46 protein-coding genes and 16 pseudogenes (1 of these 62 only partly in view) are annotated in these 56,703 nt (G+C 69.2%); 32 read left to right on the top strand and 30 right to left on the bottom strand.

Annotation, left to right across the window (positions count from 1 at the left end; translation table 11 throughout):
• Nucleotides 1–237: the 3' portion of a fluoride efflux transporter FluC gene (locus NFU81_RS40825; RefSeq protein WP_308208288.1), read on the top strand. The gene continues 234 nt to the left of window position 1, outside the view; only the last 237 of its 471 coding nucleotides appear in the window; the start codon falls outside the window, past its left edge; its stop codon occupies nt 235–237.
• Nucleotides 238–440: 203 nt separating this feature from the next.
• On the opposite strand, the gene NFU81_RS14000 is transcribed toward NFU81_RS40825, so the two are convergent.
• Together NFU81_RS14000 and NFU81_RS13995 are read right to left on the bottom strand one after the other, a co-directional pair.
• Complete coding sequence (locus NFU81_RS14000; RefSeq protein ID WP_251489479.1) at nt 441–4,277, bottom strand: S8 family serine peptidase; 3,837 nt, start codon at nt 4,275–4,277, stop codon at nt 441–443.
• Nucleotides 4,278–4,678: 401 nt separating this feature from the next.
• Nucleotides 4,679–5,020: a catalase family protein gene (locus NFU81_RS13995; RefSeq protein ID WP_251489477.1), complete on the bottom strand. Its 342-nt coding sequence runs from the start codon at nt 5,018–5,020 to the stop codon at nt 4,679–4,681.
• Nucleotides 5,021–5,236: 216 nt separating this feature from the next.
• On the opposite strand from NFU81_RS13995, the gene NFU81_RS13990 reads away from it, so the two are divergent.
• Nucleotides 5,237–6,532 carry a cell filamentation protein Fic gene (locus tag NFU81_RS13990; protein ID WP_308208284.1) on the top strand — a complete coding sequence of 432 codons (1,296 nt, stop codon included), beginning with the start codon at nt 5,237–5,239 and terminating at the stop codon, nt 6,530–6,532.
• Nucleotides 6,533–6,581: 49 nt separating this feature from the next.
• Here NFU81_RS13990 and NFU81_RS13985 read toward each other — a convergent pair.
• The 3 genes and pseudogenes from NFU81_RS13985 to NFU81_RS13975 form a co-directional block, all read right to left on the bottom strand.
• Nucleotides 6,582–7,058: pseudogene (locus NFU81_RS13985) on the bottom strand (IS256 family transposase); the annotation flags it as partial.
• On the bottom strand, nt 6,989–7,165 hold the full coding sequence (locus NFU81_RS13980; RefSeq protein WP_251489473.1) for a hypothetical protein: 177 nt from the start codon (nt 7,163–7,165) through the stop codon (nt 6,989–6,991). The gene NFU81_RS13980 and the pseudogene NFU81_RS13985, both read right to left, overlap by 70 nt.
• A 746-nt stretch (nt 7,166–7,911) precedes the next feature.
• Nucleotides 7,912–8,262: a hypothetical protein gene (locus tag NFU81_RS13975; RefSeq protein WP_422665200.1), complete on the bottom strand. Its 351-nt coding sequence runs from the start codon at nt 8,260–8,262 to the stop codon at nt 7,912–7,914.
• 190 nt (nt 8,263–8,452) lie between these two features.
• Between NFU81_RS13975 and NFU81_RS13970 the strand changes: the two genes are divergently transcribed.
• Together NFU81_RS13970 and NFU81_RS13965 are read left to right on the top strand one after the other, a co-directional pair.
• Nucleotides 8,453–9,088 (top strand): hypothetical protein, encoded by a 636-nt coding sequence (locus NFU81_RS13970; RefSeq protein ID WP_251489471.1) that lies wholly within the window; start codon nt 8,453–8,455, stop codon nt 9,086–9,088.
• Between the two features lie 29 nt (nt 9,089–9,117).
• Entirely contained in the window at nt 9,118–9,765 is a 648-nt protein-coding gene (locus tag NFU81_RS13965) for an MBL fold metallo-hydrolase (protein ID WP_251489469.1), read from the top strand.
• A gap of 161 nt (nt 9,766–9,926) precedes the next feature.
• Here the strand turns inward: NFU81_RS13965 and NFU81_RS13960 are convergent, their stop codons facing one another.
• The 6 genes from NFU81_RS13960 to NFU81_RS13935 all read right to left on the bottom strand — a co-directional run bounded on the left by NFU81_RS13960 (nt 9,927) and on the right by NFU81_RS13935 (nt 17,557).
• Entirely contained in the window at nt 9,927–11,768 is a 1,842-nt protein-coding gene (locus NFU81_RS13960; RefSeq protein WP_251489467.1) for a family 20 glycosylhydrolase, read from the bottom strand.
• Between the two features lie 107 nt (nt 11,769–11,875).
• Nucleotides 11,876–12,832, bottom strand: coding sequence for an acetylxylan esterase (locus NFU81_RS13955; RefSeq protein WP_251489465.1), 957 nt, complete (start codon nt 12,830–12,832; stop codon nt 11,876–11,878).
• 85 nt (nt 12,833–12,917) lie between these two features.
• A complete protein-coding gene (locus NFU81_RS13950; RefSeq protein ID WP_251489463.1) occupies nt 12,918–14,285 on the bottom strand; it encodes a glycoside hydrolase family 36 protein in 1,368 nt (455 codons plus the stop codon).
• Nucleotides 14,282–15,196 (bottom strand): carbohydrate ABC transporter permease, encoded by a 915-nt coding sequence (locus NFU81_RS13945; RefSeq protein WP_251489460.1) that lies wholly within the window; start codon nt 15,194–15,196, stop codon nt 14,282–14,284. Before NFU81_RS13945 ends, NFU81_RS13950 begins: the two co-directional genes overlap by 4 nt.
• Nucleotides 15,196–16,152 carry a carbohydrate ABC transporter permease gene (locus NFU81_RS13940; RefSeq protein WP_251489458.1) on the bottom strand — a complete coding sequence of 319 codons (957 nt, stop codon included), beginning with the start codon at nt 16,150–16,152 and terminating at the stop codon, nt 15,196–15,198. Before NFU81_RS13940 ends, NFU81_RS13945 begins: the two co-directional genes overlap by 1 nt.
• A gap of 97 nt (nt 16,153–16,249) precedes the next feature.
• Nucleotides 16,250–17,557, bottom strand: coding sequence for an ABC transporter substrate-binding protein (locus NFU81_RS13935; RefSeq protein ID WP_251489455.1), 1,308 nt, complete (start codon nt 17,555–17,557; stop codon nt 16,250–16,252).
• A 367-nt stretch (nt 17,558–17,924) separates the two neighbouring features.
• Between NFU81_RS13935 and NFU81_RS13930 the strand changes: the two genes are divergently transcribed.
• From NFU81_RS13930 to NFU81_RS13910, 4 genes and pseudogenes are all read left to right on the top strand, one after another.
• Nucleotides 17,925–18,650 carry a FadR/GntR family transcriptional regulator gene (locus NFU81_RS13930; protein WP_251489453.1) on the top strand — a complete coding sequence of 242 codons (726 nt, stop codon included), beginning with the start codon at nt 17,925–17,927 and terminating at the stop codon, nt 18,648–18,650.
• Between the two features lie 31 nt (nt 18,651–18,681).
• Nucleotides 18,682–19,563: a helix-turn-helix domain-containing protein gene (locus NFU81_RS13925; protein ID WP_251489451.1), complete on the top strand. Its 882-nt coding sequence runs from the start codon at nt 18,682–18,684 to the stop codon at nt 19,561–19,563.
• Between the two features lie 205 nt (nt 19,564–19,768).
• On the top strand, nt 19,769–21,610 hold the full coding sequence (locus NFU81_RS13920) for a bifunctional metallophosphatase/5'-nucleotidase (protein ID WP_251489449.1): 1,842 nt from the start codon (nt 19,769–19,771) through the stop codon (nt 21,608–21,610).
• Nucleotides 21,611–22,284: 674 nt separating this feature from the next.
• Nucleotides 22,285–24,797, top strand: a pseudogene (locus tag NFU81_RS13910) (Tn3 family transposase).
• 59 nt (nt 24,798–24,856) lie between these two features.
• Here the strand turns inward: NFU81_RS13910 and NFU81_RS13905 are convergent.
• The 5 genes and pseudogenes from NFU81_RS13905 to NFU81_RS13885 form a co-directional block, all read right to left on the bottom strand.
• Nucleotides 24,857–25,468: a TetR/AcrR family transcriptional regulator gene (locus NFU81_RS13905; protein ID WP_251489447.1), complete on the bottom strand. Its 612-nt coding sequence runs from the start codon at nt 25,466–25,468 to the stop codon at nt 24,857–24,859.
• Nucleotides 25,469–25,530: 62 nt separating this feature from the next.
• Nucleotides 25,531–26,247 carry an ABC transporter ATP-binding protein gene (locus NFU81_RS13900; protein WP_251489446.1) on the bottom strand — a complete coding sequence of 239 codons (717 nt, stop codon included), beginning with the start codon at nt 26,245–26,247 and terminating at the stop codon, nt 25,531–25,533.
• Nucleotides 26,244–27,371 (bottom strand): ABC transporter permease, encoded by a 1,128-nt coding sequence (locus tag NFU81_RS13895; protein ID WP_251489444.1) that lies wholly within the window; start codon nt 27,369–27,371, stop codon nt 26,244–26,246. Before NFU81_RS13895 ends, NFU81_RS13900 begins: the two co-directional genes overlap by 4 nt.
• A 431-nt stretch (nt 27,372–27,802) precedes the next feature.
• Nucleotides 27,803–28,778 (bottom strand): annotated as a pseudogene (locus NFU81_RS13890) (tyrosine-type recombinase/integrase).
• A 294-nt stretch (nt 28,779–29,072) separates the two neighbouring features.
• Nucleotides 29,073–29,471 (bottom strand): DUF302 domain-containing protein, encoded by a 399-nt coding sequence (locus NFU81_RS13885; RefSeq protein WP_251489442.1) that lies wholly within the window; start codon nt 29,469–29,471, stop codon nt 29,073–29,075.
• Between the two features lie 158 nt (nt 29,472–29,629).
• Between NFU81_RS13885 and NFU81_RS13880 the strand changes: the two genes are divergently transcribed.
• From NFU81_RS13880 to NFU81_RS13870, 3 genes are read left to right on the top strand one after another with little or no spacing between them, the layout of a single operon-like run.
• Complete coding sequence (locus NFU81_RS13880) at nt 29,630–30,994, top strand: MBL fold metallo-hydrolase (protein ID WP_251489440.1); 1,365 nt, start codon at nt 29,630–29,632, stop codon at nt 30,992–30,994.
• 46 nt (nt 30,995–31,040) lie between these two features.
• Complete coding sequence (locus NFU81_RS13875; RefSeq protein ID WP_251489438.1) at nt 31,041–31,406, top strand: rhodanese-like domain-containing protein; 366 nt, start codon at nt 31,041–31,043, stop codon at nt 31,404–31,406.
• Complete coding sequence (locus tag NFU81_RS13870; RefSeq protein WP_251489436.1) at nt 31,403–32,146, top strand: sulfite exporter TauE/SafE family protein; 744 nt, start codon at nt 31,403–31,405, stop codon at nt 32,144–32,146. Before NFU81_RS13875 ends, NFU81_RS13870 begins: the two co-directional genes overlap by 4 nt.
• Before the next feature lie 21 nt (nt 32,147–32,167).
• Here the strand turns inward: NFU81_RS13870 and NFU81_RS13865 are convergent, their stop codons facing one another.
• Nucleotides 32,168–32,446 carry a metal-sensitive transcriptional regulator gene (locus NFU81_RS13865; RefSeq protein WP_056792769.1) on the bottom strand — a complete coding sequence of 93 codons (279 nt, stop codon included), beginning with the start codon at nt 32,444–32,446 and terminating at the stop codon, nt 32,168–32,170.
• Nucleotides 32,447–32,539: 93 nt separating this feature from the next.
• Here NFU81_RS13865 and NFU81_RS13860 point away from each other — a divergent pair, with 93 nt between their 5' ends.
• Complete coding sequence (locus NFU81_RS13860) at nt 32,540–33,070, top strand: rhodanese-like domain-containing protein (RefSeq protein ID WP_251489434.1); 531 nt, start codon at nt 32,540–32,542, stop codon at nt 33,068–33,070.
• Nucleotides 33,071–33,145: 75 nt separating this feature from the next.
• Here the strand turns inward: NFU81_RS13860 and NFU81_RS13855 are convergent.
• From NFU81_RS13855 to NFU81_RS13845, 3 genes and pseudogenes are all read right to left on the bottom strand, one after another.
• Nucleotides 33,146–33,295: pseudogene (locus tag NFU81_RS13855) on the bottom strand (AAA family ATPase); the annotation flags it as partial.
• Nucleotides 33,292–33,639, bottom strand: a complete 348-nt coding sequence (locus NFU81_RS13850) for a hypothetical protein (protein ID WP_251489432.1) — start codon at nt 33,637–33,639, stop codon at nt 33,292–33,294. The gene NFU81_RS13850 and the pseudogene NFU81_RS13855, both read right to left, overlap by 4 nt.
• A complete protein-coding gene (locus NFU81_RS13845) occupies nt 33,636–33,911 on the bottom strand; it encodes a hypothetical protein (RefSeq protein ID WP_251489430.1) in 276 nt (91 codons plus the stop codon). Before NFU81_RS13845 ends, NFU81_RS13850 begins: the two co-directional genes overlap by 4 nt.
• Nucleotides 33,912–34,899: 988 nt before the next feature.
• Here NFU81_RS13845 and NFU81_RS13840 point away from each other — a divergent pair.
• The 4 genes and pseudogenes from NFU81_RS13840 to NFU81_RS13825 form a co-directional block, all read left to right on the top strand.
• On the top strand, nt 34,900–35,589 hold the full coding sequence (locus NFU81_RS13840) for an SMI1/KNR4 family protein (RefSeq protein WP_251489428.1): 690 nt from the start codon (nt 34,900–34,902) through the stop codon (nt 35,587–35,589).
• Between the two features lie 28 nt (nt 35,590–35,617).
• Nucleotides 35,618–36,100 (top strand): WapI family immunity protein, encoded by a 483-nt coding sequence (locus tag NFU81_RS13835; protein WP_422665203.1) that lies wholly within the window; start codon nt 35,618–35,620, stop codon nt 36,098–36,100.
• A gap of 134 nt (nt 36,101–36,234) precedes the next feature.
• The gene (locus NFU81_RS13830; RefSeq protein WP_251489424.1) at nt 36,235–36,639 is read left to right on the top strand and encodes a transposase; all 405 of its coding nucleotides are present in this window, start codon (nt 36,235–36,237) and stop codon (nt 36,637–36,639) included.
• 67 nt (nt 36,640–36,706) lie between these two features.
• Nucleotides 36,707–38,041, top strand: a pseudogene (locus NFU81_RS13825) (ISAzo13 family transposase); the annotation flags it as partial.
• A 152-nt stretch (nt 38,042–38,193) separates the two neighbouring features.
• Here the strand turns inward: NFU81_RS13825 and NFU81_RS13820 are convergent.
• A pseudogene (locus NFU81_RS13820) lies at nt 38,194–39,626 on the bottom strand (IS1182 family transposase).
• Nucleotides 39,627–39,839: 213 nt separating this feature from the next.
• Nucleotides 39,840–40,769, bottom strand: coding sequence for an NADP-dependent oxidoreductase (locus NFU81_RS13815; RefSeq protein WP_251489422.1), 930 nt, complete (start codon nt 40,767–40,769; stop codon nt 39,840–39,842).
• A gap of 89 nt (nt 40,770–40,858) precedes the next feature.
• On the opposite strand from NFU81_RS13815, the gene NFU81_RS13810 reads away from it, so the two are divergent.
• Entirely contained in the window at nt 40,859–41,794 is a 936-nt protein-coding gene (locus NFU81_RS13810) for an AraC family transcriptional regulator (RefSeq protein ID WP_251489420.1), read from the top strand.
• 95 nt (nt 41,795–41,889) lie between these two features.
• Nucleotides 41,890–42,255 (top strand): annotated as a pseudogene (locus NFU81_RS13805) (ISAzo13 family transposase); the annotation flags it as partial.
• Nucleotides 42,256–42,266: 11 nt separating this feature from the next.
• On the opposite strand, the gene NFU81_RS13800 reads toward NFU81_RS13805, so the two are convergent.
• On the bottom strand, nt 42,267–42,671 hold the full coding sequence (locus NFU81_RS13800; protein ID WP_251489415.1) for a transposase: 405 nt from the start codon (nt 42,669–42,671) through the stop codon (nt 42,267–42,269).
• Nucleotides 42,672–42,889: 218 nt separating this feature from the next.
• Here NFU81_RS13800 and NFU81_RS13795 point away from each other — a divergent pair, with 218 nt between their 5' ends.
• Nucleotides 42,890–43,507, top strand: coding sequence for an RICIN domain-containing protein (locus NFU81_RS13795; protein WP_251489414.1), 618 nt, complete (start codon nt 42,890–42,892; stop codon nt 43,505–43,507).
• 36 nt (nt 43,508–43,543) lie between these two features.
• On the opposite strand, the pseudogene NFU81_RS13790 reads toward NFU81_RS13795, so the two are convergent.
• A pseudogene (locus tag NFU81_RS13790) lies at nt 43,544–43,900 on the bottom strand (transposase); the annotation flags it as partial.
• A 158-nt stretch (nt 43,901–44,058) separates the two neighbouring features.
• On the opposite strand from NFU81_RS13790, the gene NFU81_RS13785 reads away from it, so the two are divergent.
• On the top strand, nt 44,059–44,301 hold the full coding sequence (locus tag NFU81_RS13785) for a hypothetical protein (RefSeq protein ID WP_251489412.1): 243 nt from the start codon (nt 44,059–44,061) through the stop codon (nt 44,299–44,301).
• A 65-nt stretch (nt 44,302–44,366) separates the two neighbouring features.
• Here NFU81_RS13785 and NFU81_RS13780 read toward each other — a convergent pair.
• Together NFU81_RS13780 and NFU81_RS13775 are read right to left on the bottom strand one after the other, a co-directional pair.
• Nucleotides 44,367–44,510: pseudogene (locus NFU81_RS13780) on the bottom strand (IS5 family transposase); the annotation flags it as partial.
• Between the two features lie 89 nt (nt 44,511–44,599).
• Nucleotides 44,600–44,749, bottom strand: a pseudogene (locus NFU81_RS13775) (IS5/IS1182 family transposase); the annotation flags it as partial.
• A 234-nt stretch (nt 44,750–44,983) separates the two neighbouring features.
• On the opposite strand from NFU81_RS13775, the gene NFU81_RS13770 reads away from it, so the two are divergent.
• The 7 genes and pseudogenes from NFU81_RS13770 to NFU81_RS13740 all read left to right on the top strand — a co-directional run bounded on the left by NFU81_RS13770 (nt 44,984) and on the right by NFU81_RS13740 (nt 49,431).
• The gene (locus NFU81_RS13770) at nt 44,984–45,538 is read left to right on the top strand and encodes an RICIN domain-containing protein (RefSeq protein ID WP_251489410.1); all 555 of its coding nucleotides are present in this window, start codon (nt 44,984–44,986) and stop codon (nt 45,536–45,538) included.
• A gap of 388 nt (nt 45,539–45,926) precedes the next feature.
• Nucleotides 45,927–46,238 carry a transposase gene (locus NFU81_RS13765; protein WP_251489408.1) on the top strand — a complete coding sequence of 104 codons (312 nt, stop codon included), beginning with the start codon at nt 45,927–45,929 and terminating at the stop codon, nt 46,236–46,238.
• A gap of 128 nt (nt 46,239–46,366) precedes the next feature.
• Nucleotides 46,367–46,465: pseudogene (locus NFU81_RS41280) on the top strand (IS3 family transposase); the annotation flags it as partial.
• A gap of 160 nt (nt 46,466–46,625) precedes the next feature.
• Entirely contained in the window at nt 46,626–46,964 is a 339-nt protein-coding gene (locus NFU81_RS13755) for a DDE-type integrase/transposase/recombinase (RefSeq protein WP_251489404.1), read from the top strand.
• Nucleotides 46,965–47,128: 164 nt separating this feature from the next.
• Complete coding sequence (locus NFU81_RS13750; protein WP_422665199.1) at nt 47,129–48,253, top strand: IS110 family transposase; 1,125 nt, start codon at nt 47,129–47,131, stop codon at nt 48,251–48,253.
• Nucleotides 48,244–48,465 (top strand): annotated as a pseudogene (locus NFU81_RS13745) (integrase core domain-containing protein); the annotation flags it as partial. The gene NFU81_RS13750 and the pseudogene NFU81_RS13745, both read left to right, overlap by 10 nt.
• Before the next feature lie 177 nt (nt 48,466–48,642).
• Nucleotides 48,643–49,431 carry a DUF2846 domain-containing protein gene (locus tag NFU81_RS13740; protein WP_251489402.1) on the top strand — a complete coding sequence of 263 codons (789 nt, stop codon included), beginning with the start codon at nt 48,643–48,645 and terminating at the stop codon, nt 49,429–49,431.
• A gap of 111 nt (nt 49,432–49,542) precedes the next feature.
• Here the strand turns inward: NFU81_RS13740 and NFU81_RS13735 are convergent.
• Nucleotides 49,543–50,306, bottom strand: a pseudogene (locus tag NFU81_RS13735) (transposase family protein).
• Nucleotides 50,307–51,073: 767 nt separating this feature from the next.
• Here NFU81_RS13735 and NFU81_RS13730 point away from each other — a divergent pair.
• Nucleotides 51,074–51,292 (top strand): hypothetical protein, encoded by a 219-nt coding sequence (locus NFU81_RS13730; RefSeq protein ID WP_251489400.1) that lies wholly within the window; start codon nt 51,074–51,076, stop codon nt 51,290–51,292.
• 95 nt (nt 51,293–51,387) lie between these two features.
• Entirely contained in the window at nt 51,388–52,575 is a 1,188-nt protein-coding gene (locus NFU81_RS13725; RefSeq protein ID WP_251489398.1) for an ISAs1 family transposase, read from the top strand.
• A gap of 271 nt (nt 52,576–52,846) precedes the next feature.
• On the opposite strand, the gene NFU81_RS13720 is transcribed toward NFU81_RS13725, so the two are convergent.
• The gene (locus tag NFU81_RS13720; protein WP_251489396.1) at nt 52,847–53,716 is read right to left on the bottom strand and encodes a helix-turn-helix domain-containing protein; all 870 of its coding nucleotides are present in this window, start codon (nt 53,714–53,716) and stop codon (nt 52,847–52,849) included.
• A 165-nt stretch (nt 53,717–53,881) separates the two neighbouring features.
• Here NFU81_RS13720 and NFU81_RS13715 point away from each other — a divergent pair, with 165 nt between their 5' ends.
• On the top strand, nt 53,882–54,901 hold the full coding sequence (locus NFU81_RS13715) for an aldo/keto reductase (RefSeq protein ID WP_251489394.1): 1,020 nt from the start codon (nt 53,882–53,884) through the stop codon (nt 54,899–54,901).
• A gap of 92 nt (nt 54,902–54,993) precedes the next feature.
• Nucleotides 54,994–55,588 (top strand): annotated as a pseudogene (locus NFU81_RS13710) (IS3 family transposase); the annotation flags it as partial.
• Nucleotides 55,589–55,792: 204 nt separating this feature from the next.
• On the opposite strand, the pseudogene NFU81_RS13705 reads toward NFU81_RS13710, so the two are convergent.
• Nucleotides 55,793–56,035, bottom strand: a pseudogene (locus NFU81_RS13705) (integrase core domain-containing protein); the annotation flags it as partial.
• A 166-nt stretch (nt 56,036–56,201) separates the two neighbouring features.
• On the opposite strand from NFU81_RS13705, the gene NFU81_RS41275 reads away from it, so the two are divergent.
• Nucleotides 56,202–56,465, top strand: coding sequence for a hypothetical protein (locus tag NFU81_RS41275; protein ID WP_422665204.1), 264 nt, complete (start codon nt 56,202–56,204; stop codon nt 56,463–56,465).
• A 2-nt stretch (nt 56,466–56,467) separates the two neighbouring features.
• Here the strand turns inward: NFU81_RS41275 and NFU81_RS13695 are convergent.
• A pseudogene (locus tag NFU81_RS13695) lies at nt 56,468–56,703 on the bottom strand (IS4 family transposase); the annotation flags it as partial.

Here is a 56,703-nt window from a genome sequence, read left to right as displayed (position 1 = left end):
GGGCTGCCCCGGGCGCCGGTGTGGGGCGGCCCAGTGCTGGGAAGCGGCGGCCTCGGCGGCTTCACCACATTCTCCACCTTCGCCACCGGCACCCAGCGCCTGATCGGCCACGGGCACGTCACCACCGGTCTGCTGTACGCGGTCGCGACGGTCGCGGGAGCGCTTGCCGCTTGCGGGGGCGGGCGGGCGCTGACGGCGCGGCTGCTGCTCGACCGGCCGGGCATGCCACCGTCGTGACCGCCCCGGACTGGGGCTGGCTGGTGCCGGGCGCCGCGATCGCCTCCCCCGCACGCGACTGGGCAGGTGTGCCGGCCCCGGCCTCGTCGTCCGCCGCCGCACGTTCACCCCCGGCGGCGCTGCGTACGCAACGTTCAGGACGGTCCCTTCGTGGGACCGCGCGGAGGGGCCGGTGCTCGTGTGTGCACCGGCCCCTCGCGGTGTCATCGCAGGCCGTAGGCCCGGATGATGCTCTGGGAGATGCCGCCGCCGTTGTGCTGCTTGGCGGTGACCCGGATGGACACGTAGCCGGCCCAGCGCGGGGCGTTCAGCGATGCCTTCCAGGTGCCTTTCTTCTCCCTCAGGTCCTGCCGCTGCCAGGAGACCCCGTCATCGTAGGAGACCTCGAGTTTGACCGAGGAGACCGCGTCCCGAGCCGAGTCACTGCCGAGAACCTGGGGCGTGATGGAGAAGTCCGAGGTCCGGCGCGCCCGCCCGGCTTGGTCCAGGTCGGTTCCGTAGTCCAGCTGGACCAGTGGGACGGCCTCGGCCGCCTCCTCGGGGGCGCCGGAGGTGAAGGTCCATTCGGTGTGGGTGGTGGTGGAGTAAGGGCCGAATCCGGTGTCGGCGCTGGTATCGACGACGAGTCGGTAGGGGAGTTTCTGCGGTTCCAGGCCCCAGACGTCGAGTGTGGGCGCATCTTGGGTTCTGCGTTGCGCCAGCAGGTTGCCGCCCTGGTAGAGCGAGAACGTCCCCGGCATCAAGGTGGCATAGCCGTTGTGTGCGGATCCTCCGTCGCCGGCGGCTCCCGTCGTGAACAGGCTCATGCCGCTCCCGCCGCGGAACGGGATCTCGGCACTGGTCAGGCGCGGCCGTGTGATGGGGCCGAACCAGCGGTCCTTCTGCACGCTGCCCCGCTGGTAGGTCTGCACGTCGGTGTTGGACCTCCAGCCGTCGATGTCGGCGTACTGCTGCCACTTGACGTCGGGTGAGGCCGAGACCCAGTCGGTCCGCCGGCCCGGGGTGACCGGTTCCAGCGGGAACCGTGCGACCCGCACCATCCCGTACACGGCGTGCGGGTTGGCGGCCGGCCCGTATTCGTACGGCGGGCTGTCCTCGCGGCTCTCGAGGATCTGCTCACCGTGGGGCGGGGTGAAGTCGAGATCAATCCGGGCGAGACTGTGGGGATCCGTTGCGGGCGAGGGGTCCTTCGGCACCCCTCCCTGGTGGTAGTCGGCGAGGTCGTACAGGTACTTCGGTGCGGGATGGGCCTCGACCGCCAGCGCTACCCGGCCGCTTGCGGCGGCGGTGATCGTCTTGATCAGTGCTTCTCCCTCGTCCGTGGTGACCGAGGCGACCGGGATCTGCCCGGTCGTCTGGCCGTCGGGGTTGCCGTACCAGTCGACTCCCCGGCCGTCGCCGTCGTTGACCACCAGGAGCATTGCCGCACCGGCGGCGTGCGCCGCGGCTGCCTGATCCGTGGGGAATACGGTGTCGCCGGCCCGTACGACCACCGCCTTGCCGCCGGCGGACAGGCCGGCGTAGTCGGCCGGCGAGCCACTGCCCGCGAAGACGGCGTCCAGGCGTTTCGTGCCGTCCGGCAGCAGCGGGGTACCTGGCTGCACCACCAGGGCGTCATCGAGGCTGTGCCCGCCGTACGCGATCTTCAGCGGAGTCTGCACGGCACGGATCCGCGTGGTGAAGACGAAGCTGCCCTTGGTCACCTTGCCCCTGGTGGGGAGGGCCCACAGGCTGTCGTAGGCGGCCGAGGGCCAGAAGTTCTCGTGCAGGGCCTGCTGGTCACTGGGTGTGGGCGTGGTGGAGGTGAAGGAGCGGTAGACGTCGATCCTGGTGGTGGAGATGCTCGTCGGCTTGGGTGTCGCCACCTTCACCTGGCGTACCCCCGAGGCGTCGAGATCGATGTCCCGGTCGGCCGTCAGGTCGAATTCGGGAACGGTCAGCAGCGCGAATCCGAGGGAGTGGGGTCCGTGCAGACCCGGCACCTCCACCGTGGCCACCGCTGTGTACGAGCCGGGTGCCCATCGGCTGGTGAGCGTCCCGTCCTGGACCCACTTGTCGGTGGTCCTCCCGTCGGCGCCCGTGATCTCGACGTCACCGCTCAACGGCTGGCCGGCCTGGTCCTTCAGGTGGATGGTGAGGTCGTACTTCTCCGATTCGACGGAGACCCCCACGGCTGTGTGCACTTCACCGGCGGCGGAGCGCGCGGTGACCTGGGCGGCGTACTGGCCAGGGGCCAGCCCGTTCGGGTCCACCACGATGTCGACCGTGGAGGATCCGTGCGCCGGTACGGTGGCGCTGTCGGCGGCCGGCGTGAACACCCCTGCGGGCGAGGCTTCGTGGGTGGTCGACAGATCCAGCGTGATCGACGTGTCCGAGGTGTTGGTGTACGTGATCTGCCGGGTGATCTGCTTCCGCTGCGGGTCGGTCGACCAGGGAACGAGCCCCGCATCCACCGATCCGGTCGCGAAGACCTGGTCCAGGTCGTAGGCGGCGGCCACGTTCAGCCGGCCGCTGCCGGCCTGGTAGGGGCTGTAGCCGGGGGTCGGCACGCTGGTGCTCATCAGCGCGTCCTTGATCTGCTGCCCGGTCCAGTCGGGGTGCTTCTGGGCCAGCAGGACCGCTGCCCCGGCGACGTGGGGCGCCGCCATGGAAGTGCCGCTGTCCGAGCGGTAGTAGCCGTCGCCTCCGTCGTTCATGTACTGCGAGCGTGCCGCCAGGATGTCCACGCCGGGAGCGGTCAGGTCCGGCTTGAGGCCGTCGTCGTCCATGCGCGGCCCGGCGGCGGAGAAGTCGGCGAGGTGGTCGGATGAGTCCACCGCGCCGACGGTGAGCGCGGCATCGGCGGTTCCCGGTGCGGTCACGCTGTAGGGGCTGTTGCCCGTGTTGCCCGCGGCGATGACGAAGAGCGCGCCCGTCTCGGCGCTCAGCTGGTTCACCGCCTGGCTCAGCGGGTCGTCCTGGGTGCGCCAGACCGGAGTGCCCAGGCTCATGTTGATCACCCTGGCGTGCTCGGTCCGCGCCGCCCACTCCATGCCCTCGATGATCCCCGACATCGCTCCCGACCCGTCGTCGCCGAGGACCTTGCCCACCACCAGATCGGCGTCGGGGGCCACTCCCCGCTCCTTGCCGTCGGAGGCGGCGCCGGTACCGGCGACGGTGGAGGCGGTGTGGGTTCCATGGCCGGCCCGGTCGATGATGTCCGTACCGGGGACGAAGTTCTTCGACGCCACGACGCGGTTCACCAGGTCCGGGTGGGTGGGGTCCACCCCGGTGTCCAGTACCGCGACCCGGACCCCGGCCCCCGTACCCCCCGCGGCCCAGGCCGCGGGAGCGCCGATCTGGGCGGTGCTGTCGGCGAGCGTCGCCTGCGCCTTGCCGTCGAGCCACACCTTGTCGACACCGTCCGCGAAGGACGTCGCGGCGTCAGGGACTTCACCGGTCCGCGTCGTCAACGGCTTGGATTTCTGCCGTTCGTTGCCGGTGAGGGCGGACCAGAAGGCGGCGGCCTTCGACCGGTGGGCTCGAACCGCCTCTCCGTGGACGGACGGAAGGCTCAGCGTGGTCTCGGCTCCCGGCAGGTCGCGGCTGGGCGGCTGGGCGACCGGGCCCTTGGCGGCGTCGGATCTGACGGTGGCCGAGTCCTTCGTGTGCGTGACGATCAGGGGGAGTTCGCTGCTGTGCGCGTCGTCGTAGCCCTGGGCCATCAGCTGGGTGACGTCGAAGAGCTGCTTGTCGAGGCGGCCGGTCGCGATGAGGGGCATGGCCTGGTCGGGGTACACATAGGTGTCCCCGTCCTCGATGGAGGTGCGTACCGAACCGGTGGCGCCCGGTCCGCGCTTGACGGCATCCACCGAGAGGGCTGATCCGCTTGATCCCGGAGTCACCGTCACTTTGTCGCCGGTGATCAGCGTCACGGTGACAGGCGCACGGCGCGGGCCGTCGGCTGCGGTCGGCGTCGCCGCCGGCGGTATCGGCGGGGGGGCGCCCTGGGCCTGCACAGGGGTGATCAGCGTGGCGACGAAGACAGCCCCGATCAACACAGCGGATCTTCGGGTGAACGGGAGCTCCACGTTGTCTCCAGAGTTGGTGAGCGGCGTTTGCGATCAGAACGTAAAGCCGGAACATCACAAGATCTTGAACTGCCTGTAACCGCGCCGCTTTTCAGGCCGGGCGTCCTGACCGGGCAGGCGTGCGGCGGAAGGGATAATCGATCAAGACCTGGAGTCTCAGCGGACTCGGCCCTGCCCGCGGGGCCGACCGCGGGGACGGTAGAGCCTCCGGAGACTTGGAGTGCGCCGTTTGCGGAGCGTGCCCTGCCTGACCGTCTACCGTGTCTGATCCGCGGTGGCGGATGCTGAGGGAACGCGGGCAGTCCATGCCGCGTGCGGCCCGGTCCCCGCACCCGGCCATGCGGTTCGGTCAGGCTGGGCCCCGCGCGGCCTCACCGCGCGTGCCACTCCCTGGCGCTGGCCTCGTAGACGCTGCGGCGCGCGCGGTTGAGGTTGCCGAGCGGGCGGAAATCCGCCGGAGCGTGCCAGGGGTTGAACGCGAGGGTGTCGATGCGGTCGCGGGTGGCCCGGCCCTGCGGGCCGAGGATGTCCTGGGCGGGGATCGTCAGGGTCGCCACGCCGAGCCAGGGAGAGTCGCTCTCCTTCCACTCCACTGCACCGTCCTCGATCGGTGTCTGCCGCTCGCTGACGTACTTCTGGATGTGCAGGCAGAAGCGCACCGGCGAGTTGGTCAGCCGGACGGCGAGGTCGGCTCGGCGTCCTCGTCCACACACGTCCCACGTGGGAGGACCCTGCCGGTGAAGGGACGTCCCCGGTCATTCCGTGCGAGCCCCAAACCTCCACTCCTACGGTGCGAACCTCGCCGCGAAACCGGTTGCCGCACGGGCTGGTTGCCGCGGACACTGGCGGGCGTGCTGCACCCCTGGTCGCCCTGCCTGTTGAGCTGGGACGATGTGGACCCCGCCGGTCACCCTTTCGACAGTGCCGGTGTGGACGACGTCGTACGGTCCCTGCCGGCCGCCCGAAACGTACCGATCAACCCGCACCTGCACCCGCTGGACCCGGCGATCCACGCCTGGCGGAAGGAGGCCGGCACCTGGGCCGACGCTGTCACCTACGGTCTCGCTCAGCACTACGGCGACTGGGTCGTCGGCTGGCAGTGGGGTATCGGGGAGTCCGAGTTCGATGGCGGCCCCGTTGCCGGTTGGTGCCACGCTTGCCACTCGATCCGTGACGATCCGGACGAGACCCTCGACGCGGTCGCCGAGGCCCTGCGTGAGTGGCGGGACTGGTTGGAGAACCTGGCCTGGCGCTTCGAGGCGTACCCTCTGCAACTCGCCGACATCGACGACCAGCGCATCTTGTGGGAGCGCACCGCGAGCGCCCTGATCCTCCAGGTCGGCGACCGCACCGAAGGCGCCAGCGGCTGGTACGCGCACTGCAGGCAGGTGCTGGGCTGGTACCTCACCCGGTGGGGGATACCGGAACCGCACGCGGCCCGCCTGGTCAAGGAGGCCGTCGGCGGCCGCTTCCGCAGTTGGTGCAGCCCCGACCCGGCGACCGCCGACGAGATCGCCGGTCGGCTGACCGCGCCGCTGCGCCCGCAGGACGCCGCCACGCCCGCCGCCGATCCGCTGCCCGACCATCTGGCGCGCTGGCTTCAGGTCCGTGCGGCCGAGCGCTGGGCGGACGTGCCGGACGGCGGCCCGGGCGGCCCCGTCACCCCGGCACGCGACGGCGCTGCGGAGAACTTCCGCGACTTCGACGCCCGCATCGACCCAGCCCGTGCCGAGGGCCTGCTCGCCGCCCTCGACCTCCTGCGGGCCGACGCGGCGTCCGGCGCCCATCTCGACACCGGCCTTCTCGCAAGGTGGCAGCAGCACGTCCTCGGCACCCCGCACCCGCCCGCCTTCCGCACGCTCCCGGCCTTCGCCAAGGGCGGCCGGGAGCGGTACGGCATCGGCCCGGACACCCGGGCACGGCTCGACGCATGCCTGGCCGAAAGCGCACCCGACGCGCCCGGAGCCCTCCCACTGACGGCGCGGGCCGCCCGGGCCTACCTCGACGTCTGCTTCTTCCACCCCTTCGACGACGGCAACGCCCGCTGCGCCCTCCTCACCCTGCTGTTCGTCCTGGCCCGCGAGGGCGTCGGGCTCGCGGGCGTGGGCCTGCTCCGGAAAATCACGGTCTACGCCGACGTCGCGGGTGAGGGCAGCAGCCTCGCCGGCACCATCGCGTTCTACATCAGCCAGGCCAGGAGCGAAGCCGCTGAGGCGGCCGGGTGAGGCTCGGTGGGGCGACCGGAGTATCGGCCACCCGGTCGTGATGGACGTGCCGTACCCCGGTGTGGGCGTCGGAGACGACGAGTTGGACTCCGCTCAGGCCGCGGGCGGTCAGAGATCGCAGGAACGCCAGCCAGCCGGCGCCGTCTTCTGCGGTCGCGACGTCGATGCCGAGGATCTCGCGGTGGCCGTCGGCGTTGACCCCGACCGCGACCAGGGCGTGGACGCCTGTGATTCGGCCCTGTTCGCGGACCTTCTGGGTGAGGGCGTCGACCCAGACGAACGCATACGGGCCGGCGTCCAGCCGGCGGTTGCGGAAGGCCGTGACCTGGTCGTCCAGGTGCTTGGCCATCGCGCTGACCTGCGACTTACTCAGCTGTGTCATGCCGAGGGACTGAGCGAGTTTCTCCACCCGGCGGGTGCTGACGCCGAGGAGGTAGGCCGTCGCGACGACGCTGATCAGGGCCTGTTCGGCCCGGCGGCGGCGTTCCAGCAGCCAGGCCGGGAAGTAGCTGCCGGTCCGCAGCTCAACGCGTCGGTGAACGTCTTGACCATCGCGCGCAGCAGATCCGGACTCGCCGAAGCGAGGTTGTCCTCGGTGAGGGCGTGCAGGGGCAGACTGTCAGGTGCGGTCATCGTGCTGATCTCCTTCGAGGCTTTAGACACTTCGAAGATCGGCCGGTGGCCGTCTCTCTATGCGGGCACCAACCCGGACGCCGGGACAAACCCCCGGATCAGGTCCAACCCGCTACACCACTTCCAAGGACGCAACCTCGACGGATAGGTGGCCGAGATCGCAAGGCGCCTCGCGGGCTGGCCGTAGCGGGTGGTTACGGAAGGTTCTCGCCGAGACCCCCAGGCCCACCAGACGTGACCCGAGTCGCTCACTTCGCTGAAATCGCTCAACCTTCGCTGTGAGAGGTCAGGAGACCGACGGCAAGAGAGCGTGCAAGAGGCCGTTCAAGGGATCGTGCAAGACAGCGTGCGAGGGACCGTGCGGACCGATTCGCCGGGCCGTCCTGGAAACCGGTCCTGACCTGGGGTTGTGATGCCGGGTGTGCCAAACAAGCATGCCGACTTCCCCTCTATCTCACCCCTTCGCGCCCGCCAGGAAAGGCAGGGCGGGCGCGTGTGGGGCGGGATTTCGGGGTGAGGGCGTGGGTGGTCGGTGTCCCGGCGTCCGGTGTGCCGGCCGCCGCGACGGGGCTGTGCGGCAAGGGGCGCGGCCGCAATCCCCGGGCACCCCAGCACAGCCGCTGTACGCCCGTGTGGCGCCCTGACGCTCGGGGACAGGGCAGTTGTGCCGCCGGCGTCCCACAGCGGCCAAGACACAGCACGAAGCCCCGGGCAGCAAGCCCGGGGCTTCGTGCTCGGGGGAGCGGTCAGCGGCTGTCCCCAGCCGCCCCGGCCGGGGTGGCGGCCGCCCAGCCGATGCCCAGCGCGGCGAGGGCGGTGAGTTTGTCGCGGCGCTGCTTGGTGTTGGAAATCCATACGCCCAGCTTCACGGTCACCGGCTCGGTCTCGCTGTCGACGGTGATCTGTTCGCTGTGCGTTCTCGGTACGGGCCGGTCGGCGCCTTCCCACCCACTGCGCGAGGGCTGCCAGACCCCGCTGGAACGCCTGCGCCCCTTTGCCCGCTCCCTTCGCCGCGCCCCGGCTGCCGGGGCGGGCGATGGGATCGCAGGGGGCTGCATGCCCAGCTTGGTCAGCCGCTCCTGCTGCTCGGTCGACAACTGCCTCCAGGTGCTGGGCTCCTGCTGCCGCCACCGCCACTTGCCCAGATAGTCGCCGTCCCAGATGACGCCCGGCGCCAGGTAGGGCAGGCCGCGCGACGCGGGACCAAACCAGCGTCAGCCGCCATGCCTCCAACGCGGTCACCTCGGGCAGCGCGGCGCGGATCGCGGTGACGGTGCGCTCGGTGGTGTGGTGCTGCTGCTGGCAGCGCCGTCGGATCTGGGCGGCCTGCGTGGCGATGGCCGCGCGGCGCGCACGGGTGATCGTGGGCATGGGCGCACCTCCAGGAGGCGTCAGCGGCTCACCGTAGCTGAGGAGCCCGCGGCCGGGCAGGGCGCGAACGGCATGGGCGGGAGCATTGCGGGCGACCCGCAATGCTCCGGCGCCGCACCGGCAATGACGCGCCACCCCTGCCCGCCGATGGTGGTACCAGCCCGGCCGGCAGCCGGCTGGGGTGACGAAGGGGAGGCAGCGATGTCCGAGCAGAGCAGCACGACCACGGAGGGCGCCGGACTGGTCCGCGCCCGGCGCGCGGTCGCCGCCGCGCCCACTGGCGTGTTCGGCGGGACCAGGGCGGGTCGCGGGCACTCGGCCGCCGACGAGCGCCGTCAATTGCGGCGGACAGTCCATTGGCGCGACCTTCTGATTCGGCCTCTCGAAGATCAGCCTCGCCGCTCGAGGAATGCCGCGCAGGCCCCGGACGTCTCCCACCGGATACAACGGTTCGTCGCAGAGTTGACGGACCGGCCGCTGCGCTACCTCGTGAGCATGACTTACCACGGTGACCACACCTTCGGGAACTTGGCTTCCCCGCCGAGACGGTGATCGTGTCCTCCCGGGCCAACAAGGAGAACATGGCCGACCTCCGCTACGAAAAGGCAATCATGTCCGGCAACATGTACGGCGACGAGAAGGCGTTCGACGCCGTAACCCACTGGCGCACACCTGACGTGGTGTTCGACACCTTCGCCGAGATCGATCTGGGCGGCCGGACCGTGCAGTTGCGGCACTTCGGCCCGGGAAAGGGTCCCGGTGACACCGTCGTCTACGATTCCGGAACGGGCACCGCCTGGACCGGCAACTTCCTCTGCCATGCGGGCATCGCGCACATGCTGCTGCAGGGCGAGCCCCGGCCTTACGTCACCTCACTGCGTCGCATGAAGGAGTCGTTGCCGCAACTGCGGACGATCGTGCCGGGCCACGGACCGATGGGTGATGGTCACGCCGCGATCGACACCCTCATCGGCTACCTCGAACGGCTCCACGAGGAGGTCGAGACCGCGGTCGCGGCGGGCCGCTCACTCACCGAGACGGAGACCGCATGCACCAACCTCTGGGCCGAGGGTCTCGACCCGGCCCTTGCCCGGGTGATGGCCGAATACCCGGGCCCCGGGGACATCGCCCGGGAACGCATGCTGGGCCTGTGCCGCAACCTGCACCGCCTCAACGGGGTGACGGCCTACCGCCTGTACTCGGCCCATGACGGCCGAGCGAAGGCGTAGACCTCGATTCTTCAGCGGCGTGACGGAATCGCCTTGTGCGGCTGGTTGTCTGTTATGTCCCTCACCGTGTGGGGACGGGTCGTCGCGTGACGCTGGGGGCGTCGGGAGTGCCCGACGATGCCGCCGGCCCTCGCCCACGTCAGCGCAGGGGGCGGCAGCTCTCAGCGCTCGACGAGCCACTCGACGTCGACGACCGAGGCCGGCAGCGGCGTACCGTCACTGCCGACGAGCCGTGCCGCGGCGACCTTGGCCGGCTCGGGCAGCGCGGCGGCGTTCCAGGAGCCGAAAGGTAGCAGCGGCAGGTCGAGGGCGTGCTGCCACTGGCCGTCGGAGGTGTGGCACACCTCCACCCTGGCCCCGCGCAACTGCTCCAGCCGTTCGAGCGAACCGCCCGACCACACACCGTTGCTCTCGTAGGGGGTCACCCAGCCGCCAGCGGGAGGCGAGGGGCGGAAGCGGAGGTCGGTGAGCACGAGCGGTTCGGCGAAGCTCACGACCGATCCGCGATCGGCGACCCTGGTGGCGCCGCGCCGGTCGCCCAGTGGCGAGTGGCCGATCTCGTCGACGAGGTCCAGGAACTCGTCGACGCTGCGCTGCCGCGCGCCGCCCCACAACCGGTCGGCGAGCACCTGCCTGGTCCGCACCGAGTACCACTCGAAGTACGCGTCGTCGACGTCGCCGCTCATGTCCGCCCAGACGCAGTACTGGTAGCCGAGGAGCAGCGGGTGGCGCCGCGGCTCCCACTGCTCGTACAGCCAGCGCGGGTCGGCGCAGCGCGCCCGGTGGTCGTCGCTGTGCGGGTAGCCCGGATACCCGAGCGGGGTGATGTAGTGGCTCTCGAACGGGGTCGAGATGACGCGGTACCCGGAGTGCAGGAACCAGTCGATCTCGTGCTCCGTCTGCGACCAGGCGAGGATGACCATGTCCCGCGACGGGCTCGTGGTGCGCGGGCTGGTGCCCTCCCACCAACTCCAGATCTCGGTGTCCCGGCCGTCCGCCGCCAGCAGCCTGCGCACCTCCTCCAGGTAGTCCAGCAGTCCGTCGACGGCGTGGTAACCGGGGTCGAGGTGGCGGGCGTGGCCGAGAAGGGTGGAGGAGGCCTCCAGGATCTCGCCGTCCTGCCACTCGTCGCCGCCGATGTGCACGCTGGGGGAGTCGAGGCCGTCGGCGACCGCCCTGACGAACCCGTTGAGCCATCTGCGGTTGCTCGCCCGGGTGATGTCGACGGTCCAGCCCTCGTCGGCGGGCGACTCGCCGAACTCGGAGGAGTTCATGGTGTGCTCGTCGGCCGGGAAGGCCAGCGCGGGATTCGCGCGGACGAACGCGGTCGCGTGCGAGGGCAGGTCGATCTCGGGGATCACGTCGATGTGGTGGGCGCGTCCCAGCGCGACGATCTCATGGAGTTCGGCAAGGTCGTACGACTGCTCCGCGGCGACATGGCGGTACTCGGGCGAGTCCACGTGCACCCGTACTGCGTTCCAGTCCGTCAGGTGGAGGTGCAGCCGGTTGAAGCGCCGCCATTCGAGGTCGTCGAGCAGCTCGCGGAGGTAGTCGGGAGACCAGTAGCGGCGTCCGAGGTCCAGCATCGCGCCCCGCACGCGCTGGGTCGGGTAGTCGAGGGTGTGGCCCTTCGGGAGCTCGGGCGAGCGCCGGAGCAGCTGGATGAGGGTCTGCAACCCGTAGGCGACCCCGGCGAGGTCGCCGCCGGCGATGTCCACCCCGTCGCTGATCCGGAAGAGGTAGCCCTCCGCGGGCAGTTGCGGTTCGACACGTACCGAGATGTCACCCGGGGCCGGCTTCGCGCTGCCCGTTCTCACCGCGAGTCCGGCCCCGGTCAGCCGCACCAGCTCGGAGCGGTAGCGGGCCACCTCGTCCGCGGTCTCCGCGGTGACGGCGACGCGCGCGCCGTCGTCGAGCACGAGCGCCCCGTCCTGGGCGATCCACTGCCGAAGCGCCGGTACGACCAGGGGCGCGCCCTCGTCCGCGACGTTTCCGAATGTCATCTGATGCCCCTCTGTGTGGTCCGTGCCATCACAGCTGATCTGCGACGGGTGGTGTCATACGGTTGTGGAAGTCGGCACTCACCTGCTCCTACGGCACCCGTCACTCCTCACAGGGCCTCGGTGAGGAAGTCGAGCCGGCGCAGCTGCTGGAACCCCTCGCCGCCTTCGTGCCCGTTGAACTCCCAGAGCTTCATGTCCGCGGGCCCGGCGTAGGCGTTGAAGGCCGCGTACGCCGTCGAGGGCGGGCAGATCGGATCCATCAGCGCCGCACTGAACAGCGCCGGGACGGTGGCCCGCCGGGCGAAGAACACCCCGTCGACGTAGGAGAGCGTCCGCATGGCCTGCTCGACCAGGTCGCGCCGGGCGCGCAGGAATCCCACCACTTCCAGGTACGGGCCGTCGGTCGCAAGTTCACAGCCGCGCCGGATGTCGCAGAGGTAGGGCACGTCGGCGATCAGGCAGCGCACGGGAGCCCCGAGCCCGGCCGCCGCCAGCGCCACGCCGGCGCCGGCGCTGCCGCCCATCAGCGCGATGCGGTCCGCGTCGACGGCCGGATGCCCGGCGATCGCACGTACCGCGCACACCGCGTCCGTGATGACCCGCCGGTAGTAGTAGCCGTCCGGGTCGGCCAGGCCGCTGGTCATGAAGCCGGGGTAGTGCGGCTCCGGCGAGGCGTCGGGATCGGGCGTGCCGCCGACCAGCCAGTGCGCACCCTGGCCGCGCAGGTCCATGATGAAGTGGGCGTACCCGGCGGCCGAATAGACGAGCGAGTCGTGCGGTAGGCCGCGCCCGCCCCCGTATCCGGGTATCTCCACCACGCACGGCAGCGGCCCCTCGGCGTGGGCCGGCACGAGCAGCCACCCCCGGACCCGGCTTCCCCCGAAGCCGGCGAGGGCCACGTCCTGCACGGTGACGGTGCGCAGCCGGGTCTCGTACGGCTCGAAGCTCGCCTCCGGCCGGGTCGCCGCAAGGGTGCGCTTCCAGAAGGCGTCGAAGTCGGGCGGCTCCGGGGTGGCGCACGAGTAGGCAGCGAGCTGCGGGAGCGGGAGATCGGTCAGGGGCATCGAGGCGCCCTCCCCTCATGTGGTTGCGGGCCGGCGCCGTGTTCCTGACGGTGGCGCCTTGCGGACGTGCCGGGGGGTGCGGGTGTCACAGCAGGTCGGCGGGTACGGCAGAGGGGAGGGACGGCGACAGCAGCCGCCGAGTCGTCCGCAGGCCCCATTCGTCCAGTTCCGCTATGGAGTCGCTGGAGCTGCGCAGTCCCGCCGACTGCTCGATCCAGCGTGCCCACTGCTCCCGCTGCTCCACCTTGGGGGCGACGAGCAGGCAGTCGGGATCGTTGATCCAGAAGCGGCCGTGCTGCCACTCCCGTGCCATGCCGGTGGCCAGCGCGTTGCGCGAGGATGGCAGGGACCCGTCGCCCGAGGGGTGGTCGAGCGCCGAGGCGGTGTCAGGACTGACCCGCATGATGTCGACCAGGCCGAGGCTGGGGAAGATCGGCGCACCGCACCCCAGCAGGACCGCGTCGGGACCGACCGCGGCGCGTACCGTCCGCAGGCCCTGGCGGTAGGCCTCGATGGGGGTCACGTCGGCGTCGTGGTGGGGCCCTGGCAGGGCTCCGGCGTAGAGGAAGTCGAGCTTGTAGAACGAGAAGCCCATGTCGCGGAACGACCGGAAGACCGTGTCGAGGTACTCCAGCGCGCCCGGATGCGTCAGGTCGAGGGCGGCGAGGTCCTGCGTCCAGCCGCTTCCGGCGTCGACGCCGCGCAGGAACCAGTCCTCGTGGTCCCGCCACAGCCTGCTACGGTGCCCGGCGAGGAACGGAGCAGTCCACAGACCGGCGTGCCGGCCCGTGTCCGTGATGCGCCGGGCAAGTACCCCGAGGTCGCCGAAGCCGGGACGCGGTTCCAGCCAGTCCCCGATCTCGGCCTGGTAGCCGTCGTCGATCTGGACGATGCGCACGTCGAGGCCGGCGGGCTCGAAACGCCCCAGGTCGTCGAGCACCTGCGCGTCGGTGACCTGGTCCCAGTAGCAGTACCAACTGCACCACATGGGGCCGACGGGCTTCGGGGCGGCCAGGCCGAGCTGCGCCACCAGTTCGTTGGCCCAGCGGCCGATCGCGCCGGGGATGCCGTTGGGGCCGTTGTCGACGCGCGTCTCGACGTGCCCGTTCGCGGTGATCTCCAGCCCTTCCGCGACGGCCGAGACACGTATCGACGGGACCTCGTGGCGCGGATCGGGTGACGCCACCAGTGTCACCGGGGCACCCGGCTCGGGTTGGACGGCGAGCAGTCCCTCGCCCTGGAATCCGGTGGCCGGCGGCGGAACGTCGCCGCGCCAGTTGCTCAGATAGGTCTTCTCGAACGTCGGCCGCGGCGAGGTGCCGCTGCCGGGGTAGATCCCCGACGGGCTCCACGACTGCCACCCGTGTTCGTAGACACGTGCGACCTCCGGATCGCACGTGACCCTCGCCACCGGTGAGAACCGGCCGGCCGTGCCATGGGAGGTGTCGTTCATTTCCCCACTCCAGTCGTGAGGCCGGAGACGATGCGCCGGCCGAGCCACACGTATGCTCCGAGCACCGGGAGCACCATGATGCAGACGCCCGCGAACAGGCCGCCCCAGTTGGACGTGTACTGCATGGACGCGTAGAGCGTCAGAACCGATAGCCCGAGCGGGTCCTTGGTGTTGCTGCTGATGAACACCAGCGACAGGAAGGCCTCGCTCCACAGGCCCACCGCGGTCAATATGCCGGCGGTGACCACGCCGGGCTGCGCCAGCGGCAGCATGATCTGCACGAAGGTGCGGAGCCGGCCGGCCCCGTCGATCTGCGCCGCCTCCTCGAGTTCACCGGGCAGTGTCGAGAAGAACCCGGTGAGCAGGAAGACCGCGAAGGGCAGCGAAGCGCCGACGTAGAGCAGTCCCAGACCGAACAGGCTGTCCACCATGGACAGATGCGAGAGCCCGATGTACGCGGGAATCACGATCGTCTGGGCCGGTATCCCCATGCCCATGACGAAGTAGACGGTCAGCAGCCGCCCGCCGCGGAAGACGAAGCGGCTCAGGGCGTAGGCCGCCGGGCAGGCCAGCACGAGGACGACCAGGGTCGAACCCCCCACCAGCAGGATCGAGTTGAGGAACGCCCGCGCGAGGTCCGAACTGTTCCACACGCGGCTGTAGTTCGACCACTCCGGGTGAGTCGGCGGCGACCAGGGCGAATTGAAGACCTGCCCGCTGTTCTTCAGTGAGGCGAAGATCATCCAGAGGAAGATCGCGAGGTTGAACAGCACCCAGAGCCAGGTGATCAGACGGCCGAGCAGCGAGGCCGGCCCGATCCGGGTGCTGCGCACGGTACGCCGCCTGCGACGCGGTGCCCGCGCGGGGACGCCGCCGGAGGCGGCCGATGCTGGTCCTACCGCGGTCGCCATCAGAACTCGATCCTTTCGCGCCGCATCAGCCGCTGGATCAGCACCACGAGGACCGCGATGATCAGCAGCATGATCACCGTCATGGCGCAGGCGCTGCCCAGCGCCGGTTGCCCGGTGTTCGCGAAGCCGGTGTAGTAGACGTACAGCGCCGCGGTCCAGTTCGTGGCCGACGGCGGGGTGCCGACGCCGGTGAAGGCGTAGATGAACTCGAACGTCTTCATGGCGTTGATGACCCAGAGCACCGCCATGATGCCGACGACGTCCCAGGACAACGGGAGCGTGATCAGCCGGAACTTCTGCCACCGTGTGGCGCCGGCGAGGTCGGCGCTCTCGTAGTAGTAGGGCGGTATGCGCTCCACGCCGGCCATCAGGATGGTGACGAAGAAGCCGGTGAACATCCACCCCATGCCCGTCATCATCATCGGGAAGATGAGCTTGGGGCCCAGCCAGACCTGCGTGAACGAGCCCAGTCCGACCTCGTTGAGCGTGGTGTTCACCAGCCCCCGGGTCGGGTCGAGCATGAAGCCCCAGACGATGGCGATGATCACCGGGCTGACGAGGAACGGGAAGAACAGCACCGCGCGTACGAAGCCGCGGGCGCGCATCTCGCGCATCGTCATGGTGAGGACGAAGCTCATCACGAACACCGCGATGCCGACGAAGAACAGCACCTTGAAGGTGTTGACGAACGAGGAGCGGAACGCCTCGTCGCGCAGCGCCTGACGGTAGTTCCGCAGACCGATGTACTTGGGATCGTCGCCCGTACCGCTGTACCGGAACAGGCTCAGGGCCACCGATGCGACAGCGGGCGCGATGTACACGGCCGTGTAGACGACGAAGGCCGGTAGCAGGAAGAGGAGAACGGTTCTGCGGCTTCCTGCCTTCTGGTGGCGTGGCGGGCTCGGTGTCTCACCGCCGACCACGGCTGGTGCGCGTCTGATGCCGCTGATGGTCAAGGCTCTGCTCCGGTGGCTTGGAACGGGCTTGGAACGGATTCGTCGCGGGGCGAGCGTGCTGCGGCCACACGGGGTGGCCGCGACACGAACGTGAGGGTCAGCTGTGGGAGGCCCAGTAGCTCTTGCTCGACGACACGAGCTTGTCGACGAACTTCTCCGGACTCGTCTCGCCGAAGAACAGCTGGTCGTCGGCGACGTCGAAGACGTTCGTCCAGTAGTTGGGGTAGATCGACGGAACGCCGTCGAGGTATCTGGTGACCACCGGGGCGTCGGCCAGCTGCTTCTGCACCGAGGCGAGCGTCGCCGGGGCGGGGACGTCGGGCCGCGAGGGTATGACGCCCGCCTTGGACGAGAGCTCGCTCATCCACCTCTTGCTCATGAAGTACGCGATGAACTTCTGCGCGGCGGCCGGGTTCTTGGCCTTCTTGGTGATGCCGAAGCCCACCGACTGGCTGTCGACCGACATCTGCCCGTTCGGCACGCTGGGGAAGGTGACCGAGTCGTAGTCGAAGCCGGAGGCCGCGTAGTTCTTCGTGTCGGACGCGGCCCAACTGCCCATGAGCAGGTACAGCGCCTTGTTCTGCGACCACGCCTGCTGGCCGGCCGGCAGCTTGCTGCCCTGGTAGCCGGACAGCATGTTCCCCTTCCCCTTGACGAGCTTCTCCAGCGCCTGCGCCGCGGCCAGGAACTTCGGGTCCCTCCAGGTCTGGCCGGTCTTGTCGGCCGCAGCCTTCCGGATCCACTCCGGGCCCAGGTAACGGCTGACCAGCTGCGTGAGCCAGTAGGCGTTGTAGTCGGGGATCGTCCCGTCGTCCGCCACGCACGCCATGCCGTGCGCCACGGCCTTCCCGCACGTGTCGAGCAGTTCGTCGAACGTCTTGGGCGGTGTGGCGCCGATCTTCTGCATCATCTTGTCGTTGAACCACAGCGACGTGACCAGCGTCTGGTACGGCACCAGCGCGTACTGCCCCTTGTCGTCCTTGAGGAACTTGACCGAGGCCGGCGGTATGACCTGCGCGACCGTCTTCGACTCGCCCGGTACGCTGCGGCCGTAGACGGCGTCCACGCCCTGCAGGACACCGGAGTTGGCGGCGGAGAGCAGGCTCTCCGAGGAGTCGTCGACCAGGTCGGGGACCTTCGAGGTGTTGTTGGCCGTGTCGACCTGCTTCATCACCTGCCGGCCGGAGAACTGCGCCCGGACCTTGATGCCGGTCTCCTTGGTGAAGGAGCCGATGGCCTGCTGGATGACCTGCTGCTGCGGTTCGCCCTTGTTCCAGGTCGACCAGTAGGTGATGGTTTTGGAGTCCTCGGTCCCCATGGAGCCGCTGCTGCCGCACGCCGCCAGCGTCCCGGCCAGAACCGCGGCCGCGGCGCCGGCCGCCAGGATTCGCATTCGCTTCCGCACTGGTGTCCTCCTTCCGTGTCACGCACGCTGACCTGTTGGCGCGCTCCATGGCCGGGCTCACTACCGTCGTCTGTCGGTTTCGTGCCCGTGGTATGCGCGTTCGCGTCCGGCCCGCAGAGCGGGCGACTGCGACGACGAATACAGCGTTCGATTGGAAGCCCCCACCGGGATGACCTACGACGGCGGGCGGCTTGGCACAGAACTTTGCATGAGGGACTGGACCCTGTCCAGAAGAAATCGTATTTTATTTTTTCATCGGCGACCGAGGGAGACCCGTGACCCACTGTTCGTCACTGGACGACGACGTCACACTGTGGCGCGAGAGGCGCGGCCATCGGATGGCCGCGCCGTACCGAGGGGGGACCCCATGACCGCCGAGCTGCCGCGCGGCCTCCATGGCCAGGTGGTCAACGAGTTGGGCGCGAGGATAATGTCCGGTCGGCTGCTGCCGGGTGCGACACTCGACCGGGCCGCTCTGGAGGCGGAGTTCGGTGTGAGCCGGACCGTGCTGCGGGAGTCCCTGAAGGTGCTGACCGCCAAGGGGCTGGTGGCCGCACGCCAGAAGCGGGGCACGTACGTGACCGACCCCGCGCGCTGGAACACCCTCGACGCCGACGTACTGCGCTGGCGGCTCTCGCAGCAGCCGACGCACGCGCTGCTCGACCAGCTGACCGAGATCCGGCTGATCATCGAACCGGGTCTCGCGGCCCTCGCCGCGCGCCGCCGGGACGACATCGATCTCGCCACGATGGAAGCCGCACTGACCGCCATGGAGCAGAACCTGGACGAGCCGTCACTCGCCGTCGAGCACGACGTCGTACTGCACCGGGCGGTGCTGCGCGCGACCCACAACGACCTGGCGACGAGCCTCGACACTGTGATCGACCAGGGCATACGGCAGAGCTACCGGCTGGCAGACGACAACGGGCCCGAGGAAGGACCGCTGCCGCCGCGGCGGCGCCTCCTCGACGCGATCCGCGACCGCGACCCGGCGCTGGCGGAACGCGTCATGCAGGAGCTGATAAGGACCGGCCACGGCGTCGCCGTCGCCCACCGCCACAGTGCCCATGCCGACGCCGCCCGAAGCGGCTGACGGGTCCGGTCCCCGGACTGGGCGGTCGACGGTGAGAGCCGACGGGGACATGTGGACGCAGATCCCGGAGGCGGACCTGCTGATCGCCGGGCGCTTCGAGGAGCAGCCGGGACACACCGTCTACCGTGAGCGGGGCGCGCGGAACTGGATGGTCAGCCTGACCGTCTCCGGGACCGCCGAGTACGTGGCCGGCGGGCGCCACCTCACCACCGGCCCCGGAGACCTGGTCGTCATCACGCCGGGGACGCCCCAGCACTACCGGGCCGCGGGGGACACCCCCTGGGGCTACTGGTGGGCACACTTCCAGCCCCGGCCCAGCTGGTTCGGCTGGCTGCGCAGGCCCGAGCTCGCTTCCGGCCTCAGCCTCGCCCCGCTCGGGCCGGGGGAGGGGCTGCGAGCCGCGGACGCGGCCTTCGCCCGTGTGCACCGCAACGCGATGTCGGCCACCGTCGACGCCCCGCAGGGCCGCGTGCCCGTGGACCGCGGACCGCGGCCCGGCGCATACGCCACCGCACTCGCCCTCAACGGGATCGAGGAACTGCTGCTGATGGCCGCCACCGCGCTGGAGCCGAGCGCAGGCGCGGGGCCGGACCCGCGGGTGCGGCAGGTGCTCGACCAGATCGCCGCCGACCCCGCCGCCCCGCTCCACGTAGACGCGCTGGCGCGGCAGGTCGCGCTCTCCCCGTCCCGGCTCGCCCACCTCTTCCGCGCGGAGACCGGCGACTCCATCGGCAATGTCGTGCTGGCCACCCGGCTGCGCAGAGCCGCGACGCTGCTGGAGACCACCGGGCTGCCGGTCGGCCGGATCGGCGCCGAGGTGGGCTTCGCCTCGCCGTACCACTTCAGCCGCCAGTTCCGGCAGCGCTTCGGGGTGCCGCCGACCGCCTACCGGGCCGGTCACGGGCGCAGGTGACACGGCGGACGTTCGGCACCGACCGCCGCGCGACGCGCCGCCCGACAATCGGTGGCGTGCAGGCCAAGTCCCGTCCCTGTAGCAGTTTCCGGCAAAACTGCGACCCGTCCCTGCATGGCCGCTCCGGCCGGCCGCTGCATAGCGTTCCCCCACGTGCTACCCGCCGCGGCCGTCTCGTCGGCCCGTCGACTCTGGGGGAGATCCAGTGCACTCGCATACCCGCTCTGTTCCGCGCCGTTCAATCCTCGCGGCCGGAGCCGCAGCCGCCGTCACGGCCGCCGTCGGCACCGCCGCCCGGGCGACGCCAGCCGCCGCCGACACCCTGTCCACCAACGGCTATGTCGACGTCCAGCTCGTCAACATCACCGACCTCCACGGCTACATCGCCCCGCCCGGCCCGAGCGAGGGAGGGACGATACCCGACCCGGCCGGCGGCTCACCGATCGTCACCGGGGGTGCCGCGTACCTCGCCACGCACCTCAAGCGGATCAGGGAGGGCCACCCGAACTCGCTCTTCTTCTCCGCCGGCGACAACTTCTCCGGATGGGCCTCCTACGCGGATACCCAGAACAACGAGCCCACCATCGAGGTCCTCAACGCGATGGGCCTCCAGTTCTCCTCGCTGGGCAACCACGAGCTGGACAAGGGCATGGATTTCACCATGAACCACATGGTGCACGGCAAGGACTACCCGTTCGACGCGCCCTTCTCGAGTTTCCCGACGTCGACAGGCCGCCGCTTCAAGGGCGCCGACTGGACGTACTACAGCGGCAACGTGGTGCGCCGCGAGGACGGCAGCCAGCTGCTGCCGTCCTGGAACATCGAGTACGTGGACGGCCCCCGCGGGCGGCGGCTGCCCATCGGGTTCATCCACATCACCGTTGAGGGCTGCGTCGAGGGTCCCGGTTTCAACTGCTCCTACCAGCCCACTCTCAGGACCACCGACCTTATCGAGAGCGCGAACCGGTCCGCCGCCGAGCTCAAGGCGCGCGGCGTCAACGCGCTGGTCGTCGTGATGCACGAGGGCGGTTACGCCGGCGACGACTACAACTCCGGCAGCAGCCCCACCGGGCCCGCCTTCGAGCTGGCGGCGAAGGCCGACCCCGACATCGGCGTGATCGTGACCGGACACTGGCACTGCCGCTTCAACATGATGATCAACGACCCCTACGAGGTGCCCCGCCCCGTCGTCGAGGCCGGCTACTACGGCCAGCTCGTCAACGAGATCAACATCATGCTTGACCCGCTCACCGGGAGGATCGTCCGCGAGCTGACGACATCCACCAACCACGCCGTCACCCGTGACGTCCCCCAGGACGCCGAGATTGCCGACATCGTGGGCTACTGGACCGGCCGCTCCACCGCGCAGGACGCCACCCCCGTCGCCCGCCAGACCGGTGACCTCACCCGCGCCGCCAACGCCTCCGGCGAGTCCACGCTCGGCAACCTCGTCGCCGACTTCCTGGTCTGGGAGTCCACCCAGTACGCGGAGAAGGGCGCCGCCCGCGCCCCCCGCCCTGCCGAGCTGGCCATCCTCCCCAGCAAACCCCCCAAGGCCCGCTCGGCCCTCGGCGGGGACATGCCCTACGCCAAGGGCAAGGCGACCGGCGACGCCGACGGCGTGATCCTCTTCGGCGAGGCGTGGAAGGCGTACGGCTTCGACAGCCCCAACATGTCCGCGACCTACACCGGCGCGGCCATCCACGAGGCACTCGAGGAGCAGTGGCAGACCGCCTCCGGCGGCAGCGTGGGCTTCTACCCGCTGGCGGTGTCCGACGAGGTCAGGTACGTCTACGACACCTCGAAACCCGTGGGCTCCCGCGTCGACCCGGCGAAGGTCACCATCGGGGGGAGGCCGCTCGACCTGAACGGCAGCTACCGGCTGGCGACGAACGCCTACACGATGCTCGCCTACGACGGGTACGACGCGCTCACCACGTACACCGACCCGGTCCGCCACACCCTCGACCACGAGGGCTTCATCCGCTACCTGCGGGCCAAGAAGACCATCACCCCGCCGCCCCTGGGCCGGGCCACGCCGGCCTAGGCCCAATGCCGTTCGGTTAGGGGTCCGGCCGCCGTAGGCCCAGCAGTAGCGGCCGGGTAGATTCCGTCGAGCGCGACAATCGGCACATGCCATGCCCGCGGGTCGCGCCGCCGTCCGACGGACGCCAGCGATCGGGCGGCCATCCTGGTATATCACCTCCGCCTGAACTGGGGCGGTTCACCTCAGCATTGCGTGGATTGAGTCCTGGCAGCGCCGTTGCACGCTCCCCTGCACAAATGGCCACCGCGCGGCCACCGGTGGGGCAGGTTGACGCTGCGGACCGTGGTGATCCACTCGGTGAGTTTGTCGTTGTTGGCCTGGGCCGGGGTCAGGAGTGCGGCGAACTCGCCGGTGAGTCGCGTGAGTGCGGTCATCTCGGGGGCAGGCTGCGGTGAGGAGGCCGAGCAGGGCGGTGTCCTTGGTCCGTAGGTGCTCGGGGTGGGTGAGCAGGAGCCGGGCGAGGTGGCGGGGGGTTGTGACGGGACGGTCGCCGTCGGCGCGGCCCTGGTTGAGGTAGCGGACCAGCAGGTTGGCGCTGCCGGTGCAGCCCAGCTTCCTGATCTCGGCGTCAGATCGTGCGCTAAGGGCTCTCCGGTCCGTTTGGGGCTTTGACCTGGGGTAATTGGGCGTCGGAGCCTTCGAGGGTTGCTGTTGTCGATCTTCGGAGAGCTGTTGTGGCGGTCGAGTTCCTGACGGACGAGCAGGCGGCCCGGTACGGGTCGTTTCACGAGGCGCCCTCGCGGGCGGAGCTGGAGCGGTACTTCTTCCTGGACGACGCGGACCGGGAGGCGGTGCAGGCCAAGCGCCGGGCCCATAACCGGCTCGGGTTCGCGGTCCAGCTCACGAGCGTGCGGTTCCTGGGCCGGTTCATGCCGGGACCCGCGGCAGGTGCCGGCGGAGGTGGCCGAGTACCTGGCCGAGCAGTTGGAGATCGAGGACGTCTCGTGTCTGAAGCTGTACGGCGAGCGGGACGGTACGGCCCGTAGGCACGCCGGTGAGATCCAGGAGGCCGGGGGCTGGCGGGACTTCGCCGAGGTCCGCGAGGAGCTGGTGGTCTGGCTGGACGCACGGGCGTGGACGACCGGGGACGGACCGAAGGCGTTGTTCGACGCGGCGGCCGGCTGGTTGCGCGAGGGGCGGGTGCTGCTGCCGGGGGCGAGCCGTCTGGCCCGGCTGGTGGCCTCGGTGCGTGAGGCGGCGAACCAGCGGCTGTGGGACAGCCTGTACGGGATGCTGAGCACCGGGCAGCGGGCGGTGCTGGACTCTTTGCTGACGGTGCCGCCCGGGGAGCGGGTCTCGGAGCTGGACCGGCTGAGGCGCGGGCCGGTGCGGGTGTCGGGTCCGCAGATGAAGCGGGCGCTGGAGCGGGCTGAGGAGATCACCGCGTTCGGGATGGGCGCCGTTGATGTGTCGCGGATACCGCCGCGGCGGCTGGCGGAGCTGTCCCGGTACGGGGTGGACGGGAAGGCGTCGCTGCTGCGCCGTCACGGCGATCCCCGCCGGTTGGCGACGCTGCTGGCCACCACTGTCTACCTGACGACCCGGGCCGTCGACGACGCGCTCGACCTCCTGGAGGTGCTGATCGCGACGAAGCTACTGGCCAAGGCCGAGCGCGAGACCGTCAAGGAGAAGATGAAGACGCTGCCGCGGGTCGAACGGGCATCGGCGAAGCTGGCGACCGCGTTCCAGATCGTGTTCGACACCACGAGCGAGCTGGTCGACACCGACACCGGGGAGGTCACCGGGCCGGCGGTGGAGTCGTTCGAGGCGATGTGGGAGCGGATCGAGGCGGTGGTGCCCCGGCACGAGCTGGCCGCCGCGATCGCCGCGCTGTTCGAGCTGACTCCGCCGCTGGACTCCGATGCGGACGAGGCGTGGCGGTCGATGCTGGTCAGCCGGTTCGGCACGGTCCGGCCGTTCCTGAAGCTCCTGGTCGCGGTCGTCGACTTCGGCGCCCCCCGAGGGCGAGGCCGTGCTGGCCGCGCTCAAGTCGCTGCCGGATCTCATGGGCCGCAAGAAGGTCGGCCCGGCCGAGATCGACACCGGGCTGCTGGCCGGGTCGTGGCGGCGCCTGGTCCTCGCGGCGCCGCACCTGGAGCCGGGCACGGTGGACTGGAAGGCGTACACGTTCTGCACGCTGGAGCAGCTGCACCGGATGCTGCGAAGCAATCGCGAAGAACTCCTCGAAGTGGGGTGACCCGCGGGCGAAGCTGCTGGCCGGTGAGGCGTGGGAGCAGGCCAGGCCGACCGTGCTGGCCTCGCTCGGACTGCCCGGCGAGGTGGGCGGGCACCTGGCGGCGCGGGCGGTGCTGCTGGACGGCACGTACCGGGAGGTCGCCGGACGGCTGCCGGACAACGCGCAGATCGTCTTCGACGACGACGGCCGTCCGCACTTCGCGGCCCTGGAGCCGGAGCCCGAACCGGCCTCCCTGCTGGAGCTGCGGCTCGCGACCTACAGGGCCGCGAACGCCACCTTGATCGAGCACCAGGCGTCCATCGGCCTCGCGACCGCGTGGGGCGGCGGCCTGGTGGCCTCGGTCGACGGCATGCGGTTCGTCGTGCCCGTGCCGTCGGTGTACGCGCGGCCGAACCCGAAGTACTTCGGCCGCCGGGGCGGCGCCACCTGGCTCAACACGATCAATGATCAGGCTGCCGGGCTCGGTGGGAAGGTGGTGGCCGGCACGCCGCGTGACTCCCTGTCCGCGCCTACGACGTGATCCGGATGCTCTCCCGCGACGGACGGGCCACCCCACTCGGGGACGCGCTCGCGCATTACGGGCGGATCGCGAAGACTCTGCACATCCTGCGTCTGGCCGACGAGCCCGGCTACCGCCGCCAGATCAAGGTGCAGGCCAACCTCCAAGAAGGCCGGCATGCGCTTGCCCGGAAGATCTTCCACGGCCGGGCGGGGCAGCTGTACCAGCGCTACCAGGACGGCATGGAGGACCAGATCGGCGCCCTCGGCCTCGTCCTCAACGCTCTGGTCCTCTTCAACACCCGTTACCTGGACGCCGCCGTCACCCAGCTCCGCGCCGACGGCTTCGAGGTCCGGGACGAGGATGTCGCGCGCCTCTCCCCGTTCGTGCGGCACCACGTGAACATGCTCGGCCGGTACTCCTTCCAGCTTCCCGACCTCCCCGGTGGCCTACGGCCCGTGCGCGACAAGAACGCGGCCGGCAGCGAGTAGGCACCGGCAAAGGCGTGCCGGGCCGCGGTCGCCCGAGGTGCTTCGGCGGTACGAGGGCTTCAGGCCCCTTCCTCCGGTGCGCGGGTGGTGCTGCCGGCCGGGGTGAGGCAGCGGCGCACGAGGGCGAGGGTGCGCTGTGTGACCGTATCGAGGGGGGTGCCGTTCTCGACGGCGGCCAAGGCGGTGTGCAGCATTCCGGCGATGAGGTCGGCCGTGAGTGCGGGCTCAGAAGCGCCGAGCTCCCGGACGGCGGCGCGGAACGGTTCGACCTGGTCCAGGTGGAGTTCCATCAGCCGCTGCTGGCAGGCCGGAGGAAGGCCGGCGTTCATGAGGGCGACGGCGGGCCGGTGTGCGCCTTCGGCGCCCAGGCGGAGGCTTTCCCCGAAAAACGCCTCGACGCGTTCCAGCGGGCCTTTCGCGGTGGCTATGGCACGGGTGAGTGCCTCGTTGGAGCGCCTGAAAGCTTCCTCCGTGATGGTGGCCAGGAGGGCTGCCGAGGAGTCGAAGTACTGGTAGACGCTGGAGCGGGCCAGGCCCGCGCGGGCGCCGACCGCCGCCGGTGTGACGGCGGCGGCGCCCTCGTTGACCAGGATGTCGATCGCCGCCCCGATCAGCGCCTCGCGTTGCTGGGCATGGTGCTCGGCGACGGTGGAGGCGTTGATTTTCGGCATGCGGGGCGGGCTCCTGGAAGGGTGGACAGGGCCGGGAATGCGGCGCTGGTTGGCGGCCCCCGTCAGGACAGGCGGCCGTCGACCATCTCGTACACCCGGTCGGCAGCGTCCATTATCGCCGTGTCGTGGGTGACCATGACCGTGGCCGTGCTGCGCTCATGGGTCTGCTCGGCGATCAGCCGCACCGCCTCGGCGGATCGTACCCGGTCCAGTGCCGAGGTGGGTTCGTCCACCAGCAGGACGGCGGGGGAGGTCATCAGGGCGCGGGCCAGGCCGGCGCGCTGGCGCTCGCCGCCCGACAGCTGATGCGGACGGGAGCCGGCGCGGTGGGTCAGTCCGACGGCTTCGATGAGTTCGTCTGCGCGGGCCCGGGCAGTGGTGTCGAGGCGTCTGTCGATGTGCAGGGGCAGCAGGAGCTGTTCCCTCACAGTGAGGGAGGCCAGCAGGTTTGACTGCTGGAAGACGAAGCCGATGTGGCGAAGACGGGCGGCGGTGCGTTCCTTGTCCGAAAGGGCGGTCAGCTCGGTTCCGGCGATGTGCACGGTGCCCGAGGTGGGCCGCTGGAGGCCGCCGGCGACGGCAAGGAGGCTGGACTTGCCGGATCCGGAGGGGCCGACGACGGCGACGAACTCACCGGGGGCGACGGTCAGGCCGACGTGGTCGAGGGCGGTGACGGCGGTATCGCCGTCGCCGAGGGTGAGGGTGACGTCGTCCAGGCGCAGCCCAATGGAGCCCACGGTGTCCGCGGCGGCCTGGTGGTCGGTTGCGTGTGTGGTCATCGGGTGGCTCCCAGAGCGGTCAGGGGGTCGACGGCGGTGATGCGGCGGACGGCGACGACGGCGCCCACGGTCCCGAGGACGATGAGGAGGCCGGAGGAGGTGGCGATGGCCGGTGCGGAGAGGGAGAAGGGGGCCTTACCGATCATCGCGCTGCCCAGGGCCAGGCCTACGGCGGTGCCGAGGGCCGTGGCTCCGACGAGCACGGCGACGACCTGGGCGAGCGCGTCGCGCAGGATGTACCCGGTGGGGGCGCCCAGTGCCTTCATCAGGGCGATCTCGGGCTTGCGCTGGACGGTCCAGACGGTGAAGAACGCGCCGACGACCAGGGCGGAGATGACGTACAGGAATCCCTTGATCAGGGCCATGGTGCTCGACTCGGCCTCGTAGCCGGGGGACGCGTCGAACGTGGCCTCCTTGGTCTCGGCGAGGGTTCCGGTGGCCCTTTCCACCACGGCGACGTCGGCGCCCGGCTTCAGGGTCAGGGCCACCGCGGTGGCCTGGCGGCTCGCGGCCTCGGGCAGGTCGCCGGGCAGGCCGTAATGCAGATGCCGCCACGTGTCGAGGTCCGCGTAGACGACCCCGATGTGACCGTAGGAGACGGTCCCGCCGACCAGGCCCACGACCTTCAGCCGCACCCCGCTCCGGTCCGCGGTCAGAACATCGCCGATCTCCACCCCGAGATCGGCGATCTCCCGGGTGATCACGATGCCCGCACCGCCCTCCTTCAGGCCCTCACCCTTGCTGGGGCGGGGCGCCAGGGAGGAATCCGGTGCCATGCCGAAGACGGCGAGGTTGACCCGCTCCCCCTTCTTGGCGCCCTGGGTCACCTGGGCATTGGCCAGGGTGTTCCCGAACGGCTCCGCCCGCTCCACCCCCGGGGCCTTGGACCACGCCTGCCAGTCCTCCTCCTCCACGGTCGAGCGGGAGAACTGCTCGCTGGTCGCCTTCTCGTCAAAGGCCATGTGAGTCACGGGCAGCGCGCGCAGGCCGGATATGCCGGCGTCCGCCAGACCGGAGGCAAGCCCGGACAGGAGGACACCGAGTACGGCGATGAGCGCGACCACCGCGCCCATCAGGGCGAAGCGACCGCGGGCGAAGCGCAGATCGCGTAGGGCAAGGAACACAGAACTCTCCGAGCGATGAAGGGAATGAGGACACGACAGACTGGCCACGCGCCTCTTTGCCTAAACTTGACGACGTCAATGTCGGCATCTTATCGGATGTTGCCGACGCACCCGTCGGCATGTTGTGTCGCGTACGTCGACCGGGTCCTCTCCGCCAGACCGCCCCTGTGCGGGTGTGGCCTGGCTTCGCCTGGGGTTGCACCGGGTCCGCCGACCGGCCGGATCGCTCACAAGGCCCGGTCGCCGAGCTGTTGATCACGACGCCGGAGCGGGCTGAGGAATCCGCCGTCACGGCCCGGGAGCCGGCGGACCGCCGTCGCGGAGAGTTCCTTCTCGCTGGACCGCGGCGTCAAGAGAACAGCACCGACGCCTCGTGCAGTCGGCGCCTAACCAGGCCGCGGGCACGCTGCGGGTGAGGGCCTGCTCCGCGGTCAGCGACGGCTGCCGCCGGGAGCGAGCAGGCTGGTGAGCTCGGCGATCGCCTCTGGGGACGGCTTGAAGTAGCGCCGGACGTTCTCCGGCTTCTTGTGCCTCGACTTCGCCATCAGCATCAGCAACGACGCGCCCTGCTCGCCGAGGTGGGTCAGGGGGGAGTGGCGGTACTCGTGCAGATCCCAGCCCGTTCCAGGTCCACGTACGGCGGTGTGCTCGTCGAGGAGGGCGCGGGCCTGGCCGTAGGAGAGGCGGGCGAACCCGGTGTCCGGGCAGACGTCGCGCGGGCTGACAACCTTGCCGGGCCCCGGGCGGCGGTGGCTGACGAACACCGGCCCGCGGGTGCGTCCCTGCAGCCAGGCGGGGCAGGAGCCGGGCAGTGCCGGCGTCCCAGTACACCGTCTCCAGCACGTAGTCCTCGCGGACCTGGCCCCGGCGGCGGACCTTGGTCCGGGCGCCCTTCGCCTTGACCAGGCAGCGGCGCCCGGCGAAGTCCAGGTCCTCGATGTTCACGCCAAGGATCTCCTCCGCCCTGGCCGAGGTCTCGTAGAGCATCCGCCACAGGGTCTTCTCCCGCAGGTGAACCTCGCGCCGGGCGATCAGCCGGTCGACGGCCGTCTTCGAGCGGGCCGGGGTCTCGGAGTCCGGCGCAGCCAGTCGCTTCGCCCAAGCCGGGACGGTCGGGCCCTCGTAACCGCGCTCGGAGCACCAGCCCGTCCAGGACAGCACGGCGCCGCGGCGGGCGTTCCAGGTGTTCACCGCCGAGTGGCCCCACAGCAGTTCCAGCGCCTCGCCGATCTCGGCGTCCTCCACCGACGCGAGCAGCCGGCCCTCCCCAAGGCGCTCGGCGGTCTTCCCGACGGCGATGCCTTAGTTTCGGACGGTGTTCGGGTTGCCGAGTGAGTCGAGGAACAGGTCGGCCGCCGTCCGGACGGTCAACGCCTTCCCGGTCGACAGCTGGACGAGTGTGGGCACCGTTTTCCCCTTGCCGCAGATAACAGGGCCGCTTCGTGCAGCGGCAGGAGAACCTCACTGCAGGTGACGGATCAAGCTACCGCAGATATTGGGGTGATATCTGTGGGACGACTTCAGACCGCTCCTGCGGCCGACGACCTGCCAGCCGCCCACCAGGGCCGACGGAGGCTTAGCGCACGATCTGACGCCGATGTTCCTCAGACCCCGACTCCGAGTCTGTGCACGGCATGTCGATGATCGCGGGGCGCGGCCCGCGCTGCCGTAGGCCGCTCACCCCTGTTCACGCGCCTTGTTCTATTCCTTGCCGCCGGTGAGCGCGGACAGGGCGTCGTCCAGGCGGCGGGTGGCTTCCTGGGCGACGGGCTTGAGGGCGTCCTGTCCGGTCAGGGTGACCATGGTGGCGGGGTCGAGGGCCTGGACAGCGACACGGTCGCCGTCGGTGCGGACGACGACGTTGCAGGGCGGCAGCAGGCCGATGGAGCGGTCGGCTTCGATCGCTTGGTGGGCCAGGGGCGGGTTGCAGGCGCCGAGGATCAGGTAGTTCTCCATCTCGTGGCCCAGCTTCTCCTTCAATGTGGCCTGCACGTCGATCTCGGTGAGGATCCCGAAGCCCTGTTCGGCCAGTGCTTCGCGTACGGCGGTCACGGTCTGTGAGAAGTCGCCGTTCACGTGCACGGTGCGGCTGTAGGTCATGGCCGTCTCCTTCTTGTCGTCCGGCGTGCTGATGCGTCTGGTGTCCGGCGGGTGCCCGATCGGGCTGCCGTCGACCTGGAATATACCCCCGGGGGTACTGGTGTTACGGTGGAGTCAGATACCCCCCCGGGTAATTTTCATTCGTTAGGAGTACCGGCGTGTTCTTCGTTGACACCATCGAGCTGGAAGGTCTCGGCAACCGCAGCTACCTGGCCGGCGGTGAGAGCGCCGCGGTGGCGGTGGACCCGCCGCGCGACATCGACCAGGTCCTGGCGGCAGCCGCCCGGCGCGGTGTGCGGATCTCCCATGTCGTGGAGACCCACATCCACAACGACTACGTCACCGGCGGACTCGAACTCGCCCGGATCACCGGCGCCCGCTACCTCGTGCCGGCCGGCGCGAACGTCACCTTCGACCGCGTCCCTGTCGCCGACGGCGACCGTGTGGACATCGACCCCGGCAGCGGGGTGACGCTCGAGGCGATTGCGACGCCGGGCCACACCCCGCACCACACCTCCTACGCGCTGCACGAGGCGGGGCGGGCGGTGGTCGTCTTCACCGGCGGGTCGCTGCTGATCGGCACCGTCGGACGGCCGGACCTGGTCGAGCCGCGGCTGACCGAACAGCTGGCCCGCGCCCAGCACGCCTCCGCCCACCGCCTGGCCTCCGATCTTCCCGACGAGACGGCGGTGCTGCCCACCCACGGCTTCGGCAGCTTCTGCTCCTCGGCCCAGTCCGAGGGCGAGGAGACCACGATCGGCAAGGAGAAGAGCGCGAACACCGCGCTCACCGTGGACGTGGACACCTTCGTGGCGGAGCTGCTGGCCGGGCTGGAAGTCGTGCCCGCCTACTACACGCACATGTGCCCGGCCAACGCTGCTGGCCCCGCTCCGCTCGACCTGACCCCGCCCGCCCTCGCGGACGCCCACGACATCGCCGCCCGCCTCGCGGCCGGCGAATGGGTCGTCGACCTGCGCGACCGTGTCGCGTTCGCCGACGGGCACGTGGCCGGCTCGTTCAACTTCGAGGCCGACGGCAAGCTCGCCACCTACCTCGCCTGGATGATCCCCTGGGACAAGCCGGTCACCCTGCTCGCCGACACGGCCGAGCAGCTCGCCGACGCCCAGCGCGAACTGGTGCGGGTGGGCATCGACCGCCCGGCCGCCGCCGCCACCGGCACCCCCGACGCCTGGCTTCCCGCCGGCACGGCCCCGGCCTCCTTCCCCCGCTCCACCTTCGCCGGACTCGCCGCCCAGGACATCGACGGCGTGGTGGTGCTCGACGTGCGCCGCGACTCCGAGCGCGAGGGCGGTTGGATCGAAGGGTCGGTGCACATTCCCATCCACGAGCTCCACGGCCGCCTGGCGGAGGTGCCGCCGGGGACGGTGTGGGTGCACTGCGCCGGCGGGATGCGGGCCGCGATCGCCGCGTCCCTGCTGGACGCCTCCGGCCGCGACGTCGTCGCCGTCGACGACGGCTTCGACGCCGCCACTGACGCCGGCCTGCCCCTGACCGCCGGCTGACAGACACCCCCGCCCCCCGCACGAGAATGGAGAGGGGAGAACACTGATGTTCCTCTTCCGCCACAGCCAGCCCCGCGTCAGCGTGGACCAAGCCCGCAGCCGCACCAGTGGTGACACCCCGGACGCGATCCTGCTCGACGTCCGCGAGAAGCCCGAGTGGAACGCGGGCCACGCCCCCGGCGCCGTCCACGTCCCCCTGTCGAAGCTAGTGACTGGCGCCGATCTGCCGGCCGAAGCGTCCGGCCGGCCGCTGGTGGTGATCTGCCGCAGCGGACACCGCTCCCAGCAGGCCGCGAAACTCCTCACCGAGCGCGGAGCGCAGGCGGTCGACGTCAAGGGCGGCATGAACGCGTGGGCCGCCGCCGGACACCCGGTGCTCGACGAACGCGGGAACAACGGCCAGATAGCGTGACCGCGATCGTTCTCGCCCTCATTGCCGGGGCCGTCGTCGGCCTCGCCCTCGGAGCCTTGGGCGGTGGCGGCAGCGTCCTGGCCGTGCCCGCCCTGATCTACCTGCTCGACTTCTCCCCGCCCGCGGCCACCACCGCCAGCCTGATCATCGTGGCCGCCACCTCCGCCACCGCCCTGTACGCCCACGCCCGCGACGGCCATGTTGCCTGGAAGGTCGGATCGCTCTTCGCCGCCGCGGGCATCATCCCCGCCTACCTCGCGGGAGCAGCCGCCGGACGTGTGCCGGAGGCGGCGCTGACCGTCGCGTTCGCGGTGATCGCGGCACTGGCGGCCGTGCGGATGTTCCGACCGTCCTCATCAAGGCCGCCGGAGCGGATACGGCCCGGCAAGGCGGCCGGGGCAGGCGCCGGGCTCGGCGCGGTGACCGGATTCCTTGGCGTCGGCGGAGGGTTCCTCGCAGTCCCGGCCCTGGTGAGCGTGCTCGGCCTGACCATGCGCCGCGCGGTGGGCACCAGCCTGCTCGTCATCACCGTCAACTCACTCGCCGCCCTGACCGCCCGCACCGGGACCGGCGGCGGCCTCGACTGGGCGCTCATCGGGCCGTTCACCGGAGCGGCGATCCTCGGTGCCTGGGACGGCAAACGCCTCAGTACCAAGGTCTCCGGCAACAGCCTGCAAAAGGTCTTCGCCGGGGTGCTGCTGGCGGTGGCCGTGTTCATGCTGATCGACGTGATCGTATGAACAGCCCGGCCACCGGGCCCGTCAGGCCAGGGACAGGAACAGCTTCTCCAGCCTCGCCCGCATCTGATCGCGGTCACCGGCCTCCTGGCCGCCCTCGGCCATGCAGTGCTGCAACCCGGTCGCGATGATCGCGAACCCGGCCCGGTCCAGCGCACGGGAGACCGCGGCGAGCTGCGTGATGACGTCCTCGCAGTCCCGGCCCTCCTCGATCATCTTGATGATCCCCGCGATCTGGCCCTGAGCCCGCCGCAGCCGGTTCAGAACCGACTTCAGCTCGTCGGCTGCCATCTCCAGCTCCACCGTCCACCTCCACGAAATCAAATACCCCTAGGGGTATCATACCGGGTCCGGACACCCGTTCCCCGGAAGAGCACGGAAGGAATCACCCCGCACATGAGCACCCCCACCGCCCTCATCCCCGCCCAGGCCGCCGCCCGCCTCGACGACTACACCGTCATCGACGTGCGCACTCCCGGCGAGTACGCCTCCGGGCACCTTCCCGGCGCCCACAACATCCCCCTCGACCACCTCCACACCGCCCTGCCCATGGTCTGCGCCTCCGGCAACCGCTCCACCACCGCCTGCACCGAACTCGCCGCAGCCGACATCCCCGCCACCACCCTCACCGGCGGCACCACCGCCTGGGCCGGCGAAGGCCACACCCTCCACCGCCCCGACAACGCCACAGCAGTCTGGCCCATGGAACGCCAGGTCCGCCTCGCCGCAGGCACCCTCGTCGTCCTCGGGCTCGCCGCTGGCACCCGCTGGCGCTCCGCCCGCTGGCTCGCCGCAGCCATCGGAGGCGGCCTGATCTTCTCCGCCGCCACCAACACCTGCGGCATAGCCGCCGCCCTCGCCAAACTCCCCCACAACCAGCCCCGCACCACCGACCTCCACACCACGCTCCGAGCCCTACAGGACTGATACGGCCGCTGCGGGAGCGGGCCGCTGTACCCGTAGCGCGTGTCCGAAGTTCAACACGCTCAACTTGACAGAGAAGTCGTCGCTTACCGCCTCGCGCATCGCGTCCAGGTTCAGCACCTGCGAGGCGGGCCAGGTCGCGGCCAGCGTGCTCTTCCCGGCGCCCGATGCGCCGATCAGGACCACGAGGCAGGTCTCCGGCAGGTCCGGGTAGGTCAGCGGATTCATTCGGGATCTTGCGGGTCAAGGGCGCGGGCAGCCCAGATCAGGCGCTGCCCGGCGTTGTCGGTGAGCAGGGCGGCGGCCTCGTGCAGCGGGCAGGAGGCGTCGCCGTCGCGGTTCGGCTCGAGCTGTTCGGCTCGCTGCGCGGCGACGGTGAGCAGCTGCGCGAGGGCTGCGATGAACCCGCCGGGCGGGTCGGTGTCCTCGATGAGCTCACGCAGGATCGCCGCGAGCTCGGGGCCGTCGACGTCATCGGCGCCCAGGCCGTCCTCGATCTGCTGCAGCGCCAAGGAGGCGATGCCGGCCGAGGCGCGCACACGTTCCAGGCGGGTACGGGAGCGGCCGGTCACCGCGTCCCGGCCTTGCTGGTGGCGATGAGGGCGGCAACGGTCTCCCAGCCGTGGTGCCAGGAGTTGTCGAGGTGGAACGCGCCGTTCATCCCGTGCGAGGCCAGCGAGTAGAAGTTGGTTTTGCCGGTCTTGGCGGCGAGCTTCTCCAGCAAGCCGTGGCCCGGCACGCGCCGGTCCGCGGCGTAGTGGGTGCCAAACGACACCGCCAACGCGGCCGCCGCCGCAGCGGGGTGCACCCGGATGCCGAGCGCGCGGGCGCCAGCCCCGGCCACGACCGCCTGCGTGGCGGTGTAGGTCAGGCAGTTCCCTCGGGTTTCAGGAGGTGTCGTGCACTGTCGCGTCACCCTGGGCGGTGAACCTGTGGCCGACAGTTCCTGAACCGGTGTCGCGGACGTCGCAGTTGTTGCTGAGATGCGCCCGTGATGGAGAACAGGAAAGTGCGGTTGCGGCCGTTCGTGGTGCGGATGCCGTCGGGTGACCGGTACTGGACGGTGCTGGGCCAAGACGAGCTCGCGCCGATTGCCGAGGTGGATGAGTTCCTGCGGCACGTGCGGTTCGGCCGGGACCAGGCCGAGTCGACGACCGCGACGTACGCAGCCGCGATAAAGCTGTTCCTGACCTGGTGTGCCCGGTCAGGTCTCTACTGGCGGGAGTGCGTAGGTCGTCTCGGGTCGTTCATGTTCTGGCTGCGGTACGCCCGGCTGGATGGGGATCCGGTGGTCCCTGGCCCGGGGCAACAGCCGGTTCGAGGCCCCCGCCGGGTGAACACGATCCTGGCCGGGGTGCGGGAGTTCTTGAAGCATCAGGTCGCCGTGGGCAACGCTCCGGTGGCGGTGCTGGGCATGCTCTACGAAGTTGCTGATGATCGTGACCTTCCTGTCGAGGTTCGTGGTGAGGCGAGTGGGCCCCGCTACTACGCCCGGGCTCGGCATCGGGCCGCGGTCCCGGATGGGCGATCTCCTTCGCCAAAGTCATCGGTCGTATCGGCAGGGCCAGGTCGATCCGGTACAGCCACGCGAAGCGTGCCCCGCCGCGGCACTCGATCCGCCCGACGGGCTCCTGGCCGCCGGGGCGCAAAGCGCGCGAGTTCCGGGAATCCTGTGCGTGCGGACGCCGGAACCCGCTCACTGTCGCGCCGAACTGTCCCTCCGACGCGTAGGTTCGGTGCGCAAGTCGACCGTCTCGGCGGGCGTTGACTCGCCTCAGGACACGACGACCCTCCGACCTGGGCGTGTCAGTGGCGGCGCATATGGTCGCTGCATGGTTGATCAGGATTGGGCCGGGGTGCGGAAGCGGATCGTGGATCTGAGCGCGCTCCCGGCGAGCCAGAAGGTGTTTGGGACACTCGGTCATCGGTGGACGCTCGAGGATCCGCTTGGCGAGGACGAGATCGTCGAGTTGGAAGGCCAGATAGGCGTGCGGCTGCCTTCGGAGTACCGGGACTTCCTCGCGATGGTCGCCGCCGGGGGCGCGGGGCCGTCCTATGGCGTCTTTCCCGTGCGACGCATTCAGGGCCGCTGGCGCTGGGAGGGCGACGGCGCCGACCTGGCCGATCTGTCTAAGCTCGCCGAACCGTTCCCCGACAAGGGCCCGGACCCAGAGGTCCTCGAACGGCTGCTGGCCGAGCGTCCCGAAGAGGAGGACTTCGAGGAAATCGAGGACTTCGACACCGCCATCGAGGCGTGGGATGAACGATGGGAAGCCGTCATGTTCGCCCCCGAGCGCACCGCCGGCGCCATCGTGATCTGCCACCACGGCTGTGCTCAGCGCGACTGGCTGGTCCTCAGCGGCTCCCACTGCGGCACTATGTGGTCCGATCCCCGAGCAGACGACGCGGATCTTGAGCCCCTCGTCGACGCGGAGGGCAAGCCCGTCACCTTCAACGGCTGGTTCACCGAATGGCTGGACAAGGCCGAGCACGATGTCCGGCAGTCCTCCGTAGGCTCCTGAATCACGCATTCGGGCCGTGGCAGTGGCAGTGCTTCTGGGTGATCACGCGAGCAGTGTCGAGCTCTGTCCGCTGCGCTATCAGTTCGCCGCGGTCCGGGGCGGCTCCTACGACGACAACTGGCTGGTCATTGGTGGGTCAGTGGCCACTCCCCAGGGCAGTTGGTCCTTTGCTGATCCATGTCTGCTGGCTCATGAAGCCCGCCAGGTGTCCGCGTGGCTGCGGGCGGTGGCCGCCGGGACGGTGGCGGTGACGGGGCCCGATGCCGAAGGCTGGCTGTCCCCGGACACATGGTTCGTCGAACGGGTCCTTGCCGTGAGCCTCGCTGATCGAACCGACAGCGGGGCAGTGATTGGTGTTCACCTTTCCCTCGAGGCGGGGCCCCCATGGCAGCAGGGAGATGACGGGGCGGACATCTACCAGTACTTCGTGGAGCTGCAGATGGACACCGCAGCACTGCTTCACGAGGCTGACCGATGGGACCTTGCTCTGAACTCCTTCCCAGCTCGCTGATCAGCGCAGGGTCTTGCCTGTGCGCTCAGGATGGGCGGCGTGGACGTACCTGACCGCCGTGACCTCGCTGATCCCGAACAGTCTGATCAGGTGGAGCGGATCTGCGGTGGGGGCCTTCGCCCTGATGGGTGGACATGCTGATACTGGATCTGCTTGATCCGGAGGAAGCGAGAACACCGCCGATGGCGATGAAGGACTACTCGGACGAGTTCAAGGCCGATGCCGTGGCCTTGTACGAGTCCACGCACGGGGCGACGTACAAGGACATCGCCGCTGACCTGGGCATCAACAGGGCGACGCTGCGTGAGTGGGTGCTGCGGGACCGCGAACGCGGCGGCATCGCGCCCGTGGACGCCCGGCGGGGCGGGACGACGCAGGCCAGGGCAGGGAACCCGGCTGCGTCCGCCGATCCGGACGAGCGGATCCGGCAACTGGAGGCCCGGGTGGCCGAGCTTCAGGCGAGCGAGCGGAAGCTGGCAACCGAGCGGGACATCCTGCGCAAGGCGGCCAAGTACTTCGCCGGCGAGACGAACTGGTGAGGAGCCGTAACGAAATAACTGCCTGGTTCAGCACAACTTCGCCCGGAGTCATGGTAGATGGGCTGTCGTGGCGATTGCGGATGAAGTCCTGGCGGTGCTGGACGTGAAGTTCGCGGCGTTGCTGCCGCATCTGGACGAGCGACAGCGCCGCCTCTATCTCGCCTGCGAGGCCGAGGCTCTGGGACATGGCGGGATCGCGGCCGTGGCCAGGCTGGCGGAGGTGTCGGAGTCGACCGTCGCCCGGGGATGCGACGAGCTCGCGGGCGGGGCGGAGGTGCTGGGACGGGTGCGCCGCCCCGGAGGCGGGCGCAAGTCCGCCGCGGAGCGCGATCCCGGTCTGGTGGCGGCGCTGGAGTCACTGATCGAGCCGCACGAGGTGGGCGACCCGGTCTCGCCGCTGCGCTGGACCACCGCGTCGCTGCGTGACCTGGCCAGGGCGCTGACCGAGGCGGGCCATCCGGTCAGCGCCCCGGTGGTGGGCGACCTGCGCGGGCTGGGCTTCAGCCTGCAGGGTATGGCCAAGACCCGGGCCGGCAGCCACGTGCCCGACCGCGACGTTCAGTTCCGGCACATCAACACCACGGTCGAACGCTTCCTGGAGCAGGGACTTCCGGTGGTGAGCGTGGACGCGAAGAAGAAGGAACCGATCGGCGACTTCGCCCGCCAGGGCCGCTCCTGGCGTCGCAAAGGCGAGCCGATCACCGCCCCGGACCACGACTTCCTTGACCCTGACACCCCGATCGCCATCCCCTACGGTGTCTACGACCTGGGACGCGACACCGGCTGGGTCAACGTGGGCACCGACCGCAACACCGCCGCCTTCGCCGTGGAGTCACTGCGCCGCTGGTGGAACCACCAAGGACGCCTCGACTACCCCGACGCCACCCGCCTGCTGGTCACCGCTGACTCCGGAGGAGCCAACTCAGCGGACTCCCACCTGTTCAAGAACGACCTGGCCGCCTTCGCCGACGAGTCCGGGCTGACCATCACCGTCCTGCACTTTCCGCCCGCGACCTCGAAATGGAACAAGGTCGAACACCGGCTGTTCTCCCGGATCACTCATAGCCTGCGCGGCAGGCCGCTGACCAGCTACGAAGTGCTGCTCCAGACCATCTCGGCCACCCGCACCAGCACCGGGCTGACCGTCCAGGCCGTCCTCGACGAGAACGAGTACCCCACCGGCCGGACACTGACCAAGGCCGAACGAGCGGCGATCCTTCAGCGCGTCAAACGCGATGACTTCCACGGCGAGTGGAACTACACCATCTCCCCGCCCGACCCTGCGCAAACACCACCAGCCGAGCCGGAACTGGCGAAGGCACCCCCGATCCCGGCCGAGGCCACCTTCCTGCTCACCCACCCCGCGCTGACCGGCATGTCCCGCGAGCAGTTCGACCGGCTAGGAGCGTGGGTCGGTAACGGGCAAGCGGCCAGCTGACCGTGATCGATGGGACTGGTCGCGGTCGCCCCGCCGGCACCTGTGAGGCGGCAGTTGGGTCCTGCCCGTCAGGTGTCCGGTCGGTAGGGCCCGTGACGGGGCCGGGAGGCGGCTGGTCAGCCGGCCAGGGCGGCGAGTCCAGTGGTTCCGGCGTGTCGGAAGATCTTGCGGAGGTTGTGGCAGGCGGCGAGCAGTCGCCACTCGCCGCGGGCGCCGTCTTCGCCCGTAGGAGGAGTTGGCGGCCGTTGTGGCAGGTCATGATCTGGCCGAAGACGGGTTCGACGATGGCCTTGCGTCGGCGGTAGGCGGCCTTGCCGGGCTTGGTCCGCAGCTTGCGGGCCATGCGTTCCTTCAGGGTGGGGTTGATGGGGATGCGCCCGCGGGGTGCGGGCGGGACCTGTTCGCCGTGGGCCAGGCGTCCGGTGGCCATGAACGTGTCGGTACCGCACGACAGTTGGCGCCCTTTCGCGGACTCAAGGTTGGTCTCGGAGCAGTAGCCGGCGTCGACGTCGACGAGGGCCTGCTTGGGGTGGACACCGGTGTTCGCCGCGGACTGGTCGAGCATCGTGGTGTAGTTCAGCGCGTCCGACGCGTTCGTCGTCACGTCGGCGGCGGTGATGACCTGGTGTTCCTCGTCCACGACGGCTTGGGCGTTGTAGGCCTGGATGTAGGCGCCGTCGCTGTTCTTCATGATCCGCGAGTCGGGGTCGGTGAAGTTGGCCTGCGTCTTGGGCTTGGGCCGGGCCTTCGCGGCGGCCGTGTCGCCGGCGTCGGTCACGGCCTGCTCGTGGGCGGTCCCGACCCGCTTCTGGCGTCGGCGTTCCTTGTCCTCGGCGTGGCGGCGGGCCTTGTCGGCGGCCTCGGCCTCGATCTGCGCGCGGGCGGCCTGCAGCTTGGCCAGGCGCTTTTCGCGCCGATCGAGTTCGGCGGGCAGGTCGGTGTCCTTGCCGTCGATGCCGAACCTCTGGTCCTCGGCGGTGTCGGTGGCCTCGGCGTTGGCCAGCAGAGCAGCGGCCTGGGCTTCCAGGTCGGCGATCTCGGCCTCGATCTTCTCCTCCTTGTCGACCAGGCGGCCGTAGCTCATCGCCTTGTGCTTGGAGGCGTTGGCCTCCAGCTTCGTGCCGTCCAGGGCGACGCGGCCCATCTTGACCATGCCGAGTCTGGTCGCCAGGTGTAGCGACTGGGTGAACAGGTCGGCGAGGGCGTCGAGATGGCGGCGGCGGAACCGCGAGATGGAGCGGCAGCCCGGGGCCTGGTCGGCGGCCAGGTATCGCAACGCGATGTCGTCGGCGCACTTGCGCTCGATCGCCCGTGAGGAGCGGACGCCGGTGGTGTAGCCGTAGATCAGCAGACGCAGCATCAGCCGCGGGTCGTAGGGCGGGTAGCCTCGCTTCTCGGTGTAGTCGGCCAGGACCGGCCCCAGGTCCAGCACTTCGTCCACCAGGTCGGCGACGAACCGGGCCAGGTGGTCCTGGGGCAGCCAGTCGTCCAGTGACGGCGGCAGCAGCAGAACCTGGTGCGGGTCGAACGCCCTGAACCGCTTGTCCACCGCCACCGGACGGCCCTGTGGCTGCCTCTTCCCGGCCGGCTCGACCTCGAACAGCCCATCCCCACCACGCATACCGCCATCATCCAGCACGAATGATCACGAAACGCAGGCGGGTGTCGGCGTGCTCGCCAAGGTGCTCGGCCAGGTACGTGGGAAAGGTGCCCACAGGGAGGTGGGCGTGGAGGCTGAGGGCAAGGCCCGGCCGTCGGCGGCTCAAGGAACGATGATGACCTTGCCTCGGATCCGGCCGGCCTCGCTGAGGCGGTGGATGGCGCCGAGGTCGGCCAGTGGGCGTGACTCGCTGATGTCGATGGCGACCACGCCAGCGTCGATGAGCTCCACCAGTGCCGCCAGATGCTCCACATCATTGCGGGCGACCATGTGCATCGCAGTCACCCCGGCATCAGCAGGCGGCTCGATCGGGGTGGCGATCGAGACGATCCGCCCGGCCGGCCGCACCAGCGGCGCCAGAACCGCGGCGTCCGGCGGGCTCAGCGGAACCAGGTTGAGCAGCGTGTCCACCGGGCCGTCGAGCGCGGCAACCACCGGCGTGGCGGTGTAGTCGATCACTTGGTCCGCCCCCTGCCCCAGGACCGCCTCGGCGCTGCGGGCGCCGGCCGTGGCGATCACCTCGGCTCCCGCGTACTTGGCGAGTTGCGTCACGAAGCCACCGACGCCTCCGCCCGCACCGTTGACCAGTACCCGCTGACCGGCGGCTACCTTCCCGTGCTCGAACACCGCCTGCCACGCCGTGAGACCGGCCACGGGAAGGGCCGCAGCGTTCGCAAGAGGGATGGAGGCGGGAGCCGCGACCAGCGTGGCCACGGGCGCCCGGACGTACTCGGCGGCCGCACCCGCGCTGTCGAGCCGCCCGATGACCCGGTCGCCGACGGTGAACCCTTCCGCACCCGCGCCGATCTCGGCGACAGTGCCGGCGACGTCCCAGCCGAGCGTGTAGGGCAGGTCCAAGGGAAAGAACGCCCGCAGCAGTCCGCCCCGCAATGCGGCCTCGGTGGGGTTGAACGAGGTCGCGGCGACACGGATGAGCACTTCACCTGATGCAGGCTGAGGGCGCGGAACGTCGTCGTAGCGGATCACAGACGCGTCGCCGTAGTCGTGGATACGTGCGGCTTTCATCTTCATGCCGCGAATCTACGACCTCACAGGGAGACGATCCATGCGGCAGAGTGCCCAGTTCATATGCGTACGTCTCGCCCGCGTAGTCTCACCGTATGGATGTGCTCAGTGACGTCATCGCGGTGATGCGGACCGGACGGCCTCGGTCGGCGCACGTGCGGTGGCATGCCCCGTGGGGGCAGGAGTTCGCCTCCGTACCGGGGTCGGCGGGCTTTCAGGTGATCCTGCAAGGCTCCTGCTGGCTACTCACTCCAGACGCAGAGCCCGTCCCGCTGGGCGTGGGCGACGTGGTGTTCCTGCCTCACGGCAGTGGCCACACCCTGGCCGACAGCCCCAAAACCCTGGTAACGGCCCCCGCCTGCGGCCCCGACGACCCCCGATTGTCCGAGCCCTACGCGTCGGACAGCGTCGACCGGACCGGAGACGGCGGTCCGGTCACCGTCGTGCTCTGCGGGACCTACCAGCTCGACCCGTCCCGCACCCACCCGCTGCTGCGCGACCTGCCTGACCGGATCCACCTCCCCGCGCACCCGGATCGCCACCCGGAACTGCGCTCGGCCGTAGAGCTACTGGCCGCCGAACTGGAGCACCCGGGCCTGGGCACGGACGCGGCCGTCCCCGCGCTCCTGGACACGCTGCTGCTGTACATCCTGCGCATCTGGTTCAACGAACAGCCCGCCCGGGGCAACACCACCGGCTGGGCCGCCGCGCTCAACGACCCGCCGGTCACCGCCGCCCTCCACGCCATCCACCGGGCCCCGGCGGCACCGTGGACAGTGGCGAAACTCGCCGCGGAAGCGGGGCTTTCCCGTGCACCGTTCGCCAGGCGCTTCGCCACACTGATCGGCCAACCACCCCTCAGCTACCTGACCTGGTGGCGGATGACCACGGCCGCGCGCCTGCTGCGGGCATCGGATGCACCATTGAAATCCGTCGCCACCCAGGTGGGCTACGCCTCCGAGTTCGCCTTCGCCAACGCGTTCAAGCGCACGCACGGGACAGCCCCTGGCACGTTCAGACGGCGGAGCTGAATCCAGTGCAGGCATCCTGGGCACGCTCAGCTGTACGTGACTGGGCACATCCCGATGCACTCCGACAGCGGGTAGCCGGTTACTGAGACACGCTCCTAGTGGAGGAGCTTGAGCCCTGCCGCCGGATCCTGGCCGAAGCCGAGCGTGAGAAGAGGAAGGGCGTCAACCGGCGCGGGTACAACCCCGGCTTCGGCTTCCTCGACCATCGCCACCGTGTCCTGGCCGCTGTCCTGAACCGCCGCAACACCGTCACGCTCACGCTGACGGCCCGGCTACTCGGCCGAGACCGCAACACCCTGAGCTACCACGCCCATCGGACCATGCCGCTGCTGGCTTTCGCCGCCCCTGACATCGCCGCCGCCCTCGCCCGGCCCCGGCTGACCCACCCACCCCGCTCAATCGAGGCCCTCCAGAGCGTGATCGCCGACCACGAGAGCAGCATCAATCCAGGCAGTAATTGAAATACGGCTCCTCACCAGTTCGTCTCGCCGGCGAAATACTTGGCCGCGTTGCGCAGGATGTCCCGCTCGGTTGCCAGCTTCCGCTCGCTCGCCTCAAGCTCGGCCACCCGGGCCTCCAGTTGCCGGATCCGCTCGTCCGGATCGGCGGACGCAGCCGGGTTCCCTGCCCTGGCCTGCGTCGTCCCGCCCCGCCGGGCGTCCACGGGCGCGATGCCGCCGCGTTCGCGGTCCCGCAGCACCCACTCACGCAGCGTCGCCCTGTTGATGCCCAGGTCAGCGGCGATGTCCTTGTACGTCGCCCCGTGCGTGGACTCGTACAAGGCCACGGCATCGGCCTTGAACTCGTCCGAGTAGTCCTTCATCGCCATCGGCGGTGTTCTCGCTTCCTCCGGATCAAGCAGATCCAGTATCAGCATGTCCACCCATCAGGGCGAAGGCCCCCACTCGGCGAACGTGTCGCCCGATTCCTCCGGCTCGGTGAACTCACCAGCATGGACATTCCACCCCAGCCGACCGATCCCGACCGGTCACAGCTGGTGAGCTTCTCCTTCTTGCGCCAATAGGCGCGCTTTGATCGGCAGGAGCACGGGGAGCCTGGCGCTGCCGCCCCGTCACGGCTGATCACCTTGTGTTCATGCGCCAGACGCGGCGACTTTCGTCTCTGGGCCTAGTCTTTACGCCCACCGGCCTCATATCCGAGCCGGGAGCCAAGACGGAGGTAGCAGTGATCCCAAGAAAGTCCCTTCTCGGAGGCGCCGCCCTGATGCTCGCAGCGGGAATCAGCACGCTCGCTCCTGCCGCCGACGCCCAAGCGGCGACTGCGACCTACTGGCACTTCGAGAACAAATACATTGGAAAGTGCCTGACAAGTGGACTGTTCGGCAGCCCGACAGCCAGCGTATACATGGCGCCCTGCGATAATTCCAGCTTCTTCCAGCAGTGGGACTGGCGAGGTGCGGACGGGTTGACCAACCAACTGCAGAACCGGAACACCGGCCAATGCCTTGAGGTAGACACAAAACACGCGGCCGGCAACGCCGTCTTCGCAGCGTCCTGCACGTGGAAGGACTCACAGCGCTGGGCCTTTACCGCCGTGCAGTCGGACGACGGGCTTAAGGGTTACCTTACCGATGCCGAGCTGGGCGTCGATATGGTATATCTGGTCCTGGACAATGACGATAATGTTCGAGGGGACATATTTGACGCGCTCACCTCACCGAGTTACACGTCGTGGGTGGGCTGGCACTCCTGAGAGGGCGTTTGATCTAGGCGTATTGCCGTGTATGACCTAGTAGGTTCCTCGCCAGGTTGGCGTGGTCTCGTCCGTTATGCGCTTGGTGAGGTTGTCGATCGAGGCGATGTAGATCATGGCTGTGGAGCTGGCGGGCAGGGTCTCGTAGTCGCGGGTGAGACGTCGGCGCATCATGATCCAGCCCAGGCTTCGTTCGACCACCCAGCGTCTTTTGACGATGTGGAAGCCGCGAAGTTCGGGGTTTCTTTTGACGACTTCGACGTCGATTCCGAGGTTGGCTCCATGCTCGATGACGGCGTTCTTGAAGCCGGTGTCAACCCAGCTCTTGGTGATGGTCGGGTAGGTATTCTTGGCTTGGTCGAGGAGTTGGATTCCTACGGCGTTCTCGGACAGCCATTGAAAGAGCGTTTCGTCCCGGCAGGGCCGTTTGATAACTCGGGCGGCAGGGCGGCTTCAGGTAGTCGTGCGTGTATGACGATCGGGTCGTGCGGACCCGTAAGCTCTTCAGCTGCGTACGGGATCGCCGGCAGCGACAAGGAGGGGCGCCGGGAATGGGCAGTGTCGGAACAGCACGGCTGCTGATCAGCAATGGCGGTGAGGCCGCGCTGGAGCTGACCGTGGAGCCCTGGGCGGAGACGCACCAGATGCTCCCAAAGCAGACGTGGGCCGTTGTCACCCACTCGCCTGCAGCGCATGGTTCATGGTCCGGAACTCTGCGTGGGGACGAACCATTCCAGGTCGACCATCGGCCCGAATCGGTCACGGTGTGGGTCGACGGCAACTGCTTCCTGTGACACGAAGGAGAACGCGATCGACTCTGCGGACTGGCAGTGCCCTGCTCAGGGCACTGCCTCCTGACTCAGGAGTCGCGCCGGTTCGGCGTGGATTCGTGGGTGAGTCTGCGGCTCATGAGGTCGATCATCGCTATGTTGATCATGGCTTCGGAGCGGTGGGGGTGGGTCTCGTAGTCGCGGGCGAGGCGGCGGTGGTGCATGAGCCAGCCGGTTGGGTCGGCCGCGCGGCGAGGTGTCTGCTGGGCAGGTCCTTTCCGCGCGGCCTCCCGCCGAACCGGACGTGATGGTTTCCCATCATCCGGCTCTGAGCGAGGGCAAGCAGCTCCTGTCGGCCAGCGCTCAACCGGCGCCACCGGCTGCCTATCGCACGGCGACGTTCACGCAGACGGGCGGTGAGGAAGTGAAGATGCGAGCTGGACAGGTCCAGCCCAGACGGGTAAACAAACACGTGAAGCCTCTGGCAGCGCGGGTGATATTGGTCGTGAACCCATCCACCAGGGGCTTCACTCGGCTGTCACGCCAACTGCCGCACCCACGCAGCAGGCTCAGTGTAACTTCCATGATCGTCAGCTGCACCGAAGGCCTTGCAGTCCCCAAGGTCCAGCAGTTGCCCGGGGTCTCTGTCATATGCCAACATCCACACCTGGTGAGAGACACTCACACGAACACAAGGGGTGGGGCGTTGAGGAAGAAGATGCTGGGGCGGCTGCTCGCCGTGACGGTCGCCGCGATCACGGCGACCACGGTGAGCATGGGAACCGCAGGCGCAGAGGACGGTTGGATACCGACGAACGACGTGTTGTACCCGTTGGACGGGAAGCGCATTCAGAACTTGCACTCAAACCTATGCCTGATCCCTTACGGGGGCAGTGACACCCCGGGTGCGAATATCGTTCAGTTTGACTGCAACGGCAGCAACTACGAGAAGTGGTTCCTCTGGCAGGACGAGATCGTCAATGTGGGCAGTGGCTTGTGCCTGACGCCGGAGGGCGGTTGGTCCGGCAACAACGTCAAGATCACGCAGTGGGACTGCGCCACCAATATGTCGCAGCTCACGAGGTATCAGCACCCGTGGCTGGATGATCACGGATACAACTTCAACTGGCAGGAGGTTCTCTTGGGCACTGGCTATTGCCTGACAGTGGAGGGCGCCTGGACGACGCGAGAGGCCCAGATCACCCAGTACGACTGCGACAACGAGAGCCCTGCCCAGTACTGGCACGCTATCAACGACTGACGGCACCCGCCACCGTCCCTGCGAGGCTCTGCGGCGTAGCAAGGTGGGTGAGTGGCCGGCCTGGGGCCGCCTTCCGGACACCCTTTCTGGACTGTCGGCGAGCTCGCGGGCTGAGCACGTCGCCAGATTGCGTCCCCGTTCATCAACCGAGCGGGGCCGCGTCTTCAGCCTGCCGTCTGTGCCCGCCAGCTGCGGCTATGGCGGTCTGGCGAGCGACATCGCTCGGAGATCAGCAGCAACGGCGGCAACGCGAACACACCGTGTACGGATTGCCGTCCACGCAGGCTGATGCCCGTGGCGACCTATACGAGCTGTTTGAGCTGCTCTGAGTTTGGTGGAGTCCCTGATGCCAGGGTTACGATCCTGGCGAAGGAGAACCACCAGTACCATGCCAGCACCCCGTAAGTACCCCGATGAAGTCCGTGAGCGTGCGATCCGTGAGGTCCGCGCGACCGGCCGCCCGATCGCGCACGTCGCGAAGGATCTGGGCATCCACAAGGAGGCCCTGCGCGGCTGGGTCCGCCAGGCCGAGGCCGACCGCGGTGAGCGTGACGACCGGCTGACCACCACCGAGCAGCACGAGCTCAGGCAACTCCGCCGGGAGAATGCCGAGTTGAGGCGGGCGAATGAGATTCTCAAGGCAGCCTCGGTGTTTTTTGCTCAGGAGATCGATCGTCCCCGGACGAGGCCGAGCACGTGATCGACCACCTGCGCGACAGAGGCCTCGGGGTCGATCCCGTCTGCCGGGTTCTTGAGCTGTCGCCATCGACGTACTTCGCCCGCAAGAAGCGGCCGAAGTCGGCCCGCCGGCTGCGCGACGAACAGCTCATGCCGCTGATCGAGCAGGTCCACGAGGATTCGGGCGGCACGTATGGGGCCCGCCGGATCACCCGCGCGCTCGGGCGCAAGGGCCACGAGGTGGCCCGCTGCACCGTCGAGCGGCTGATGGCCGAGCTGGGTCTGGAGGGCGTGATCCGCGGCCGGCGGCGCCGCACGACAGTCCCGGAGCCTTCCGCCCCCCCGGCCGCCGGACCTGGTCGACCGCGACTTCACCGCGAGCCGCCCGGACCAGCTGTGGGTCGCCGACATGACTTATGTCCGCACATGGTCGGGCTGGGCATACGTGGCGTTCGTCCTGGACGTGTACTCCCGGATGATCGTCGGCTGGCAGGTCGCGAACCACATGCGGACCGAACTTCCGCTGGACGCACTGGAGATGGCCCTGTGGAGGCGGAGGACCAAGAAGGACTCCGGCCTCGTCCATCACAGCGACAGGGGTTCGCAATACGTATCAATTCGGTATACCGACCGGCTCGCCGAAATCGGCGCCTGCGCCTCCGTCGGGTCCGTCGCTGACAGCTACGTCTGTCAGTCTTTTCGCACCGTATCCCGCAAGGATCGGGTAGCCCCGGCCGAGACGGTCTGACTCTTGCTTATGACTGACCCCACGGGTGTCCTGGCGTTGATCTGTCGACCGCCCAGCCGGGCACGCAGCAAGCGCTGCCGCTGGACGGACGTGACCGATAGGAGCCTGGAGCCGACTCGCCAAAGGGTCCCCGTGACAGTCCTGTCCGTCCGACCGGCGACAGCGTGAACCCCACGCTACCGACCGGAAGGAACACCGTGCAGCACAGCGAGCAACCCAGGTCCGGCCACGTCGTGATCGGCGTCGACACGCACAAGCACGTGCACGTCGCAGCCGTGATGAACACCATCGGCGGAATCCTGGCCACCCTCACGATTCCCACCGACACCGGCGGCTTCCAGCAACTGACGGACTGGGCAGACTCGTTCGGCACCGTCCTAGCGTTCGGGATTGAGGGCACCGGCTCCTACGGCGCCACGCTCACCTCGTTCCTGCGCAGAGCCGGCCACAAGGTGGTCGAGGCCGGCCGGCCCGACCGGCGGCTGCGGCGCATGAACGGCAAGTCCGACACCCTGGACGCCGAGAACGCCGCCCGCGCCGTGCTGGCCGGGTTCGCCACCGCCACGCCGAAGACCGCCGACGGCGAGGCCGAGATGATCCGCCAGTTCAAGATCGCCCACGACCAGGCCGTCGAACAACGCGCATCGGCGATGGTCACGATGAAGGCGATGCTCGTCCACGCTCCCGACGCCCTGCGCCGGGAGAACGCCGGCAAGACCCAGATCACCCTGGCACGGCACCTGGCAGCTCTGCGTCCCCGCCGCCTGGAAGAACCCGAGGACGCGCTTCGCCACACCCTGCGAACCCTCGCCAAGCGGTGGCAGTACCTGGACGCCGAGGCCAAGGAGCTGACGAAGATGATCGGCGACCTGGTCCAGCGGGTCGCCCCGCAACTGCTCGAGCCCTTCGGTATCGGCGTCCGCCGCGGAAATCCTCGTCGTGACCGGCGACAACCCCGAGCGGATCAAGTCCGAGGCCGCTCTTGCCAAACTCGCGGGCATCGCTCCCGTGCCTACCGGCTCCGGCATGACCGGCGGCAGGCATCGCATCAACCACGGCGGTCACCGCCAGCTCAACGCGGCGATCTACCGAACCGTCATCGTCCGCATGCGATTCCACCAGCCCACGATCGACTACGTCGCACGCCGCACGGCCGAAGGCAAGACGAAACGCGAGATCATCCGATGCCTCAAGCGCTACGTCATACGCGAGGTCTACCACCTGCTCCGCCCCGCCCCACAGACGGCCTCCGCAGCCAGTTGACAACTATAGGAGCGTCAACGCCCTGATGGAATCCACGATCGGCCTGTTCAAGACCGAGCTGATCAAGCCCCGCCGACCCTGGCGAACCCTGTCCGACGTCGAACTGGCCACCGCCCAATGGGTCGACTGGTACAACTACCACCGCCTGCACGGTGAAATAGGCCACATCCCGCCCGCAGAATACGAAGCCAACTACCACCTGACCGATAAGAAACCCCAGGTCACAGTCAAGATCTAGAGTCTCCACCAGAACCGGAGCGGTTCACTCACTCTCACGGCCTTGGCTTGATCAACAGCGTCTCGCCAACGCACATGATCACACCAAGGCCGCGCCGTTGCCTCACCGGCACTCGTGGACTTGCCCAACCCAACGGACCCACGCCATCATTTCCCGACATAGGGAGTTGGTTCTGACATGGTCTCGTGGGCTGCGCTCGCGGGCAGTGCCTCCATTGGCGGGCTCTCCGCCCGTTCCTGGGTGCAGGTGGCACGCTACTGGGGCGATCCCGCGGCGCACCCGTCGCCGACGGTCCTGGCCCGGTTCACCGGACCTGCGGCCCAGCGCCGGCTCACACAGGGTTCCCTGCTCAATTCCGTTTGCCTGAGCGGTGTGACGCTGTTGCTGCTGGGGGGTGCGTGGCTGCCCCAGCACGGTGGTGCCGGCACGCAGAATCCGGTCGCGTTCGCCGTGGCCCTTGGGGGACTTGTGGTCTTCCTCAGCGGATGTCTGGGCCAGATCTCGCTGGTATTCCTGGGCAGACCTCGCTTCGTCCTGCCGAAGCACGCCCGGGACGATAACGGAGACATGGCCGGTCGCCCGCCCGGCCGGGAAAGCGGCTCGTCCCCTGGACGAGGAGCCGACGCGGCGTCGGCATTGCTGCCAGTTGAACATGAGGGCAAGGCCGAGATCCTGGTGTTCCGCGACGAGGCGGACACCTACGCGCAACTGCGCCGCTACAAGGTCTACGTGGACGGCAAGCGCGTGGGAAGCCTCCGGCGGGGGGAGCACTGTGTGACATTCGTGGCCCCCGGCGCGCACATCGTCCAGGTCAAGATCTCTTGGTGCACGAGCCCGGTATCCCGCGTCGACGTGGCCCCCGGCGACCGGCTGAGGTTCCTCTGCCGCGCCCGGTCCGGCGTGGCGACCGAGCCCACCGCGGTGTACCGGCTCCGGCACGATTTCCTGGTGCTGTGCGCCGTGTGACAGGGATTCCGCCATCCGGCCCCGTGAAACGGGGCAGACGGTCGGGTGGCCCGGGGGATCTCACCCCCGGGCTCCCACAGAACGGAGCGTGACAGGGAGCCTTTTCCATCATCAGTCTGAGCTGGTCAGATGCAGGGCGAGGATGGCTTGGACGAGGGCGGTGACTCGGGTGGTGGAGCACCGTAGTTTGCGGAGGAGGCGCCAGGACTTCAGCGTGGCCATTGCTTGCTCGACGAGAGCGCGGATCTTCGCATGGGACCGATTGACGGCCTTCTGGCCTGGGGAAAGGGTTTCTCATCGTCCCCAGTACGGGATGCGGACTCGGCCGCCGGCGCCTCGGTATCCCTTGTCGGCCCAGCATGGGACGTCGGCCTGTGCGAGGGCGTCGAGGATGCCGTGTTCGCGGGCTGCGCGGATGTCGTGGACGGCTCCGGGTAGCGCGGGTGAGGCCCACAGCAGCCGGCCGAAGGGATCGGTGAGGACCTGCACGTTCATGCCGTGCTTCTTGTGCTTGCCGGAGTAGAAAGGCCGGTCCGCGGCGATGCGGTCGATGGGCAGGAGTGTGCCGTCAAGGAGCACGAATGCTTTCGTTGACGCGGTACGAATGGCGTCGGCCAGGGTGGGGGCCAGGCCGGCCAGGAGGTCGACGCCCTCGGCGACGTAGCGGTACGCGGTCGTGATTCCGACGCGAACCCGGCGGCGAGTTGGGCGTAGGTGTGTCCCATGCGCAGGTGTGCGAGCACGAGCAGGGCCTGGCGGCCGGCCGTCAGCCGCCTCCAGCGGGACCCGATCGCACGGTGGTGCCGCCGCAACTGCCCGGAGAGGAAGCGGAGAGTGGAGCTGGACACGTCGATGCCAGACGGGTAGACAAGCATGCGAAGCCTCTGGTGGAGATGGCTCTCTTGGTCGAAAACCCATCTACCAGGGGCTTGTGTGCCACGAACGCGTGAGATCGGGCGTGGTAGCGGCCAGTTGAGCATGGTGCTGCACGGGAGATGAAGGATGTTTGGCCCTTCGGAGCCGCCTTTCGGGAGGAGGCTTCAAACCGCCCTCCGTTGCGTTAGCTGAGGACTGTCGTGGTGAGCAGGAGGGAAAAGGCGTCCAAGAGGCGTCAGGTGGGGATCAAGAAGGCGTTGCATCGAAAGCCTCGCGAGGGGTTCGCCGCGGAAGCGTCGTTAGGTATGAAGTGGCATCGAAACCGGGTCTTTAAGCTCAACCCGGGATGAGTCTGGCGGGTGCCCGAGTATTGGCCAGGTGGTGTCCGGCGCAGAGGTGGCGCGATCTTGATCTGCCGCTCTCGTGTGGAACGTGGGATGGCGTGTCCCGACACAGCCCAAGTCCTGAAAAGGAGCTGGGCGAGAGGGGGTTCCCCAAGCGTCTGAAACGCGAGGGGGTGAGTACCGTCGCGGGACGCGCCGGCGGACCGGCTCGTAGTAGTGATGATCCTCCTGCTTGATGCGGTGGGGCGGGGAGCGAAGGGGCCGGCTTGACCGTGGTTCGTTGATGAGATCAACCGGGCGCTGCGGCGGCCGGGAGGAGTCGCGTGGACGAGCAGTGACCAGCAGGCAAGCCGTTCAACATTTCCAAACAGGAGGTCTGGGACGCTTATCAGAAGGTGCGGGCCAACAAGGGAGCGGCGGGAGTGGACGGCTGCTCGATCGAGGACTTCGAGAAGGATCTGAAGGGCAACCTCTACAAGATCTGGAACCGGATGTCCTCTGGCAGCTACTTCCCTCCTCCCGTGCTGGCGGTGGAGATCCCGAAATCCCATGGCGACGGCATTCGAGTTCTGGGGGTGCAGGGCTTGATCAAGTTCCGGAGTCGTGTCGGTGGGTCAGGCAGTGACCGGTTGGGGGCATAGCAGAGCAGGCACGGGGTTCGTGATCATTGGGGTGTCGAAGCTCAACGATCATGAGGTGGCCCGTGCCTGCCGCTGCATCTTCCCCTATTCCCGCGGTGCTGGTGAAGCTGGGCCCGCTGGACGCGGACCGGGTCGCTGACCTGCGCCCTTACCTGGACCTGGTGCCCGATCCGCGTGGGCGGCGGGGCCGCTGGTACTCGCTGACCGCCATTCTGCTGGTGTGCGCGTGCGCGGCCGTCTCGGGAGCGAGAAGCGTTGACGAGATCGCCGAGTGGGCGCAACGCGCCTCGGACGCACTGCTGGCGGCGGTTGGTGTCCGCCGTCATCTGTTGCGGTGGCGGCGGGCTCCCTCGCGGGCCACGATCGGGCGGGTACTGGGGACTGTCGACGGTGACGCCCTGGACCGGGCCGTGGGCGCTTGCCTCGCCGGCCGCCATGTGGTTGCCGCGGGGACCGCGTCCGGGCGGCGCGTGATCGCCGTCGACGGCAAGGCGCTGAAGGGCTCCGCCCGTCTCACCGCCACCCGCAGGCACCTGCTCTCCGCGGTCACCCACCACCGCGCGGTGACCCTTGCCCAGGCGGAGGTCGGCGCGAAGACGAACGAGACCGCGTACTTCCGGCCGCTGCTCGAGCCGCTGGACCTGGCCGGAGCCCTCGTCACCTTCGACGCCCTGCACTCGGTCCGGGCGAACGTCACTTGGCTGGTCGAGACCAAGAAGGCCCACTACGTCGCGGTGATCAAGGCAAATCAGCCGAGCGCACACCGGCAGCTCGCCGCCCTGCCCTGGCGGGACATCGCCGTCCAGCACACCTCCTCCTCCTCCTCCACCGGCCACGGTCGCCGCGAGTCCCGCTCGATCAAGACCTGCGGCATCGCGGACGAGCTCGGCGGGATCGCCTTCCCCCATGGCCGCCTGGCCATCCGGGTGCACCGCCGCCGCAAGCAGACCGGCCGCCGCGAGAGTCGTGAGACGGTCTACGCCGTCACCAGCCTCGACGCCCACGAGACCCGTCCGGTCGAACTCGCCGCCGCGGTCCGCGGCCACTGGACAATCGAAGCCCTGCACCACGTCAGAGACGTGACCTTCGCCGAGGGCGCATCCACCGTCCACAACGGCACCGCACCCCGCGCCATGGCCACCCTCCGCAACCTCGCCGTCGGCCCGCTCAAGACCCTCGGAGCCGACAACATCGCCAAGACCACCCGCGCGATCCGTGACCAACCCGAACGAGCACTCCCGTTCCTGGGCATCACCAACAAGACGGGAACCGCGGGAACTTGATCAAGCCCTGCTGGACACCCGGCTCCCGTTTCGGTGGCGCGGCCGAAGCACATTCCGAGAGTTACTTGCCGACCGTTCGCCGGTTGAGCCCAGTCTCTCTCGCGATCTCTCGCAGGCTCATCGCGCCGGACTCGTACAGCGGACGAAACCGCCGCAACTCCAACCAGCGATGCGGATCCAAGACCACCGTCAGCCGCCTCCCTGCTGCCCCGAACCGACAGCAACAGGCTCGCGGCCTGCACCCCCACACCGCACCCGAAACGGTGCACCTTCATCCGTACGAGGCGGTGCACGTTCGCTTGTACGCCGACACCTGGACGCCGATGACGTCCAGCAGTCGCAGCCGCTCGGCGGTCTCGCTGCCCTCCGCCGCGCTGAAGGCCATGATCCGCAGGTCGGTGCCGAGCGCCGCGAGGATGTCGCAGTCGAGGGTGAGCTCAGCGACGCTCGCGTGCCGGACCGTCTTGGTCAGGGACTCGTGCACACCTACCACGCCGGAATCCCACAGCGCCGCGAAGTCACTGCTCCGGGTACGGAGCTCATCGGTCAGTGCGGCCAGTCCGGCGTCCTTCGGATAGCGGGCCGACGCCGCTCGCAGGTCGGACACGAAGGCCGCGCGGTGACCTGTCTTCCGGCTCACCGCCTGGGGGTATCCGGCGGGCGGTGTGACGAAGGACCACCACACCGCATTCCTCCCGAAGCCGCGTGACGGTGGCGGGTCACCGAACAGTGCCGCCCACAACGGGTTCCACGTGATGAGGTTCCAGGCGGCGTCGTACACACTCAGCGGTGTGCCGGTCAGTCGATCGAGCAGGCGCTGGACGCCTGCCGGCACATGATCGGAAACCTGCCCGGCGCTCGGCACCGCCTGACCGGCGAGCACGAAAAGGTGCTCACGCTCCGCCGTCGTCAGCCGCAACGCCCGAGACAACGCGGACAGTACGTGCGGGGACGGATTCGTCGACCTGCCCTGTTCGAGCCGCACGATGTAGTCGACGGACAAGCCGGCGAGCTGGGCGAGTTCCTCACGCCGCAGGCCTGGCGCGCGCCGGCCTCCGTCGTTTGGCAGGCCGACCTCGGCCGGTTTCGTGCGATCCCGCCAGGCGTGCAACGCCCTGCCGAGATCCGTGGTTCCGGTCATCTCCCGAGTATCGCCGATCGGCCGCGTCCCGTCGTGGTACTGCGGGTCCACCGGCTGCGGCGGGTACTGGTCGATGCCCGCGGATCCGTGGACGGTGGATGTACCGGCTGACGGCCGGTGGCCGGTGGGGACCCACCCGCCGATCTGCGTCGAAGGAGCACGTTCATGAAGTACCGCAACCTCGGGCGGACCGGGATCAAGGTCAGCCCCTACGGTCTCGGCACGCTGATGTTCGCCAGCCAGATGGGCAACGACCCGGACGAGTCGGTCCGCATCATCCACAAGGCGATCGACGCCGGGATCAACCTCATCGACACCGCCGACCGCTACGCCGACTCGGAGGACATCGTCGGAAGGGCACTGAAGGGCCGCCGCGACGAGGTGGTCCTGGCCACCAAGGTCGGCCTGCCTATGGGCGAGGGCCCCAACCAGAAGGGCGCCTCCCGCCGCTGGATAACCACCGCCGTCGAGAACTCCCTGCGCCGGCTCGGCACCGACCACATCGACGTCTACCAGCTTCAACGGCCCGACCCGGACACCGACCTGGAGGAGACCCTGTCCGTCCTGACCGACCTCGTCAGGGCCGGCAAGGTGCGCGCCATCGGCTCGTCGACCACGCCCGCCTCGATGATCGTCCAGGCTCAGTGGGTTGCCGAACGCGCCGGGCTGCAGCGGTTCCGCACCGAGCAGCCCCCGTACTCGATCCTGAACCGTGGCATCGAACGGGAGGTCCTGCCGCTCGCGCAGGAGCACGGCATGGGCGTCATGGTGTGGGGCCCGTTCGGCCAGGGCCTGCTGACCGGCCGGGTGCGCAAGGGCGGTGACAACGACCTCAAGCGCGTCCAGTTCTCCCGTCACCTGTCCGACGAGCGCCGCATCGGCGTCGTCGAACAGCTCGTCCCGCCCGCGAAGGAGGCCGGCCTGCCCATGACCCACCTGGCCATGGCCTTCACCATCGCCCACCCGGGCGTCAGCGCCGCGCTCCTCGGCCCGCGCACCATGGAACACCTCGACGACCTTCTGGCCGGGGCCGACGTCGAGCTGTCCGACGACCTCCTCGACCGGATCGACGAGATCGTCCCGCCGGGCACCGACGTCACCGCGCTCGACCAGGAATACCGGCCCCCGGCCTTGCTCGAGACCGCTCTCCGGCGTCGTCCCGCCGGGCTCCGGTCGGCGGCCTGAACCCCAGGGGCCCGGCAGCAGTGGGCCCGGGGACGTGGCCCGGTCCCTGGCACACCGCGGGCAGGCGCACGCACGCCGACAAAACCGTCCCCGAGTTCAGGAAGGACGCTGTCGCGCTCTACCGCGCCGCGACCGGGAAGCGGACGTGTGCGGTGGTTGCCGCGGGTCTCGGTATCACCGCGGAGTCGCTTCGGACCTGGGTGTGCAAGGACGAGGCCCAGGCCGAGCCCGAGGACCGCGATGGCAGCGTGAGCGCGGCGGAGGAGCTGGCCCGGCTGCGGGCGGAGAACGCCCGGCTGCTCAAGGCCGAGCAGGAGTGGCAGCTGGAGCGCGAGATCCAGCGCCGGGCAGCGGCCTATTTCGCCCGAGAGGTGAAGTGAGCCCCTGCCGCTGGGACTTCGTCTCCCAGAACTGCGCTGACTTCGGCGTGCAGCGGATCTGCTGGGTGCTCGGGGTGTCCCGCGCTGGCTACTACCGGCATCTGGCCAAGGGGCAGGCCCGCGCCGAGCGCCGGGCCGAGGAGAAGGGGACCATGAGGGAGATCCGCGCCATCCATGCCGAACGCCAGGGGCGTATGGGGCTCCGCGCGTCCATGCTGAGCTGCGTGCGAGGGGGCGGAGGATCAACCGCAAACGCGTCACCCGGCTGATGCGGATCAACCACATCGTGGGCCGGCACCTGCGGAAGTAGAAGGCGACGACGATCGCGGACAGGACCGCGCCGCCCGCGCCGGGCCTGGATGAGCACAGGTACCCCTCTGGCCCCAGGCACGAAGGCTGAACTCGCACGACCGCCCCCTGATACAGGGAACTGGCGTCCGGGTTCGACGTACTTCGGCTGCGGGATTCCGGGAACACGCGCACTTGAACCGCTCCGGTTCTGGTGGAGACTCTAGATCTTGACTGTGACCTGGGGTTTCTTGTCGGTCAGGTGGTAGTTGGCTTCGTATTCTGCGGGCGGGATGTGGCCTATTTCACCGTGCAGGCGGTGGTCGTTGTACCAGTCGACCCATTCGGCGGTGGCCAGTTCGACGTCGGACAGGGTTCGCCAGGGTCGGCGGGGCTTGATCAGCTCGGTCTTGAACAGGCCGATCGTGGATTCCATCAGGGCGTTGTCGTATGCGGGCGACCTGGTGGCCCTGCCGGCGCAGGTGGTGCCAGATCTTGCGAGCCCCGTAGACGCCGCAGTTGGCCTCGAACACCTCCTGGACCAGGACTTTCAGTCCCGCGTCGCGCACCGCCCGGGCCGAGGGCGGGCGTGCCTTGGCGGCGTAGTAGGTGGAGGGGGCGATCTTTACGCCGTGCTCGGTGAGCACGGTGCAGATCGGCTCGACGCCGCCGAAGCGGTCCCGGTGCTCGTCGATGAACGTCACGAGCGAAGATGTGGCCGGTCGAGCTCGGCCGCGAAGAAAGCCGACTTAGATTCAACCGGTCAAGGCAACACTCTCGGCTGGTGTGCGGAATCCGAGGCACTTGCGCGGACGGTTGTTCAGCTTGGTCGCGATGGCGTCAAGGTCGTCCTGGCTGAAGGTCGACAGGTTGGTGCCTTTTGGGCAAGGCCGTGAAGTTAGGGGCTGATCGGTGTTGTCGTCAGGATGGCGATGGTGAGGGTGGCCTTGTAGGTGCGCCGGTCGATCTTGAGGCTTTTGTATGCGTATCGGGATAGTGGGCGTTTGACGGCGCGGGGGCTGATGCGGAGGCGGTGGGCGGGCATGAGGTGGTTCAGGACTGCTCGTCCGATGGTGCCGACAAGGTCGATGGTGGTGCCGGCGATGATGCCGTTGGCCTGGATGACCTGGTCGC

Origin of the sequence: Actinacidiphila cocklensis (assembly GCF_907177275.1) — a bacterium.
GTDB classification, from domain to species: domain Bacteria; phylum Actinomycetota; class Actinomycetes; order Streptomycetales; family Streptomycetaceae; genus Actinacidiphila; species Actinacidiphila cocklensis.
This window is presented reverse-complemented; position numbering and strand designations above follow the sequence as displayed.

Excerpts from the sequence above, each read along its gene's own strand:
- NFU81_RS13830 (WP_251489424.1), top strand. The coding sequence starts at position 36,235 with ATGCTGATACTGGATCTGCTTGATCCGGAGGAAGCGAGAACACCGCCG.
- NFU81_RS13905 (WP_251489447.1), bottom strand. The coding sequence starts at position 25,468 with ATGCCGAAAATCAACGCCTCCACCGTCGCCGAGCACCATGCCCAGCAA.
- NFU81_RS13860 (WP_251489434.1), top strand. The coding sequence starts at position 32,540 with ATGAGCACCCCCACCGCCCTCATCCCCGCCCAGGCCGCCGCCCGCCTC.
- NFU81_RS13795 (WP_251489414.1), top strand. The coding sequence starts at position 42,890 with ATGCGCCAGACGCGGCGACTTTCGTCTCTGGGCCTAGTCTTTACGCCC.
- NFU81_RS13815 (WP_251489422.1), bottom strand. The coding sequence starts at position 40,769 with ATGAAGATGAAAGCCGCACGTATCCACGACTACGGCGACGCGTCTGTG.
- NFU81_RS13980 (WP_251489473.1), bottom strand. The coding sequence starts at position 7,165 with ATGACCGCACCTGACAGTCTGCCCCTGCACGCCCTCACCGAGGACAAC.
- NFU81_RS13965 (WP_251489469.1), top strand. The coding sequence starts at position 9,118 with ATGGCCGACCTCCGCTACGAAAAGGCAATCATGTCCGGCAACATGTAC.
- NFU81_RS13955 (WP_251489465.1), bottom strand. The coding sequence starts at position 12,832 with ATGCCCCTGACCGATCTCCCGCTCCCGCAGCTCGCTGCCTACTCGTGC.
- NFU81_RS13715 (WP_251489394.1), top strand. The coding sequence starts at position 53,882 with ATGAAGTACCGCAACCTCGGGCGGACCGGGATCAAGGTCAGCCCCTAC.
- NFU81_RS13960 (WP_251489467.1), bottom strand. The coding sequence starts at position 11,768 with ATGACATTCGGAAACGTCGCGGACGAGGGCGCGCCCCTGGTCGTACCG.
- NFU81_RS13800 (WP_251489415.1), bottom strand. The coding sequence starts at position 42,671 with ATGCTGATACTGGATCTGCTTGATCCGGAGGAAGCGAGAACACCGCCG.
- NFU81_RS13945 (WP_251489460.1), bottom strand. The coding sequence starts at position 15,196 with ATGGCGACCGCGGTAGGACCAGCATCGGCCGCCTCCGGCGGCGTCCCC.
- NFU81_RS13950 (WP_251489463.1), bottom strand. The coding sequence starts at position 14,285 with ATGAACGACACCTCCCATGGCACGGCCGGCCGGTTCTCACCGGTGGCG.
- NFU81_RS13840 (WP_251489428.1), top strand. The coding sequence starts at position 34,900 with ATGGTTGATCAGGATTGGGCCGGGGTGCGGAAGCGGATCGTGGATCTG.
- NFU81_RS13885 (WP_251489442.1), bottom strand. The coding sequence starts at position 29,471 with ATGACCTACAGCCGCACCGTGCACGTGAACGGCGACTTCTCACAGACC.
- NFU81_RS13740 (WP_251489402.1), top strand. The coding sequence starts at position 48,643 with ATGGTCTCGTGGGCTGCGCTCGCGGGCAGTGCCTCCATTGGCGGGCTC.
- NFU81_RS13930 (WP_251489453.1), top strand. The coding sequence starts at position 17,925 with ATGACCGCCGAGCTGCCGCGCGGCCTCCATGGCCAGGTGGTCAACGAG.
- NFU81_RS13755 (WP_251489404.1), top strand. The coding sequence starts at position 46,626 with ATGACTTATGTCCGCACATGGTCGGGCTGGGCATACGTGGCGTTCGTC.
- NFU81_RS13810 (WP_251489420.1), top strand. The coding sequence starts at position 40,859 with ATGGATGTGCTCAGTGACGTCATCGCGGTGATGCGGACCGGACGGCCT.
- NFU81_RS13900 (WP_251489446.1), bottom strand. The coding sequence starts at position 26,247 with ATGACCACACACGCAACCGACCACCAGGCCGCCGCGGACACCGTGGGC.
- NFU81_RS13785 (WP_251489412.1), top strand. The coding sequence starts at position 44,059 with ATGGGCAGTGTCGGAACAGCACGGCTGCTGATCAGCAATGGCGGTGAG.
- NFU81_RS13875 (WP_251489438.1), top strand. The coding sequence starts at position 31,041 with ATGTTCCTCTTCCGCCACAGCCAGCCCCGCGTCAGCGTGGACCAAGCC.
- NFU81_RS13720 (WP_251489396.1), bottom strand. The coding sequence starts at position 53,716 with ATGACCGGAACCACGGATCTCGGCAGGGCGTTGCACGCCTGGCGGGAT.
- NFU81_RS13765 (WP_251489408.1), top strand. The coding sequence starts at position 45,927 with ATGCCAGCACCCCGTAAGTACCCCGATGAAGTCCGTGAGCGTGCGATC.